Source organism: Corynebacterium lubricantis DSM 45231, from assembly GCF_000379425.1.
Lineage (GTDB): Bacteria > Actinomycetota > Actinomycetes > Mycobacteriales > Mycobacteriaceae > Corynebacterium > Corynebacterium lubricantis.
Window position 1 is genome coordinate 1 of the sequence record NZ_KB902182.1, and the last position, 57127, is coordinate 57127.

The following is a 57127-nucleotide window of genomic DNA, read 5'->3' on the forward strand; positions in this document are numbered from 1 at the left end:
ATCTTCCCTGACCGTGATTCGGTGGTCCGGTTGGTCGGGGCAGTGCTGGCTGAGCAGCATGAGGACTGGATGCAGCAGCGTCGGTACATGCCTCTGGCGATGCTGTCCTCGACGGCGGAGATGCTGGCGAAGGCCCGGGCAGCTGACGGCGTCGGCGTCGTTGTCGGTGACGGTCAGGAGGCTCTGGTGGCGTAAGGAATCCTGTTCCGTCAGCGGTCAGTTCATCGCTGAGTCAACCGCTGGCGGATACACCACTCAAAAGGACTTGACCCAAATCAGCAGGACTATTTCTCAAAACGATGCCTTGACCCGCGGCTCTGAGATAGATTGCAATTGACTTGCTTGCTTCCAAAATTGCCGAACCCGCTTATGCTCATGTTCAGGGCAGAATTCATCAATTAGCGTTATTTTTAATTCGAGAGGTACACGAAACATGTCTAGCTCCGCCGAAGGCCATCCCTCGGAAACTGAGTACGACGAAGAAATTCGCAAAGTCCGGATTCCCAAAGGAACAAAGCGACCCAAGTCGTCAAAAAACGCCAGTTATGAACGCGACATCGTATATGACGAGAACAATCGCCTAGCGGGACCTTCAGAATCTCAGCTTCCGACTGAAGAAGATTTCGCTGCACTTGGATATGTCCACCAAGAGTCATTGGTCACCCAATCCGAAGAGGAGCACACTTTTCAGCGCAAAGCGCGCAAGGATAGCTTCTTTCTCGATGTCGTATGGCCTATATTCGAAGAGATCGGTATCGCCGTTTACGAAGACAACAAGGAAGAAATCCACGGTGTAGTTCGAGCTCAAACCAAGAAAATATCAAAAGGCGTCAAAAGTCGGCTTAGAAACGTCAGCCAACAGTTCGCCTCCATAAATAAAAAAGATTCACGGAATTCCGAGCTCAATTCAATCGCCAAAACCAAAGTTAGCCGTGAAGAATACGCCTACATATTAACTTCGAAGGCACTTGCAGAAAGATTCGCAGAAAATCAGCAACACTTGCTTTCAAACTTGTCGATTGGCGAAGATCTTTCTCCAGAAGAAATAGAAGACGAAATCCGTAAAATTCTAGACACTCACGTCGATGACCACAATCTCGCCACGGCGCTTCATGCACTGCTTGGTCTAGATCAGATAAAGCCTACACCGACGGGCAGCGCCATTCCGATGCCTGCAGGTAAGCCGAGTGAAAAAATGCGAGCGACACCTGAAAATCCAAAACTAGCATCTAAAGATGACCGCGAAGATAAAACTGTGTAGCAGAACCGGTCCAGCGCGATCAGGCAACTGCACCAAATTTTGAAAAGTGCACAAAAGCAGCCAGCGGATAATTCCACTGACTGCTTTTTGCGTTGTACCCCGTACGGGATTTGAACCCGTGTTACCGCCGTGAGAGGGCGACGTCCTAGGCCGCTAGACGAACGGGGCGCGCTCGCTTGTTTGCGACTCGTTAACAATAAATGAACTAGGCCCGATGATACAAATCACGAGGTAATCCCCTATTTATTAGACTCTAGAATGCTGCGATACTTTTTAGTAGTGGTAGACTTACTTGTTGAAGGGGAGTAGTTCACACCCGCTTTTTAGTGGCGATGAATGGTCGACATCCTGGCGGCAGGTCCGCCCGGCCATCAGTCCGTGGCAACGGGCGAACGAGACCTTCTATCCAATCCCGCGCTTGGGTAGACGTTGCCCGAGCCCCGAATGTAAAAGGCCTCATCATGACTGTTGAATCAGTAGATACAGAATCTCATAAAAAAGAGCAGAAAATCGTCGAGAGATTTATGCTTCTGTCCATCGCCGCCGCAATTGTCACCATCTTGCTCAAGGCTGCGGCTGCCGTCCTCACCGGCTCGGTCGGCTTCCTCTCGGATGCACTGGAATCCGGAGTGAACTTGATCGCAGCGGTAGTTGCGTTCATTGCCATAAAGGTCGCTGCAAAACCTGCCGACGAAAACCACAACTTCGGTCACGGCAAGTCGGAATATGTTTCCGCGCTCGTTGAGGGCGCCATGATTTTCGTGGCCGCCGGCATGATCATTTACACCGCCGTCGAACGCCTGTTTAACCCACAACCACTGGAGCAGGTAGGAATCGGCTTGATTCTTTCGGTCGCTGCCGCACTGGTCAACCTACTCGTTGGACAAGCGCTCATCCGAGGTGGCAAGAAGTACCGTTCCGCTGCGCTTAATGCAGACGGCCACCACCTAATGACAGATGTGTGGACCACAGTTGGTGTCGTCGTCGGTATCGCCGCGGTTGCCCTGACCGGTTGGACCTGGCTCGACCCGATTATCGCTTTGCTCGTTGGCATCAACATCATGTGGACGGGTTACACGCTGCTCAAATCGTCGTTAAGCAACTTGATCAGCGAAGCGCTGCCGCAAGAAGACTTGGACGTGCTCAACGAAGTCCTGGACAAGTTCGCCGCTGAGAAGGGTGTCGGCTTCCAGCCAGTGCGCACTGTTGCGTCGGGTCGCCAGCGTCTCGTGTACGTGATCATGGAAGTGCCGGGTGACTGGAGTGTGGAGTTTTCGCACGAACTTGCCGACGAGCTGGAGGAAGCGATCTTCACAGCACTCCCCAACTCCGAGTCGCTCATTCACACGGAGCCGGCGAAAGTGACGACCAGGTAGCTAGGCTTCCTCGAGCTTGTGCAGATGCTCCTGCAGGTCTGCGGGAAGCTCGGCAAACCAGGCGTCTTCCTCGCCCGGTTCCATAAGCAGGCGGCCGTACTCGGTCATATTCGCTCCGGGAATGTCGTTGAGGTACACCATCATCTCGGTAGCGGGAATGCTTAAAATGTCCGCAATCTCGCTGGTCAAGCGCAGAAGGAGTTTCTCCTTCTGCGCTTTTGTGCGTCCGCTGCGAATATCGGCGCGCACCCACACCTGCCCCTGGGGTGCTGGCTTTCCGCCGATAAAGTGCGAGCCCGGCGCGATCTCGTTGAAGATCACTTGGACCAAAAATCGTGGCGCTAGGGCTTCCTCATGGTGTGCCGTAGTGATGCACTCCGCGATGCGCCCCTTCGCCTCAGCCGAGATCGTAGTGGGTTGAGACCAGACGGTGTAGGTGGGCATTTTCGCTCCTTGTATTCCTTTATTTGATGGTTTCCGAGCGTAGACCCCCATGAAAATTTCTGCCGAAATACATTGATTACCATCGATATGTTTTATAGAGTTTTATATAGACACTCATCAATATGAGAGGTCCGCAAGGCCCGCTTTCCACCGCCCGATCCTGACCACCCGACGAAAGGCTTGAGTCATGCCCGCCCCTGAAACTTCCCTAGATACGCTGGATACCCGCATCCTCCAACGCGCCGTGACAGATCTCGCGAAAAAATACGAAGGCATCTTTTCCGCAGAGACAGTCGAGCGCTATGTCTACGAGTCCTACGCCACGCTCTCGCGTACCGCGCGCATTAGAAAGTACTTGCCTGTTCTTGCCGAGCGTTTTGCGAAGGATCGACTCCGCGCGCTAGCTATCTCCGAAGGAAAGATCGACACCGTTATCCCGCAGGTCCTCTTCGTCTGTGTCCACAACTCTGGCCGCTCACAGATCGCCGCCGCTCTTCTGTCGGACCTGGCAGGGCCGGATGTTGAAGTTCGCTCCGCCGGATCACTTCCCGGCTCTGAGATTCATCCCCTAGTTATTGAAGAGCTCAAGTCACGCAACATCGATCTAGCCGGAGCATTTCCAAAGCCGCTTACCGACGACGTTGTCCGCGCCGCAGATTACGTGATCACCATGGGTTGTGGTGACGCTTGCCCTATCTATCCAGGCAAGACCTACCTTGATTGGGACCTCCCCGACCCAACGGACCAAACGCGAGAGGAAGTCAGTGACATTGTTGATCAGGTTGACGTCCTAGTGAACAACTTGTGGAAGGAGATCGAAGCCAAGAACTGACATTATTCAGCAACGTGTGAAACCACATTTGGCCCCCTCTCAAGTCAATCTCCCCATAGACTTGAGGGGTAAGTACCTTTGGATCACCTTTCCACGCCTCCTGGCTACTAACAGGCTTGGAGGAGAAAGCGTGATACCAAGGAACTCGTCCAATAGAGAATCGGTGTTCACCATGCTTGATTTCGTTAAACGCTCAGGAACTCTCCTAATCGCCTCCGGTGTCATTGCCATCATTTTTGGCTTCATCGCGCTAGTCTGGCCAACCTCTACAGTTGTCGCCCTCGTGGTCCTGTGGGGTGCCTACGCCCTCGTCGATGGAATCCTCTCCCTCATCTCTGCATTCCAACCCGCAGGTCGCCCGGCGCGCGGTTGGCTGATCGTGATGGGCATTATCGGTATCATCGCTGGCCTTCTCGTTCTGTTCCGACCCTTTGAAAGCGCGGTCGCGCTCGCCTGGATTCTGGGTATTTGGCTGATCCTGCGCGGCATCATCGGGCTCATCACAGCATTCGGCCCAGTTGCCATGGGCTCACGCTGGATGATCGGACTCAGCGGCGTGCTCTTCATCATCGCTGGCATCCTCTTTATCGCGAACCCTGGCAGCGCAGCCGTCGGTGTTGCGCTGTTCCTGGGTCTGCTCGCGCTTGGTTGGGGTATCTTCCAGCTCATTAGTGGTATCCAGATCCGCAATGATGCGAAGAAGGCACAGGGCTCGGGCTCGCGGGTGTAGCAGCCAGCTGTTGCGGGCGTGCATTACCTCCCTGACAATGAGGGCATGCACATTGAGCAGCAGCACCTCAATCCCCTGCTTCAAGTCCTCCGTATCGCCTTCGTTGCCGTCCCTGAGTCAGAAAAAGTGACAATCAAGTTGAGCTACGGCGAACGCAACTGGGGTTTCCAACTCGGGTGCCGTGATGCCCATGGAAATCGCCTCGAAGTTTCGAACCGGATGCATTCACTGGTGCGCGAGCCCGTCAAGACTCTTCACCATGCCCTTGCACCCACCAAGCAGCACACCATTGTTGTGACCTTGGATATCGACGGCAATTGGAAAGTCACCTCGGTTCCAGGAAATCCCACTTACGTCACGCTCCGCGACCTGCCCATCAAGGATGTGCCGCAGCCACTTCCAGAGCCTTCGCAAGAGCGTATCGACGAGCTCACGTCGCTCTGGGAGAGCCACTCTCAGTTTTATAGAACTTTTGGTGGGGCAACGGACGAGCAGCTAGAGGACCTTGCAAAGGTGTTGGGGCAGCCAGTGCCTCCTGAATTGGCCGCGTTCCTGCGCCTCTCGAATGGTCCTGAACTTGATTCCTTCGACAACGTCGAAGAGGAAAGCTTGAGCGACTATTGGTCGTTATCGCGCACGGAAATCATCGCTCGGGATTACACAAACAGCACCGATGTTGCCCTCGCCCCGTCATTCAATAACGTTGGCTACACGAACGGGCGCGAAGGAGCCACTCAGCTGCGCCAAAGGCACCCCGGGTGGATCCCCTTCGCAAATGACTCTGACGGAAACTACCTGGCCATCGATACAGTTCCGGGGCCAACTGGTACCCCAGGCCAAGTTATTAATTTCGGTGATGAGGAATTTGAGGGACCCACACTGATCGCGGACTCACTAATCGATTACCTGGCGGGGCGTTTGACTCCCAAGGTGAAGTTGCCCAAAAAGCAATTCACCGTGAAATCCGAAGCACCATTTGAGCCAGCGAGTGTGCCTTCCGGCACTCAGGAATTGGTGGTCGGGGAAGCTCCGAGCGTCCAGGTAGACGAGCTAAAAGGACACGAGTTGTTCAGCCTTTATCTTTTTGACATCCGCGACGTTGATCTCACCGGAATCACTGATCTCCCACTCCAGGAACTCGTGCTCTCAGGCATTCCAGATGTGGACCTGGCACCACTTGCTGGCCATCCCACCCTGCGTATTCTCAAGCTTCGCCAGCTCGATTCCATTCGCTCTCCCGAAGTCTTAGCCGAGCTCCCCGCTTTGGAAACCGTGACGCTTGAATTCACTGATGAAGCAACTGAGTGGCCGGTCATCGAGGCACTGTCGCGCAGCACAACTCTCGCAGGAGTCGATTTCAGATGGCAGACGAAGCTCAGCATAGAGGATCTCAACAAACGTGCGGTTGCTCTCGCCTCGGGCGATGCACCCAATATGATGACCGAGACTGGGCGGATTTAGCCAATACCTAGCTGGGCACCTACTTGTTACCGGCATATACTTTTGCCCCCATAGTCAAGTCATGCACATTGAGCAGCAGCACCTCAATCCCCTGCTTCAAACCTTTCAAACCGCGCTAGCTGGCGCTCCGGAAGTGGTATCAGCAACGATACATCTCGATCTCACCAAGAACTCCCTCGGATTTGATAGTAAGTTTTTTGAACATTTAGACGACGCCGTCGACGCGCTTTACGCTGCCATCGAACCAACCAGCAAGATCTCAATCGATCTCTCGCTGGACAGGAATGGTTCCTGGATGCTCAGTACTACGCAAGCCAATCCTTCTTACATTCACCTGCGCAATCTTCAAATTTCCGATGTACCAAGTACACTTCCACAACCAACGCAAGAGCGTATCGACGAGTTTTCAGCCCTCTGGGAAGAACAGGCGCATCTCTACACTCCCGCAGTGCCTGCAACCCGCGAGGAGCTAGCACAACTGGAAACTTCTGTGGGACAGCCTGTGCCACCGGAAATGGTCGCGTTTCTGCACCTCTCTAACGGGGCGCGGCACAGTTCATTCGACCAAGATCGTGGAACCACCACCTTAATTTGGGACATCCTGGATACTCAACAGGTCGCCGATCGCCACCAAGAACTGGTTGCAGTCGCGCTCAATCCGAGCTTCACTTCGGTCGGATATACACGTGGCATTGAAGGGGCGACACAACTTCGTCAGGACCATGCCGGGTGGATTCCTTTTGCCCACGATTTTGGTGGAAACTACCTCGGCATCGACACGGCTCCCGGCCCTCGTGGCACAGCAGGACAGGTGTTCCTCTTTGGTCGCGATGAATTCGAAGGGCCCCTCGTCATCGCCGATTCTCTGGTCGATTTCTTCACCGGGCGATCCTCTCAAGCAACAGAGCAGCGCGAAAAACTCTTTGCCCGCCACACAGCTGGTCGCTTCAATCCGGCTGACATTCCGGACGGGACCCAAGAGCTCATCCTTAGCAATCACACCGGCATCGACCTCAATGCTCTGTCCGGGCACCACATCAAAAGCCTCACCCTGAGAAATACCGCCGAGCTAGATCTCGAGGGAATCGCGCAACTCCCCCTCCAAGAGCTTGACCTTGCCAACGTTCCTACCCTGGACCTGGAACCCCTTGCGGGGCATCCCACCCTGCGCATTCATACGCTAAGCGAAATCGACTCTGTGGGCTCCCCCGAAGTCGTGGCTGGCCTGCCCACTCTGGAGACCGTGACCATCGAAGGAATCGGTGCGACTTCCGAATCGGCACTCCTTGAAGCTTTGTCGCGCAATCCATCTCTTGCCAGTGTGAGTTTCGGGCGCAGCACCGGGCTCAGCCTTGCAGAACTCCACGCACGCGCGCGCATTCTCGATCCCAACTACGCACCGAAAGTGTGGAGCAAACAAGGACAGCTCTAGTCCGCGCTCTATTCCGCGCGTGGCACCCTAATCACATCTCCCACGTGTATCACGTTCGGGTTGACGATCCCCGGGTTGGCCGTGACCAGCCGGTGATACAAGCTACCGTTGCCATAATGTCGCTGCGCAATAGACCACAGTGTTTCCCCGCCGGCCACGATGTGCTCCAAGTACGCGGTATAGCCGGGCACTATCAACGCACCCAAGATCACAGGGACTATTACTCTGTCGCGCTCTGATCCATCTCGAGGAGAGACGTGATAGACCTCGACGTAGGCGAACACTTGGGTAAAGGCCGCAGTGGTGACATCCGCAATCACTTGAAATTGTCCATGCCCGCCTACGCCATCTCCAGCCATGAAATGCCCAGCGACTTCATCGTGCCCCTCGGTGATCCGATAGCTATAGCTTGCCTCAAAGGCAGCTCCGGCGGTGCCTGCAATATGAATGTGATTTCCAACGAGGTCGTAAGGTTGCGGTTGCTGAATGTTGATGCTCATGGCTTGTTCCTTCGTCGAGAAGCAATATTTTATTTTGAGCACAAACTTACTTTCCCTTCAGCATCCCACCTGGCCATCGAAGGAACAAGGGGGTTCACCTAAACGTGATCCCGAAAGGGGTGGGTCAGCTCTTGCTGCCTTGGACCCAATCGCCAATCGCTTTGATTGCAACCGTGTCAGTGGTGACCCCGATATGGCTGGTGCCCTCGAGGATCTTGTAGGTTCCCGATTTTGTTTGAGCGGCGATGACTGGTTCATACTGTTCGGCTTTGAAGGATTCATCATTGGCACCGGCAATCAGCAGGAATGGTTGTTGCAGAGCGGCGAGGTCGCGCTTGTAGTTGGACCGAGGCGCAAAGCCGGTGTTGAGCCGAAAGGAATACTGGGTGGTCACCGTTGATCCGAGCGGTCCATCGAGGACTTCCTGTGGCATGGCAAAGCTGATCACCGGCAGGTGGTTCAGTGCAGTGATGCCAACGTTGTTGAGCATGGTCAGCCCGATAATCCGGCGCGTGGCTGGGTAGGCCCAGTTGCCGGAGTTCGGCTTCGTCGTGGGCGCGTTGTACTTGAGAAATGGCGCCATCAACACGAAGCGATCTGCCTGGTGGCCGTGTTTTCCGCCGGCGAAGCGCACCACTAAACCGCCGCCAGACGAGTGCCCACCGACGACAACCTCGCCATAATTCTGCTCGCTTTGCATCTCCGCGATCAGATCTGCCAGATCGTCCTCGAGTTGACCAATGTAGTCGATGTCTCCGCGCCGCTGCGGGTTGTCTCCGTGTCCTCGCAGGTCGGGCACCACCACGGTTCCAAGTCCGCGGGCAGCCAGTGCGCTGGCCATCGGGTGGAATTGCATCCCGTGCCATGCAGATCCATGTATCAGCACGATCAGTCGATCGTTGCCTTCTTCATACCGTCGGTACGGTAAACGGCTCCCGTTCCTTGCCTGGTAGGTACTCAGAGCGGGAAGTGAGCTGTAGTCGGCGTCGACCGCAGACGAGAAGCCTATCCCCTTTTTCTCAGCTGCCGAGCGCTGCTTCGGGGCCTGGCTGAAAGTAAAGCCCAACGCCAAACCGAAATAGATGATGAGAGTGATACCAATACTGATCAGGATTGAAGTGAGCACACGCTTCAACCTACCCAGCCCAGGGATTAACCGCGACTTCTGAAAATTGCCCGGTCAGTGCACAAAAATACGTGTTTCATCTCATTTAATAATCACGGTTCAACCAGTCCCCCAGGTCATAGACTGAAACTACGAAACGCACGTGGAAAACACTGCTCATCATCATCGCCTGGTTCCAAGTCATCTCCACCCTGATCGGCTAGGGCACCCTCTGGTTTATTCCGCACATCTATGCCCCTGCGCTAGATCCCACACCTTTTGCCGGTCAATACATATTGGCCGGTTTTTTGCTTGGTGTCGTCGTTGGTGGCTGGCAGTGGGCGGCCCTCATTGTTGGCTGGAAGTGGCCGCAGTGGTTCGCGCTGGCACACCTGGCTGCAGGTTTTGTCATGGTCTGTTGGATCTTCGGCGAATGCTTGGTACTCAACGGATTCGGTTGGGCTCACGCACTGTGGGGGGAGTCGGCTTGCTGCAGGTTACTTTCGTTGCGGGCTATTTGGGAGTGCTCAAGCCCGAGGAGGATCGCTCCAAGGTGCCAATTTCGGCGCCGGCTTCGTCGTAAAGGTGCAATGTTTCCTTCTTCAACTCGGCGGAGGATGCCCTGGAGAGCCAGGTGTCCACGCCTTCACAGAACATCATCGTTGTGGCGAGTGGGGAAAGAAAGACGCGTTCGTCGCGAAGCTCCCAACTACCGATGATCCGATTGCAACCGTCGGTGCCGCTGAGCGTTCCGTCGTCGGCAAGGGTCAGTTGGGGCTTGTGTGGTTCATTACTGCCCCAACTGCCTTGCGGGGAACTTGCTTGGCTGGGCGAACTGCACGCTGCAATCAGTACGCCGGGGAGAAGTGCTGCGGCAAGAAGGGCGGTTTTCAGTTTCATGGATTGAGCGTAGCGGGTTTGTGAGGTCCTTGCGGGTGGCTGAGAGGAGTCGGTTTAATTCCCAGCTTTCTCCAACACAGCGGGGCGTACCATCGTGGCACAAGGCCAAACTGGACGGCTCAGTCACTTCTGAATCGTTTGGCCACGGCGTTTTTAGCTTCAGAATTTGGAAAGGGTTCAAAACGATGTCAGCAATCAGAGTTAAAGACGCAGCCGAATTGGCCAGCGCCATCAAGGCCCACGCGGCCGAGATCGAAGTAGACGGCGTGATCACCGGCTCACCAATGATCACCCTGTCACCAGGCACGACTCTGCGGGGCGGTACCTTGCGATTCAACGCCCGTGGTATCCGTTTGACCTCCAATAACACTCTTGAAGACGTGGTGGTCGAGACACCGCTGCATGAGACAGCCATTCTTAACGACACGTCGGTCGACGATCTTGGAACACTGACGCTTCGCAACGTGACCACTCGTGGCTAGGTCGTGATCCTTGCAGAGGACCAAGTGCGCGCCGGGCATGTTCAGGCCGAAGGGGTGCGCGTTGCATCTGCAGACGTGCGTGGTCGCGACTATCGCCCCCACGGTTTTGGCGCCGATGCCTTGCAAGGCGGATTTACCTTGTGGAACAGGCAGGCCGACCCCGCAGTCCAGCTCACTGCTGAACTCCTGGACATCTCTGCTGGCAGCGCCGAGGAACCCGTGCGCGGTTCCGGGGTGTTCGTCGGCGGCCATGGCGACTGGAATGGTGCAGCCGACGGCGGCACCATCCACGTCACTCAATTGCGCACCGGAGAGATCCACACTGACGGCGGCATCCCTGAGGGAACACCGGACCTGATCTCAGGTGGCGTGTTCGTGATCTCCGGCGCCGCCGTGGATAACGTCACCTCTGCAGGACCTGTGACTACCTACGGGCAGAACGACATGGTGCTGGACAATTGGGGCAGCGTGGCCACCTGGACTGCAACCGCGCCGGTGACTTCTCACGGACCTAGTGGTATTGGATTCGTGAACTTTGGTGAGCTCACCACTTTGGATGTTCAGGCGCCAATCATTACCACTGGCAAAGGCGCCCGCGGATTCAATCTTTACGATGGCAGCCTTGACGAAGCCCGATTTGAAAGCATCTCCACCACCGGGGACGGATCAATCGGTATCCAGGTAAGCAAGCCACTTCGTCGTCTCAGTGTCGCAGGAGATGTCACCACAACCGGTGGAGAGGGCCTCAGTCTTGTCAAAGGTGTCCAACTTAAACTTCAAGCCTTCGCGCTGAGCGTGAAATCCGACGGCGACATTGAATCTCTCGACATTGGCGGGAAACTTGCTACAGAGGGCAGCAATATCGCAACGCTTGAGGTGGAAGGAAGGGTCGGATCCGTCACCATCGGCGGTGGGGTTCATGCCAGTGGCCAGGGTTCGGCCGCGGTACAGCTCAGCGATGGGCAGATCGACCTCGAGGGTTTGGAGCTCTCGGCGGCCTTTGGTGAAACTGTTCGTAACCAGTTGATGTGACCGTCCGCTTAAGGAATGGGAAGCCTCGCCCCGACTGACGGCGAGACGGTCATGCCGATCTCTGGTTAGACTATGTTGATATGACGACAAATAACTTATCCCATGACGAAAACCAGGGTTCTGACTCACGCTGGGTAGCTACCAGCTTTGACGGACTCGATGCGTTAGAGTTCGAGGCTTTTAACCTCCCAGCCCCCGCCGATGACGAGGTCACGATTAGGGTCGAGTCGGCGGGAGTGAACCCGATTGATCTGAAGATTCTCTCGATAGTAAATGATCCGAAGATGCTCCCCCATCCGATCGGCAATGAGATCTCCGGCATCGTCGAAGCAATCGGCAAAGACGCGCAGACAGGAACACCTGGGATCAAGGTCGGCGACGAGGTGATCGCCTACCACACCCCAGGTGGCTACGCGACGCGGATCAACGTTCCTGCGCAGGATGTATTCTCCAAGCCAGAAAGCCTGCCATTTGATGAGGCCGCGGGGCTTCTGCTTGTAGGCACCACCGCGCTAGAGATGGTGGACCGAGTGGGTGTGAAGGCCGGTGACACTGTCTTGCTGCACGGCGCGTCGGGTGCGATCGGTGCGATGGTTTTGCAATTTGCCAAGGGTGTTGGGGCAACCGTAATCGGCACTTCGTCTGCGAAAAATGCTGAGAATGTGCGCCGCTTCGGTGGCATTCCCGTCGAGTATGGGCCAGGTTTGGCTGACCGCGTCCGCGCGGCGGCGCCCGAAGGTATCACAGTCGCGCTCGACGCGGCCGGCACCGAGGAAGCAACGGAAACCTCGCTGGAATTCGTGAGCGACCGAAACCGCATTCTCACCGTTGCTGCTGCGCCTGGTGTCGCAGAAGAGCATGGCTTCCTCCGCCTCGGCGGCCCAAAGAGCATGGGATTTAGAAACGCCAAGCGCGCCGAACTGATCGAGCTCGCAGGCGCGGGTGAGATTCAGGTCCCTATTTCCCACCGTTTGCCGCTCGCCGAAGCAAAGGAAGGCCTCGACCTGGTTGTCAATGGCGGCTCGGCCGGCAAGGTCATCCTAAACCCATAGGGCAGCCTCAACGCTCCGCGATATCTGCGTAGCCGCCACCAGTGGCACGCAAAACATCGTCCGGAGCCAAAATCAACGACCACCCGCGCCGGCCAGCACTGACGTAAATCTCATCCTGCAGGATCGCAGATTCGTCCAGGAACACCCGGTGCGGGTTCTTCTGTCCAATGGGCGAAATCCCGCCCGCGATATACCCGGTGACCACCTGCGCGCGGCCGCGATCCATCATCGCAGCATGCTTCCCGCCACCCGCCTTGGCCAGCTGCTTTAGGTTCAACGTGCAATCGGCGGGTACCACTGCCACGACATGTTCCCCATCGATCTCCGCCATCAGCGTCTTAAACACCTGCTCCGGAGGCACACCCATCACCTCGGAAGCGTCGAGCGCAAACCCCTTCGCGGACTTCGGGTCCACGTCGTGAATATCCAACCGGTACGGGATCTGCTGTTCAGTCAACAAAGTAAGAGCCGGGGTTGCGGAGCTGTTGTTGACCTTCTTTGCCATAAGCCAAGATTCTAATCCCTCTTCGGTCAAGCTCACACATTTCCCCTCCCCTACCTGCTGTTTTAGGTGTAACGTGAGCGCTAACGGCTTTCGTATTCGTGAATCTAAAGATCATTGGCAACGATATTGCGCGCAGCAAACTGATCACCATTACCATGGTGCTCTTTGTGGCAGCCGCATCCACGCTGGTCTCGCTCACCGCAATCCTGTCCATGAATCTTTCCGGCGCGATTGACACGCTCATGATCAACGCGCAGACCCCACACTTCCTCCAAATGCACACCGGGCAGCTCGACCAGGAAAGATTAAAAGATTTCTCGCTTGACGACGACCGCGTGGACTCCTTCCAAGTCCAAGAATTTCTCAACCTGGAAGGCAGCCACATTGTCATCGGAGACAACTCACTGGCCGACAACGTCCAAGACAACGGAGTGGTCACCCAAAACCAAGACTTCGACTTCTTACTTGACCTTGACGACCAGCCGATCCAACCCCAAGACGGCGAGCTCTACGTTCCCCTTGCTTAAATGAAAGACGGGACCGCCTCTGTAGGAGATACTGCCACCGTCGCAGGTCAGGAATTTAGCGTGGCTGGCTTTCTTCGCGACTCGCAGATGAATTCCACGCTCTCGTCGTCGAAACGCTTCCTTATCAGCGACCGTAACTTTGAGGCCCTGCGCGAGGCCGGCACCGTGGAATACCTGATTGAATTTCTCCTGCACGATACGGCGGATCTCGGCGCCTTTGAGGCTGCCTATGCCACGAACGGCTTTGAGGCGAACGGCCCGACGATCACCTATCCCCTGTTTCGGATGATTAACGCGTTTTCGGACGGCATGATGATCCTGATTCTGATTTCGGTCAGCCTCATGGTGGTCATTGTGGCGTTCCTGTGTATTCGATTTACGCTGCTGACGAAGATTGATCAGGGCACGCGCGAGATCGGCGTGATGAAGGCGATTGGTCTGCGAATTCGCGATATTAAGCAGATCTACCTGGCGAAATACGTCGCCATCGCCGTGGCCGGAGCGCTGTTGGGTTACCTTCTCGCGCTGGTATTCCAGGCACCGCTGCGCGAAAATATTCGGCTGTATATGGGCACGAGCGCCAACGATGGGCTTGCCTCGCTGGTGGGTGTCGCGGGCATCCTCCTGGTGCTGCTGGCGATTGTTGGCTACGTCAATCACGTGCTCAACCGCCTGCGGAAGATCTCGCCGACCGAGGCCATTCGCTTCGGCGACGTGGCCGAGAAGGTCTCGCCGACGCGGGTGCTCAAGCTTTCCCAGAACCGAGTGCTCAGTGCCAATGCGTTCCTTGGGCTGAAGGATCTTCTGACCAGGAAGAAGCTCTACGTCACGATGTTTTTGATCCTGGTCATTTCCACGATCATCATGACGATTCCTCAGAACATTGCCACCACGATGTCGGATAAGAGCTTCGTGCAATACCTTGGCATCGGCCAAAGCGACATCATTGTCACCCTGCAGCAGTCCGACGACATTGCGGGCGCGACCGCCGAGATCGAAAAAGCCGTTTCTGCCGACAGCGAGGTCGATGAGTACGTCGCACTGTTGACCAAGGGCTACACCACCGAGGCCGCCGATGGCCAACCCTAAACGATCAAGATCGAACTCGGCAACCACGAAGTCTTTCCCGTTGCCTACCTCAACGGCGCGGCGCCTCACTTGGAGACCGACATCGCGCTGTCCACAATCAACGCCAACGAGCTAGGTAAATCCGTCGGCGATCCGCTGACCATTTCCACCGGCTCCCACACGAGGGACCTGACCGTCTCCGGTATCTACTCCGACGTGACCAACGGCGGCAAAACGGCCAAGGCAGCCTTTACCGACCAGGACACCGACGTACTCAGAAGCATGATCTGCCTAACCACCACCGACGACTCCCTCGTTGAGACGAAGGCCCAGTCTCTTGAGGACCAGTTCAGCTTTGCCAAGGTGGCCAGCGTGAATACGTATACCCAGCAGATGTTCGGCGACACAATCTCGGCCGTGAAAACAGTCGCTCAGGCAGCGCTTGCCGTCGCCATCGGCCTGACGCTTTTGATCACCCTGCTCTTCGTGCAGATGATCGTGGTCAAGGACCGCCGCGAGATCGCCATCTTAAAATCCACCGGCTTCACCACCGCAGACATCACCGCGCAGTACCTCACGCGCACCCTCGTGGTCACCGTCGTTGCGATCCTGCTCGGCATCATCCTCGCCAGCACTCTCGGCGCCTGGCTTGCCGGGCTTTTCCTCGCCCAAATCGGAGCCACATCGGTTCGCTTCATCGCCAACCCATGGCTGGTGTACCTGCTCTACCCGGCTCTCCTCGCCATTACCGTCACACTCGCCACTCCGCTGGGCATGCGCAGCGCCAAGCAGATCACCATTGCCAACAACATAAGGGAATGACATGAGCACTTTTATCATCGAGGCCCGCGACATCCGGAAATCGTTTAGCAGCGACGGCGAACCCAACGTGGTGCTCAACAACTTCTCGCTCACCATCGCGCTGGGCGAATTCGTAGCCATCATGGGCCCCTCGGGTTCCGGCAAGTCCACGCTACTCTTCGCCCTCAGTGGCATTGACACGATAGATAGCGGAGAGGTGCTTTTCGACGATAAGAACCTCGCCACCGCCTCGGAGAACGAACTCGCCGACCTACGCCGCGAGCAGATGGGCTTCGTGTTCCAGCAACCCACGATGCTGAAGAACCTAAACATCCTAGACAACATCATTTTGCCCTCAATGAATACGAGGCGCTCCGACCGGGATTTGATCGTTGAGGAGGCCCGCTCGATTATGGCGGATCTCAGCATCTCGCACCTAGAAGACCGCGAGATTACCCAGACCTCTGGTGGCGAACTCCAACGCGCAGCGATCGCCCGGGCACTGATGGGCAGCCCTAAGGTGATCTTCGGCGATGAGCCCACAGGCGCACTGAACACGAAAACCGCCGACGAGATCATGGAGGCGTTCGAGCAGATCAACCAGTCCGGCACTACCGTTGTGTTGGTGACTCACGACGCGCGCGTGGCTTCCCGCGCAGGCCGCGTTGTGTTTATGCGTGATGGGAAGATTGCTGAGGATGTGCTGCTTTCGGAAGGTTTGTCGCTGGATGAGCGCAGGGATGCAGTGGCGCGGCAGATGAATGGGTTGGGGATTTAAGTCATCTAGAACGTTTAAATTTCACGGCGCTGTGGTGGGCATCCACAACCTCGCGGCGATGTCGAGTGCGCCCGATAGCATCCCGGCTATGGAGAGCTACAACGCCACCGAACCCGTACCACTTAAGTGGAAAACCCCATCAGTGACCGCCATCTACGCCCTGTTCGTCACCGCATTTGTCATCATATTCATGGTCGCCCTCGCTCTAGATTCGGAGGAAACTCGACGCCTACTTCTCAAATCCGTTACGCGGGTCGCCGCTCCATTGGCTGCGGCACTGGTCGCTTGGCTCGGTATCAATCACACTGTCCTCAACGCAAGGCGCCTTGAATCCCTGAAAGAATGGCATGCAGACCTCCGTTGGGCGTGCAAGATGTGCTTGTCCGAGGAAAATAAGGAGGCTAACCTAGGAGTAGCTATCCTCGATTCCATCGACGATCACCCTGACTTGTCAAAACCGGAGCAAGAATTGATCGATGCCGCCCTCACATCGATTTTGGCCACTCTTCAAGAATCAGCAAAGGAGGGACAGCAACTATGACGAACCAAGAGACTCGCCGTACCGTCGACGAAACTATCGGGCTAGAAAAGCTAAATCCGACGTCGGCTCAGATCGCAGCTGCAAAGCTCATTATTAAGCGCGACAAGGAAGGCAAGGGAAACGTAGAAATCACTCCCCTAATTCGCAAACTCGCAGCAATGGGTAATTAGAAGTTCGGCCAACAGCTACCATCCCGACGCATAGAAAAAGAGCGAGACCGATAAGGTCTCGCTCTTTTTCATTGGTACCCCGTACGGGATTTGAACCCGTGTTACCGCCGTGAGAGGGCGACGTCCTAGGCCGCTAGACGAACGGGGCATTAGGACTTGCAGATTGCTCTGCAGCTGGCCTACCAGGACTCGAACCTAGAATGACGGTACCAGAAACCGTAGTGTTGCCAATTACACCATAGGCCAATCGTTTTCCTTCGCTTTGTTCTCACCTGGCTGGTGAGCACTTGCTCTGAACAACGTTGATAACTATAACCAGAACTACCGATTAAGACCAAATCGGCTGGTCACAGCACATAAATTACGCGTTTGTAATTCTGGTATAGCCATTCAACGAAGCGAAAGAAACTAAAAGAATTTAAGCTTCAGCCGTGTAAGGCGTCTGCTCGCGGGCAGCCTTCAGGCGCGCCAGGGTGGATTCGCGGCCCAAAAGCTCCATGGACTCAAACAGCGGTGGAGAAATAGCCTCACCCGAGATGCCCACACGCAGGGCGCCGTAGGCCACGCGAGGCTTGAGCTCGAGATCGTCGATAAGCGCCTTGGACAGTGCCGCCTCGATGTTCTCGGTGGTCCACTCCCCGACCCCCTCGAGCGCTGCCATGCCCACCTCGAGAGGCTGAATCGCAGCCTCCTTGAGGTTCTTCTTTGCGGCCTTGGGATCCAGCACGATGTCCTCGTCGTCGGTGACAAGGAACTTCAGCAGGCCGTAGGCCTCGGAAAGCGTCTTGATGCGGGTCTGCACGAGGTCCGCTGCGATGGTGAACTTCTCGTCCGGGTAATCGGCTGGGAAGTCGGTGTACTCGCTCAAGTAATCGCGTAGGCGCTGCTTGAAGTCGGCTGGCTCGAGCAGACGAATCTGGTCCGCGTTGATCGCTTCGAGCTTCTTCTGATCGAATCGTGCGGGGTTACCCAGAACGTCCTTGACGTCGAAGGCTGCGACGAACTCGTCGACGGAGAAGATGTCCTGATCGGCAGAGAGCGACCAGCCCAACAGTGCGAGGTAGTTGATCATGCCCTCGGGGATGATGCCGTTGTCGCGGTGGTTGAAGAGGTTGGATTCAGGGTCGCGCTTGGACAGCTTCTTGTTGCCCTGGCCCATCACGAATGGCAGGTGCGCAAACTGCGGGGTGAAATCGGTCACGCCGATGCGCTGCAGTGCCTCGTAGAGTGCGAGCTGGCGTGGCGTGGAGGACAGCAGGTCCTCGCCGCGCAGGACGTGGGTGATCTGCATCAGCGCGTCGTCGACAGGGTTGACCAACGTGTACAAAGGCGCACCGTTGGAGCGGGCAACCACGAAGTCAGGCTGGGTCTCCGGCTTGAACTCCATCTCGCCGCGCACCAGGTCGGTCCACGCCCAAGTCTTGTGTGGCATGCGCAGGCGCCACACCGGCTGGCGGCCCTCAGCCTCATAGGTCGCGATCTGCTCTGCGGTGAGGTCGCGGTCGAAGTTGTCGTAGCCCAGCTGTGGGTCACGGCCAGCAGCCTTGTGGCGCTCGATGACTTCCTCGTTGGTGGAGTACGCCGGGTAGACCTCGCCTGCATCTTTCAGCTTCTGCAGGATATCCGCGTAGATGTCCATGCGCTGCGACTGACGGTAAGGGGCGTGCGGGCCACCCTTTTCCACGCCTTCATCCCACTCGAGGTTCAGCCACTCAAGGGCATCCACGATGGCCTTGTAGGAGTCCTCGGAGTCACGTGCAGCATCGGTATCTTCGATGCGGAAGACCAGCTTGCCACCGGTGTGGCGGGCATAGGCCCAATTGAACAATGCGGTGCGCACCAGGCCAACGTGCGGGGTTCCAGTGGGTGATGGGCAGAATCGTACGCGTACTTCAGTCATGCGCCCTATGGTACAACCCCGGGCCTGCGCATTCTGCGCCAGCTCGCGTTTTCCATCAGCGATATTCCCAGAAGCAATAACAAACCTTTGATTGATTCTGCGCCCCTGTGGCATTGAGCCGATCAATGCGCGCTAGACTTCTGTTCCATGTGTGCCAACCGTCCCTCAACTGCGCCCGATTTCTTGTTATCTCGGGCGCATGGCTCTGTGCGCACCCAGGGAGCAAAAACCACGTTCACCGATCCCTGGGAAGCCATCGATGCGCTCAAAAACGGCCAAGTAGAAATGGTTGTCGGCGCGCTCCCCTTCGACCGGAGCGCACCTGCCGCGCTGACCGTCCCGGAGACCATCGTGCGCGAATCGGGCACGCTGGAACCGCATCCTTATTATCGCATCGGCCAGGGCTCCACGCTGCACGCAAGTGTTTACGGCTTCGACCCTGAGCCTTCCGAGCACCTGCGCCGCGTCGAAGCCGCGGTCGAGACCATCAGGCGTTCCGCCTTGAACAAGGTGGTGCTCGCGCGCGCGGTGGACATCGAGTTCAACCCACCCGTGGATGCCCGCCTCGTGGGTGCCCGGCTGATCGATATGTCCTATACCCGCGACGGTTTTATCGCCGATCTCACCCCTGCCGGCAAGCCCGGACACATGCTCGTGGGTTCCTCCACCGAAGTTTTGGTGCGCCGCGAGGGTAACCAGGTCACCTCGTACCCGTTGGCAGGCTCGGCCGCACGCAATATCTACGACCGCGACGTCGACGAGGCGAAGGGCCGCGCGCTCTATGAATCGGCCAAGGATCTCGACGAGCACGCCTACGTCGTCGACCACATCAGGGACATCCTCACCCCGCTGTGCACCGAGCTGGAGATCACCGATCGTCCGCAATTGCACAAGACCAACGAGATGTGGCACCTGGCCACCCCGATTCGTGGCGCGCTGAAAGAGCCAACCCCAAATGCCTTGGAATTGGCTCTGCGCCTCTACCCCACCCCGGCCGTGTGCGGAACTCCGCAAGACGCCGCCGAAGCCTTGATTACCACCGCGGAATCGGATCGCTCCTTCTACGCCGGCACCGTGGGTTGGTGCGACTGCTCAGGCGACGGTGAGTACATGGTGTCGATCCGTTGCGCCGAGGTTAACGGCGAGGGTACAATGGCCCGCGCCTGGGCAGGCGGCGGGCTGGTCGCGGAGTCCGACCCCGAGGCTGAGCTCGAGGAGACCTCCGCGAAGTTGCGCACGATTATGCGGGCTCTTGGCCTCTAACCAGGGCTTTAAGCCCTAGTAGCTACCAGCACCAAATCTGTGCGGTGATGCGCGCCAGCCCCGTGCGTTTCTCCCCGATCCACGGTAGAAAGCTGCGGCGCTGGGAACTCGTCGCCAAGCATCTCTGCGACCTGCTGCGGCGACAAAATCGCGTTCGGCTCATCGAACTGATGGTGCACGAACAGCAGCGTACCGCCGGGCGCAACAAGTGACGCGAGCGTATCGACGATCTCCTGCGTGGCCTCCAGCGGGATGTACATCGCGGAGACAAGGTCGAAGCTCGTGTCCGCGAATTTCTCGGCTGTGCCTGCAAGATCAAGCGCGAAGAGCGGCGCATCGGTGACCTCGCGGGCGCGGTCGAGCGCACCCTGAATCGGATCGGTGCCGATGACGTCCCAGCCAGCCTTGGCCAGCCAGGCGACGTCGGCGCCCTCCCCGCAGCCAATGTCAAGGGCGGTGCCTGGAGTTAGCTTCTCGGCCTCGCGGACGAGAGTGGTATTCGGATTTCCCGACCATTTCTGGCCCTCGGCGTAGAACGCGTGGAAATCCTCGGCGGCGTGGCCCGAGTGGGAGTGGTTATGCTCGCTCAACTGGGTTCGCCAGCTTTCCGATGCCAGGAATCTCAACTTCGATGCGATCGCCGGGGAACATTGCCGCGGTGCCTGCAGGCGAGCCGGTGCAGATGACATCGCCTGGCAGCAGGGTGATGGAAGCGGTGATGAATTCGAGGATCTCGCCCAGCTTCATGATCATCTGGTTCGAGTTGGAATCCTGCTTGGTCTCGGTGACGCCATTCTGAGTCAGGTGAGCCTTGATGGGCAGGTCATCGAAATCAAACTTATCCAGGTCAGTCTCGATCCATGGGCCGAGTGGGCAGAAAGTGTCAATGCCCTTCGCGCGAGCCCACTGGCCGTCAGCGAACTGCAGGTCACGGGAGGAAACATCGTTAACAATGGTGACGCCGGCAATGACCGAGCGCCAGTCCTCTGCCTTGACGTTCTTGCATGGCTTGCCCACAACGAGCGCCAGCTCGCCCTCGAACTCAACCTTGGTAGCAAAATCTGGGATCTTGATGGCAGCCTCAGGGCCGATGACAGCTGTCGGCGGCTTGATGAACAGGGTCGGTGGCAAGTGCTCTGCGGACTCCTTGAACACCTCCTCGACGTGATCGGCATAGTTGCGGCCGATGGCAATGATCTTGCTTGGCAGCATAGGGGCTAACAGGCGGACTTCGTCCATCTTCCACTCCTTGCCGGTGTACTCCGGCTCGGTAAATGGGGTGCCCGCAATCTGCTTGGCGGTAGTAGCTTCGTCGTTGATGACCGCAAAGGTCATTCCTTCTGGTGTTGCAATTCGTCCAAAACGCATGAAACGTACAATACCTCAACGGCCCGACACTGCTGCGACCGAGCTGCGACAAGCTCAGGCTGTAATAGCCAAATACACCTCAGCACACGCCAATGCATCTGTCAGCGCGTTGTGATTTTTATAGTTCGGCAATCCGTAGCGCCCGCGCACGCGGGCCAGGCGCAGATCCTCACCGCGCGGGTAGGTGGCCATGCGCTCCATGTGGCGACGCTCCAGCTCGAAGGTATCAGTAACCTGATCCTCTCCGAACTTCCACGGCTTTCTCCGGACTCGGCGGTGCAGCTCTGAGATAAAGCCCGTTTCCATCTGAGCGAAGTGCGCAAGCAACGCGCGCGATTCTAAGGCCGTCTCAAACTCCTCGAGAACCACCTCGGGGGCGACACCGTGGTTGGCGATGTCGTCGTCAGTTACGCCGTGCACCAACGCCGAGTCGCCGACCGAAGCTCCGGCGAGAACGAAGTAGCCTGCCCCGGAAAGATCGATGACGCGATCGGTCACCGGCACCCATCCGATGGACACGAGCTGGTCGCGTTTTGGATTGAGCCCCGTTGTTTCCACGTCGACTGCAAGAAAGCGTCCCGGCTCAATCTCGCCGCGGTCCTTCCTGCGAAACCTGTCCAACATCAGAAGTTCCTCACTGGGTACTTGTTGCCCAGAGCGTTTTGCATTCCCTTGATCACGCCGAAGGCTTCGCGGAGGTTCTCCCGGTCACCGACAGGCAGTTCTTTCGGATCGATCCGGTAGTTCGGTTTTTCACCCGCGCGAATCTGCTTCGCCTGATGACGCACCGTCAGAATTTGCAGGTAGTCAAAGGCATCAATGAGATCGTCGGCACCCTTTTGCGACACACTATTGCCCGCAGAGGCCTTCAAGCGCTCCTTCGTCTCCACCTCTTCGCTGCCCGCCGAGATGGCATACAGGCGTGCCATTTGGACCACGGCGGCAATCCCGCCCTTTTTAATATCCAGCGTGTCGGCGTACTCGCCGGAGCGCTCGACCACGAGCCCGCGAAAGAATCCAATCGGCGGTTCGCGGTGCGCGGCGAGTCCGGCAAGGTGCGCATGGAAGCGTGTCGACGATTTTGCGGCCAACACAGCATTACTGTGCACCCCGCGGGCCATCTGCTCATCACCGGCGAGCGCGCGGAAATCGAAGAAGATCTGTGCATTGAGCACGGACTCGGATTCTAGGGCTGTGACCCAGTGGTGAAATTTCTTATTCCACTGCGTCACCGTCATGCGCCATTCCGGGTTCGAGGCCATCATATTGCCAGGGCACAGCACCTGACCAGCGGCATCAAGACCCACGCAGACGAACTCCGACATCTTGGCGAAGTACTCTCCGTGGAGCTTCTCGTCGTAGGAATCGTCCAGGACAAGGGCGTTGTCTTGATCCGAGGCCGGCCCCATCTCGCGGCGGCCCTGTGAGCCCACTGCCACAAACGCATAAGGAATCGGCGCCGGGCCGATTTCTTCCTCGATCAGGGCAATCAATCGGCGTGCAACGGTATCGGCCACACTCGTCATCAGGCGCTGAGCCTCTTCGGCGGTGGCTCCCCGATCGATAAAACGAGCGGCGACGTCGGCTGCTCGTCGATAAGCGCCTTTGAGCTCTTCGTACGAACTGCGCGCGAGATCCGCCGTGAGATAAATCGGGTCGTCTTGGAGCTGCCGGAAGATATCACCGCTGGTGAGTACGCCGACGACCTCGCCATTATCCACGACCGGGAGGTGGTGAATGCCCATCTCACTCATGACCAGCATCGCCTGGAAGGTGAGGATATCCGTGTCCACGGTGCGAGGATTCGGAGTCATGACATCGGAGACAATCGACTCGGAGCTCAAGCCCTGGGAGACGACGCGGGTACGCATGTCCTTATCGGTGAGGATGCCCTCAAGGCCGTTGTCAACGATAACTATCGACGAGACGTTCGCCTCCGTCATGATCATCGCGGCCTGGCGCAGCGTCGCATCGGATGTAACCGTGACGGGCGGGCGACTTTGAATCAGCTTGGCTATTGGGGTGCGCATCAGCTCGGCCGCGGAGCTATCGCGCACCTCGTCTGCCGCCGCCTTGACCCGGCGCGACTGCGAGGTGAAATACACCTTCGTCTCCGGGTGGGACGCGATCAGCTCATTAAAGTCATCGCGGGGCAGCTGCAGCAACAGACAATCCTCGACCGCGACCATACGGTAATGGGACTCGGGATCTCCGACGAGCGTGGAATAGCCGAAGTTGCGGCCTTCCTCGCGACGGTCCAGGAGGAGGTCGTCGGTGCTGATGACGTCTACGGCCCCGGAGCGGATGATATACAGCGCATGGTTTTCCTCACCCGGGGAGATGATGGTGTCGCCACGCCGGACGTACGACATTGTCATCTTCCTGGGCAACGCATCCAGTGTTTCGTCCGGGAGGTGCGCAAATGGTTCCTGTTGCGCGAGGAAGCCGCGGACTTCTTCGAGTTCGACGCTCATGGGGTTAGGTTAGCGCACCCACGAGCGTGTTTATCGGGTTTTACTGGTACGAGACGAACCACGGACGCGGATCGACATTGTTGTAGGTTTCCTCCGGGGTAAACGTTGGGGAATCCTCATCCTCGAAGTTCTTCCAGGCCATGAAGTAGTCGGAACTTAAGCCCTGGCGCATGGCATTCCAGGTATCGAACTTGTCATTCGGACTACCGTGCCCATCGGCGTGCAAGATAAACGCAAGCTCAGGGTGATCCGTGTTGATCTGGTCGCGGTCGCGCAGCATCTGCAATTGGAACTGGTGCAGGATCAGCCCCTTTTGCGGCAGGTTGTTCTCGCGGGTCAGCTCGGCGAGCCAATCAGCGACCTCGTTGATCTCGGCCGCCTCGGCATGACCAACTTGCTGAAGTGGCTTTTCGCCCGGGCCGATCTTCCACTCGGGATCAAGTGCAAGTCCCACGTTCGGGCGCTTGAGCAATTCTTCGTAGCGCTTTGCCTGATCCAAGAAGCTGGCCTGGCCTGGTTGTAGGTCGAGGAAGGCGTAGCCGCCGGCTTCGGTAATCGCATCGATATAGCCGATGAATTCCTCGGGGTCACCTTCGTTGGAGTAATCGCCATCGTCGCCGGGGAACTCGGAGGCAACTGTCACGATGATCTCGAACGCGGGAAGCACCGGCTGTTCCTCTAATGCTTGATAGTCCTCGATCATCCCCTCGAGGCGATCGACGGCTTCTGCAGGGGGTTGCTCCCCCATCATGCCGAGGGAATCACCTGAAGGATGTCCGTAGAGTGCGACCATGCGGCGACCCGGGAACAACAGGCCTCCGCCACCGGGGAGCTCGCCATTGTTGGCGAGTTCAACGCGCTCACCGAATTCTTCGCTGGAGCCAAATTGGGCGCCCAATGCGAGGGTGTCTTGTTCGGTGACCGTGCGCATCGACTCGGAGGTCTCTCGCGGATCCGGAACCGATAGGACTTGAATCTCTGCACCTGCGGCTGCCGCCGTTGCAGCTGCTGCGAGCGAGGTGTGAGGGGTGGCCAACATCGGTGGCATTTGCAAGTCGGAGGGTTCTCCGCCTTCCTGGGCCGCGATTGCTTCCACAGCACTGTCGCGAGCCGCAGCGACTACTGGTTCCGTGTCTTCGAGGGCTCGATCCTCGCCGGGGACCTCGATGACCTGGGTCGCCCCGAGCCTTTCAATTTCCGCATCGACCGCGGCCTCATTGCCCGTCAAACGCGTCAGCATCGGCGCCCCCTGCTGCTTTGCTACCGCCGCGGCCTGAAGCTGATCGGACAGTTCATAGGTAGACACCACCACAACATCGGAGGATTCGAAGAGACGAGCTGACACTTCCGCACCCGATCCGTCGGGATCCGTCAGCACTTCGGGGCCGCTGGTGGCCAGCTGGGGCTTTTCCTCTTGCGTCGATTCCTGCGCCCCCGAGCTGTCCCCGCTTGCACAGGAGGACATCACCAACGCACTGGAAACGATCAACGCGGTTAAACCAAGCGTATTCGAACGCATGAGGCCCCTCTTCCTACTGTTACTCTGCACTACATAAACAAATGCACTGACGCCAAACTAGTGGCATCAGTGCATAAGTTTTGACCTATGTAGCTTACTTCAGAGCGTCAGCAATCCGGTCACCGACCTGCGTCGTGACGATCTTTGTTTCACCACGGTTAGAAACATCCTGCGCAACGGCTTCTTCGATACGCACCGCGTTGTCCTCGTCGCCCAACCAGCGCAGCATCATCGCGACGGACAGAATCATTGCCGTTGGATCAGCAATACCCTGGCCTGCGATATCAGGTGCGGAGCCGTGGACCGGCTCGAACATGGATGGGTTGGTACGCGATGCGTCGATGTTGCCCGAAGATGCCAGACCAACACCACCGGAGACCGCACCGGCGAGGTCGGTGAGGATATCGCCGAAGAGGTTATCGGTCACGATGACGTCGTAGCGCGCAGGATCGGTGACCATGTAGATGGTCGCCGCATCGATGTGGTTGTAATCAACCTGCACCTCTGGGTACTCCTTAGCCACGTCATCGACAGCGTTTTGCCACAACACACCTGCGTTGACCAAGACGTTCTTCTTGTGCACCAAGGTGAGCTTCTTGTCGCGCTGCATTGCCAGATCGAAGGCGTAGCGCACGGTGCGCTCCACACCGTAGCGGGTGTTCTGAGACACCTCAGAAGCCACCTCGTGCGGGGTGCCCTGACGCAGGGTTCCGCCGTTGCCGGCGTAGAGGCCTTCGGTGCCCTCGCGGACAACGACGAAGTCGATGTCGCCTGGGTTAGCCAGCGGGCTGACCGAGGTTGGGTACAACTTCGAAGGACGCAAGTTGATGAAGTGATCCAGGGTAAAGCGCATCTTCAGCAGCAGTCCACGCTCGAGGACACCTGGGGTGACCTTTTCAGGATCGCCGATTGCACCCAGCAGAATAGCGTCGTGCTCGCGCAGGCTGGCTAGATCGTCCTCGGTGATAAGTTCACCATTGCGCTGGTAGCGACGCGAACCAAGATCGTACTCCGTGGTTTCAATATCGTCTCGCACAGCGTGGAGGACCTTGAGGCCCTCTGCCATAACCTCGGGACCGATACCGTCGCCGCCAATAACCGCAATCTTCATATTGTGGGATTCCTTTCTCACCTGATGGACACTAGTTGTCAGTCTAGCAGCATCTGCTCTGCGGGTTGGCTTCTTGACGAGCCCAACGTTCCTTCCAGTACTCCCGCTCCGTGGGCACCTCCTGGTCGGGGTGGTGCCGAGACAGATGAGCGCAGTACTTCGAGTAATCGTTATCCCCCATCAGCTCCTTGAAATACCAGGAAACTGACGAGGCACCCTTCTTGAGTGCGTCAATCATGATTGCCTCTCTTCCTAGTTTTCCCCGCTACTACCCTGGGTAATACCGAGCTCCTGCATCATCGCCTTTTCTTCCTGCGTGGCCGCCAATCCGCGTGGCACGAAGGTCTTCGATGGGGTGTCGGGTTCTTCCGTGGTGCCCACGTGTTCGCCACGACTACGTGCTTGGATTGCCCGCACACAGACAACAAATGCCGATGCGACCACGATCAGGACGAGAACCGCGAAGAGCACCGACAGAATGCCCTGGACCATGGTGTTGCGGACGACCGCATCGATCGCTTCCGGAGTTGCAGCACCTTGGAAGGAATCCAAGCCCTGCGCTTGTGCTTCCTTGTAACGAGCATGCTGCGCAAAGTAGCCAATGGACGGATTCGAGTGGAAGATCTTCTGCCAGCTCGCCGTCATCGTGACAACCAGATCCCAGACCAGTGGGATCAACGGGATCCAGGCCCACTTATATAATCCCTTTTTCACCAGGACGACCAGCACAAGGGATAGGGCCATAGCCGCCAATAGCTGGTTCGCAATACCAAAGAGTGGGAACAAGACGTTGATGCCGCCCAGTGGGTCGGTCACGCCCATCAGCAAGATTGCGCCCCACAACAGGCAGACGACGATGGTGGAAATCCAGTTGCCGAAAGTCCATGTTGGGTCCTTGAACTTCGCCAGACCCGGCAGGTTGGACAAGGTGTCGGTCATCATGAAGCGGGCCACGCGAGTGCCGGCGTCCACGGTGGTGAGGATGAATAACGCCTCAAACATGATGGCGAAGTGGTACCAGAATGCTTGCAGAGCCGGGTTGCCCAAGATGTCCGTCAGAATCTCTGACATGCCGTAAGCCAATGTCGGGGCGCCACCGGTGCGAGAGACGATAGTCGCTTCACCGATTGCTTGTGCTGCGGCATCCAATTCGCCAGCGGTGATGGGAGTGCCAGGCAGATCGAGCGTTGCGACGAAGCTTGCAGCTCCTTCAGAAGTGCCGCCGGTCAGCGATGCTGGCGCATTCATGGCGAAGTACTTGTGGCGATCAATCACCACAGCGGCGACGAGTGCCATCACTGCGACGAAGGATTCCATCAGCATGCCGCCATAGCCGATCGGACGCATCTGAGATTCCTTCTCGATCAGCTTCGGAGTAGTACCCGAGGAGATCAATGCGTGGAATCCCGAGAGCGCGCCACAGGCGATGGTAATAAACAGGAACGGGAACAAACTACCCGAGAACACCGGACCATTGCCCTCGATGGCGAAGCTTGTGATCGCCGGCATCTGGACCTCGGGGCGATTGATCAAAATCGCGATTGCCAGCAGGACAATCACGCCGATCTTCATGAACGTCGAGAGGTAGTCACGTGGTGCAAGCAGCAGCCACACGGGCAGAATCGCTGCGACAATGCCGTAGCCGATCAGCGCGAAGGCAAGTGTTTCCTTCGACCAGGTAAACATGGCAACGCCCCACTCGGTGTCAGCGACGTAGCCACCGCCAATGATGGCCGCGAGCAACAAAACAACACCGATGATGGACACTTCCGTCACCGCACCAGGGCGAATGTAGCGCTGGTAGACACCCATGAACATCGCAATGGGAATGGTCATCGTGATGGAGAAGACGCCCCATGGGGAATCCGCCAATGCGTTCACAATGATCAGCGCGAGCACCGCGATGATGATAATCATGATGACAATCGTGGCGAGGATGCCGGCGGCGCCACCGACGCGGCCCATCTCGTCGCGAATCATTTGTCCCAGGGAACGCCCACGACGACGAGTGGAGACCCATAACACGAGGTAGTCCTGCACCGCACCGGCGAAAATCACGCCGAAAACGATCCACAATGTACCAGGCAGGTAACCCATCTGGGCTGCCATTACAGGACCGACAAGTGGGCCAGCACCGGCGATTGCCGCAAAGTGGTGGCCGAAGAGTACTCGGCGATCCGTGGGGACAAAGTCTTTTCCGTCGTCTACATACTCCGCCGGGGTGGCACGCGCATTTTTCGGCTTGACCACCTTGTATTCAATGAGACGGGAGTAGAGCGAGTAGCCAATGATGTACGACCCGATGGCTGCAAAGACCAGCCATACCGAGTTAATGGTTTCGTCTCGGTTGAGCGCGATTGCTCCCCAACCTAAGGCTGCTAGGACCGCACACACGGCGATAATGATGCGCTCTGTCGTGCCGATCATCTTCTTGGGACGAATACCGACGACATGTTCTTTGCCGTCAGCGGTGACCGATTTTTCGATTCTGTCTTCGAGATCTTTGTGCTCGCCGACTGGTTCGTTGGTCTTCGTACTCATTTACGACACTCCTTTCCGATACTTTCCACGGTTGCAATAACTCAATAAGTGACAAAACTCGGCCGGTGAGCCGAGTCACAGTAATATTGCCATACATAACCGTAAAAAACAGCGTTTTCCCAGAAACATTATGTTTCTGGGAAAACGCTGAAAAAGCGAGTGTGATTAATTCAAGAATTAATCCAGGTTGATCTGCAGCGACTCAGCGCCGAGGGACTCAGCGATCTTGGCTTCCAGATCAGCTGGTACCTCTGCCTCGACACGCAGGACCAAGACGGCACCGTCGCCCTTGGTGGTCTGGGTCAGAGCAGCAGCCTCGATGTTGATGCCGGCGTCGCCGAGCTGGGAACCAACCTTGCCCAGGGCACCTGGCTGATCGGTGTAGCGCAGGAAGAGGTTGCGTCCAGCTGCACGCATATCCACGCCACGACCGTTGATGCGAACGATCTTTTCCACGCGCTCAAGGCCGGTCAGGGCGCCGATGACGGTGGAGACTTCACCGTTTCCGGACACTGCCTGAACCTCGAGGATGGAGCGGTGCGACACGGACTCGGTCTCGGTAGCAACCGAGTACTCCAGGCCGCGCTGCTCCGCGATCTGAGGCGCGTTCACGAACGTGACAGGCTCTTCGGTCACGCCGGAGAACAGGCCACGGACAGCGGACAGACCCAGTGCGTCAACCTTTTCGGTGGACAGCTCACCGCGTGCGGTGACCTTGAGGGAGACAGCTGCGTCGTCGAGAAGCTTGCCTGCGAGCAGACCGAGCTTGCGGGACAGGTCGAGCCATGCTGCGACCTCTTCGCCCACAGCACCGCCGGAGACGTTGACTGCGTCTGGGACGAACTCGCCAGCGAGTGCCTTCAGAACGGAAGCAGCAACGTCGGTACCAGCACGGTCCTGTGCCTCTTCGGTGGATGCGCCGAGGTGAGGGGTAACAACGACCTCTGGCAGCTCGAAGAGTGGAGAGTCGGTGGAAGGCTCGGTGGAGTACACGTCGAAGCCAGCGCCGCGGATGTGGCCGGACTTGATGGCATCTGCGAGAGCCTGCTCGTCAACGAGGCCACCACGGGCAGCGTTGATGATGATCTGACCCTTCTTGGACTTAGCAAGCAGCTCAGCATCGAACATGCCGGCCGTTTCCTTTGTCTTTGGCAGGTGGATGGTGACAAAGTCAGAGGTGCCCACCAAAGTGTCCAGGTCAACGAGCTCAACGCCGAGCTGAGCTGCGCGGGCTGGGTTCGCGTATGGGTCGTACGCAATGACAGTGGTGTCGAATGCCTGCAGGCGCTGAGCGAACAGCTGGCCGATGTGGCCGAAGCCGACGATGCCGACGGTCTTGCCGAAGATTTCTACGCCCTTGAACTGGGAGCGCTTCCACTCGTGCTCACGCAGGGTCTGATCCGCAGCTGGGATCTGACGCGCGGTGGACAGAAGCAGTGCAATTGCGTGCTCGCAAGCGGAGTGAATGTTCGAGGTGGGTGCGTTGACAACCATCACGCCACGCTCGGTAGCAGCGTCGATGTCGACGTTGTCCAGGCCAACACCCGCACGACCGACGATCTGCAGCTTAGAGGCTGCCTCGAGTACCTCTGCGTCAACGGTGGTTGCAGAGCGAACCAGGAGTGCATCAGCTTCAGGAACTGCGGCGAGGAGCTCCTCGCGGTTCGGACCGTCTACCCAGCGCACCTCCACAGCATCTCCGAGTGCATTGACGGTGGATTGGGCAAGCTTGTCTGCGATAAGCACGACGGGTTTGGTCACGTAACTGCTCCTGAAATCGATCTCACTAAAAGATTTGGTAGATGACGAAAATAGTTTAGCCCCCAAGGCCGATATTTGCCTATTAATTCGGCATGTAAATGGCCTCAGCACCGCGAATGCGTGAACGCAATTCTTCATCGGTGCCGAATTCCTGCCCTAGCGCAAGCAGTGGTTGGTCCTCGAGTCCCACCATCGTCATGAAGGTTTCATCCGAGGTCACCGGATTGGGATCATCAACTACGTCCACGTCGGCGCCGTAGCTGCGAGCGTTGACCACCGCCGCGAGGTCGGATTGGTGCGTGGCAACCACTTTCGGGGCCATATCTGCATCGCGCGGACTCGATGCCGGGACCGCGGCCGCCCGCGCTTGGGGTGCAACTTCCGGGTCCGCCCAGGAGGCGCGCAGCCACTTTTGCTCCTGCTCTCCCACAGACGCCACTGCTTGTACTGCATCGTCGGGGCTTTCTACAACAACTTCATCGAAGGCGTAGGCAGTCATGGTGCCCAGAGCTTCCAACCCACCTGGGTCGCGGATCACGGACACGGATCCTGATGCCGGAGCAAGAGACACCTTCCCGACGGTCAAGACAGTGTGGGCTCCCAGGCGACGGATCTCTTCGACCACCTCGCGGTGCATTTCGGGCTTGTACACCAGCATCGGCGCATGCGTTACCAAAGCGACTGACGCACCACGCAGGGCGGCCGCAGTAGTTTCATCAACAACGACCAGAATTTCCGAGGATGGAAAGAACAACTGCGACGTTTCAAATCCGAAGGGATCCTCCACGACGACGGGGTGCTGAGCAAAGTCCGCCGACACCGACCTGTTCTGGTTGTGCACACGCGCCTGCTCGTATGGGCCGAGCGGTTCAGCTGGCGCGCACCCCGCAATCAGCGTTGCTGTGGCGAGGAGACCTGCAAGAAAGCCACGTGGGTGGCTAACTTTCCCCCTGGCCCTGTGCTGCTTCACCTGTTTTCTCGGATCCTTCTGCTACTGCTTCATCATTGGGCGCGTTCTCGGGCGCGCCATTCGGTTCTACATCACGGATAACCGGCTTGTCCATGGCATATTCCACGATGCCGAGGAAACGCTCCCACCGATCTTGGAAGAATGCCTTCCAATTGGAGCTAAACAGGTAGCTCGGTTCCATTTCGTGGGTGCTCAGAACGTCATCGAACTCGTCGTCTTCCATGATCGACTTTGCTTGGATGCGGCGCAGGTAACGCTTCGGTTCCCCACCGTCGACGACAATCTCGGTCCGCTTGCCCATTGGCGTGAGGTTCAAAACGGAATGCGCAAGTTGATCGTCCACGCCGATCTGCTCGCAATACTGCAGTGGGAACACGTGGAAGTAACCCGGCTCGAGCTCGTCGTAGGTTTCCGCAGTGAACTCGTCGCCGGTGCGCAGATCTTTGGCACCGCGCGCCATGAGCAGTGCAAAGAAACCGCGGTATACGCCCGATTCAGGGCCAGCTGTAAGCAACCGGGATTCATGGAATTCTGCGTCATTGAGTGACTTCGGTACCTCATCGGTACCGCTGCGGATCCACTCGGTAACCTGATCCACATCACGACCGGAACGAATGGTTGGGGACGCCGCTGCGTAGAGCTCGCTGAACACGACAGACCAGAACCACTGACTGACACGGTCGTTGGCCTGCTTGGACTCGAGGAGCCCTGGGGTTTCTGCAAGGCGGGCCAAGATCACAGCCAAAGGCACGAGCTGGGTTGTGTAGGGAACTTGGTCGGTGGTGAAAATACGGCGCTCTGCCAAAAACTCCGCCGTATTGGCGAAAGCCTGCTTCAGATCTTCCGCGGCCCCCAAGTATTCGTCGAGGGTGAGGTTGAGAATATCTCCTCTATGCCCCATCGCCTGGCCTTGCCTGCTAGTTACCAGCAGCGCAACCGCGCGGAGGAACTGCATCCGTCCAATCCCGTCGAGGGCGCGGAACTGGCGCAGGTAGTCAGAGATTTCTGCCCAGTGATCGGCAAGGCGGAAATTATCATTGGACTTGGCAAACACCGCGGTGAGCAGTTCGAAAACGTCCATCGGTTGGCCAATAGAGTTGGCCTGCGCGAAGATCTGGCCGACGCCACGCTGAGGTGTGTCGCGGTCAAGGCGCACCATGGGAATGTCATAGGCAGTCAATCGGCGCAGAACACTGTTATGGAATTTTTTGACAGCGGTGCGGATCTCGGGATCGTCGGTACTCGCGGCCATCTCGAAGAGGAGATCATTTCCCTCCTCGCCGAGCAGCGAAGACACGGGAACGATGTAGTTTTCAATCATCTGCTCCGTGGTCTGGACACCAGAGGGAATCGACGGACCGAAGTGCGACCGGATCCTCCCCTCACGGTCGACGGTAAAAATCGCTTCATCGGTTAACGGGTCCGTTGAGGTAGCAAGACGCACATCGACGAAGAACTTGCGATCAATCGGATTGCCAAGGTGATTGAGAGTCTGGACAAAACCTTCTCCCTGCAGCGAGTGGTACAACGCTGTGACGCGCTGCTGCCCATCAAGCAGCAACAGGCCGGGTGCGACACCACGGTCTGGGGCACCTGCCACCGGGCGCGGCTTAAAGGGAGTGTCGGTGTTGCGCGTATCAAGAGCGAGCAGTGAACCAACCGGGTATCCACGCAGCACGGTAGCAACTAGTGAGCGGATCCGGTCGATGTCCCAGCTCACCTCGCGCTGGAAATCAGGGATTTGAAGTTCGGATCGATCAATTCGTTCGAACAGGTCAGTCAGCGAATAGCTTGGCGTAGTAAAACCCATGGTGCCTAGCTTAACGGTCAACGCAGGAATCCGCGGGACTACGATGAAATAGTACGATTATTTCAGCACACTTGCTCGTGATCCTGGTGTCCAGGTTGCTCAATCTGAATCGTCGAGTGGTTGATCCCCAGTTCGCGGAGGCGCTGCTGCGCCTCATCCAGCAACGGACCGCTGGGTACCTCGCCGTCGACGACGAGGTGGCAGGTGGCCAAGGCCTCAGATCCGCTGACCGACCAGACATGAAGATCATGCACTGCATCGACGTGAGGGATGTCGCTTAACGACGATTCAATCTCGCCCACCTCGAATCCGGCCGGGACCTTATCCAGCAGCACATCCACGGAGGTCCGCAGAAGCTGCAGCGCACGCGGCAACACGAGTGCTGCGATGATCAAGGATGCGATGGTGTCCGCCGCTGTAAAACCGGTGAAGTGAATGACCACGGCCGCGATAATGACGGCGATCGATCCGAGCATGTCCGTGAGCACATGTAGAAATGCACCCTCAACGTTAAGTGAGTTCTTGCGCTGACGCGACAATACCCACGCCGAGGCCAGATTGGCTAGCAAACCGATCACGGCGATCCAGCCCATCATGGCTGTGTCGATGGGGGTGTGCGAGTTCAAGCGCATGATGGCGGCAACGACGATCCAGACGGCCACCACGGCCACCGTCAACGCATTGACTGCGGCAGCAAGCGCCTCCACTCCCCGGTACCCATAGGTCGCCTTCGAGGTGGCGGTCTTGCGTCCGATGAGAACTGCGATCACGGCGATGATCAGCCCCGTCGCGTCCGAGAGCATGTGCATGGCATCTGCCATCAGCGCCAGCGAACCAGAAATCCAGCCACCGATGAGTTCGGCGAAGAAAATCGTGCCAGTAATAGTCAACGCAGTAATCAGCGCGCGCAGAGACGCGGTCTGCGGGTCGATGCCATGATCATGGCCATGATCATGCGTGTGGCTGTGCGTGTGCATGCCCTCACCATACCGCAAAACTCGGCTTATTGAAAACAAATTGAAAACATGGTGGCAAAACAAAAGCCCAGGTAAAAACCTGGGCAGATGTAATCGTCGTAAAGCGAATTATTGAGCGGTGTCCGAAAGCTCGACCTTGACCCAGCTCATCATGTCGCGCAGCTTAGCACCGGTCTCCTCGATTGGGTGCTCAGCGTTCTCCTTGCGCAGACCCTCGAGCTCCTTGTTGCCACCCTCGATGTTGGCGATCAGGTGCTTGGTGAAGGTGCCGTCTTGGATATCGGTGAGGATGTCCTTCATGCGCTCCTTGGTGCCAGCGTCGATGACGCGTGGGCCGGAAAGGTAGCCACCGAACTCAGCGGTATCGGAAACCGAGTAGTTCATGTTGGCAATGCCACCCTCGAACATCAGGTCAACGATGAGCTTGAGCTCGTGCAGAACCTCGAAGTACGCCATCTCTGGCTCGTAGCCAGCCTCGGTGAGAACCTCGAAACCGGTCTTGACCAGTTCCTCGGTGCCGCCGCAAAGAACAGCCTGCTCACCGAAGAGGTCGGTGACGGTCTCTGCCTCAAAGGTGGTTGGGATGACGCCTGCGCGGCCGCCGCCGATTGCGGAAGCGTATGCAAGAGCGAGATCCTGGCCGTTGCCCTTTGGATCCTGATCGATTGCGATCAAGCAAGGAACACCCTTGCCGTCGACGTACTGACGACGAACGAGGTGGCCTGGGCCCTTAGGCGCAACCATGCCGACAACGATGTTGTCCGCTGGCTTGATCAGGTCGAAGTGGATGTTCAGGCCGTGGCCGAAGAAGAGTGCGTCACCATCGTTGAGGTTTGGCTCGATGTCATTGGTGAAGATCTCAGCCTGGGAGGTATCAGGAGCAAGCAGCATAACAACGTCAGCCCATGCAGACGCGTCAGCGTTGTTCTTCACCTCGAAGCCAGCTTCTTTTGCCTTCTCTGCCGACTTGGAGCCGTCACGCAGACCGATAACAACCTCAACGCCAGACTCGCGCAGGTTCATTGCGTGTGCGTGGCCCTGGGAGCCGTAGCCGATAACCGCTACCTTGCGGCCCTGGATGAGGGAGAGATCTGCGTCGTCGTCGTAGAAGACTTCAATTGCCATGAGTGTTGCACTCACCTTTCGTGTGTCAAAAGTGTTCCGTGGCTGATTATGCCATGCGGAATTTTTAGGGGTTCATTTTGGTAGCAAATATGCACTTGCTACCAGATGTACTTACTGTGCTTACTTACTTCGACGGTGCCATGGTCTTTGGTCCACGGTTCAAAGCAATCTCACCGGAGCGGATGAGCTCACGGATACCGAATGGCTCCAAAACATCCAAGAAAGCCTTCAGCTTACTAGGAGTACCGGTTGCTTCGATGACGACCGACTCTTGGGCGACGTCAACGATGCGGGCGCGGAAAATATTCGCCGCGTCCACCACCTGCGGGCGGTTGGAATTGTTCGCGTTGACCTTGACCATCATCAGTGAGCGAGCAATGGTGGTCTCTTCTTCGAGGCGGACAACCTTGATCACGGGAATGATCTTGTTCAGCTGCTTGGTCATCTGCTCGATCTGGTACTCGGTGGCATCGACCACGATGGTCAGGCGGTTCAGCCCTTCCGTCTCCGTCTTTGCAGACACCAGCGACACGAGGTTGAAGCCGCGGCGGGTGAACATTGCTGTTACGCGCGAGATGATGCCGTCGACGTCCTGGACCTGAACTGAGAGGATATTACGTGTGACTTCAGACATGTCTTAGTTCTCCTTCTGCTTTGCAGCGTCGTCGAGGGCATCGTGGATATCGGCAGGCGTCTCGGCCGCTGACTCTTCACCGTCAAACAGTGGACGCAAACCGCGCGCGTACTCAATGTCCGAGTTATTGGTGCCGGCGGCGATCATTGGCCAGACCTGAGCATCCTCGCCAACAACGAAGTCGATGACAACTGGGCGGTCGTTGATCTCACGCGCACGCTTGATCGCTGGCAGGACTTCTTCCTCTGAGGTGACGCGGATTGCCTCAGCACCAAGCGCCTCGGAGAGCTGCAAGAAATCAGGAACGTAGTGGTCGTCCTGGTGCAGCTTCGTGTTCGAGTACTGCTTGTTGTAGAACAGGGTCTGCCACTGGCGAACCATGCCCAAGTTGCCGTTGTTAATCAGAGCAACCTTGATGGGGAAACCCTCCACCGCTGCGGTGGTGATTTCCTGGTTGGTCATCTGGAAGCAGCCATCACCGTCGATTGCCCAGACTTCCTTGTCTGGCATGCCGGCCTTGGCGCCCAGTGCTGCTGGGATGGCGTAGCCCATGGTGCCCAGACCACCGGAATTGATCCAGGTGCGAGGGTTTTCGAAATCGAGGAACTGTGCTGCCCACATCTGGTGCTGGCCAACGCCTGCGACGTAGATTGCCTCGGGGCCGACTTCCTTGCTCAGCGTCTCGATGACGAACTGAGGCGCAAGCGTGCCGTTGGGCTGGCGGTCGTAGCCGCGTGGGAAACGTTCCTTCAATCCGTTCAGGTACTCGATCCATGGGTGGATATGTGGAACCGAGAGCTTCTTCGAGGACTGGAAGTTCTCCAGCAGTGCCTCAAGGACTTCCTTGGCGTCGCCGACGATGGGGACATCAGCGGCACGGATCTTGCCGATTTCGGCTGGATCGATATCCGCGTGGATAACTTTTGCCTCAGGGGCGAAACTTGCGAGGTCACCCGTGACGCGATCGTCGAAACGTGCGCCGATGGTGATCAGCAAATCTGCACCCTGCAGCGCACCGACAGCAGGGACGGTGCCATGCATGCCAGGCATGCCCATGTACAACTCGTGGGACTCTGGGAAAGAACCCAAGCCCATGAGCGTGGTGACAACAGGAATTCCGGTGTGCTCAGCGAAAGCCAGCAGTTCCTTGTTAGCGTTCGACTTGATGACGCCGCCGCCAACGTAGAGGATGGGGCGCTCTGCCTCGGCAATGAGCTCAGTCGCCTGAGAGATCTGGCGGGAGTGAGGCGTAGTGACGGGCTTGTAGCCAGGCATGTCAATGACTGGTGGCCAGACGAAATCCATCTCCTGGTTCTGAACATCCTTCGGGATATCCACCAGGACTGGGCCGGGACGGCCAGTCTCGGCCAAGTGGAAGGCCGCAGCAATAGCTTCTGGGATCTCGTTCGCGTCGGTGACCATGAAGTTGTGCTTGGTAATAGGCATGGTCACGCCGCGGATATCCGCTTCCTGGAAGGCGTCGGTACCCAGCAAGGACGAACCGACCTGACCAGTGATGGCAACGATGGGGACCGAGTCGAGGTTGGCATCAGCCAAGGCGGTGACCAGGTTCGTTGCACCCGGGCCCGAGGTAGCAATGCAGACTCCAACGCGACCGGAGGCCTGAGCGTAACCCTCAGCTGCGTGACCGGCGCCCTGCTCGTGGCGAACGAGCACGTGACGAAGATGTTCCGCGGCGTAGAGCGCATCGTAGAGAGGTAGGACCGCACCTCCCGGAATACCAAACACTAAGTCGGTTCCTAGAGATTCGAGGCTTTTGACAATCGCTTCAGCACCGGTCATGCGTTGCGGTGCTGCGCTGCCTGCCTTGCTGGCTGCCTTCGCGGGCGAAGGCGTGGGGGAAGCTGCCACTTTGAAAGCTCCTTATAAAAAGTAGGTTGTAAACGAGTATTCGCACTCTAGGTGTGAGAACGAGTGTGTTTAGCCGTATTGATGCGCGACCACATAACAAAACCCTCGCACAGGCACTATGGGTGGGTGCTGTCGAGGGCGCTTGTCACAACGACGAGAAGTAAGTTCTCACCGTCACGGCAGGCGCCGCGTCGGTACTACCACTAGTCGTAAAATGATCATGCGGTAAATCATACACACTTCACAGCACATTCCTCCTTTTGGGGGTTAGCATCGAAAACATCATGCCTTTTCAATATCTTCTCAATGCTGCGTGGCAGTGGATGGCGGACTCAGGACTCAATATTGCGATCCTGATCGTCTTAATTTTCTTGGTCCCGCGTGCGGGACGTTTAGCCAACCGAATTCTTGAACGTCGGATTGAGCAAAAAGGTGACGCCGAAGAAGGCAAGAGCCAGCTCGCGCTGTCTGGAGTGGGCGTATATATCCTCCAGATCATTGCCTACTTCATCTTGATTGTGCTGATCCTGCAGCAGTTCGGCTTCTCGCTGGCCGGTGCCGCGATCCCGGCGACGATCGTTTCGGCTGCAGTCGGCTTTGGTGCGCAATCGATTATTGCTGACTTCTTGTCTGGTTTTTTCATCCTCACCGAGAAGCAATACGGCGTGGGCGACTGGGTGGCCTTCGAAGGCACCGGATCGACCGGGACGCTTGAAGGTACTGTCATCCAGTTCACCATGCGATCGACCCAGATTCGCACCATTGATCAGTCAACGGTGACAATCCCGAACTCCACGGCCCGCGTCGCAATCAACCGCTCGAAGTACTGGTCGCGTGCAGTCGTCGTCATGCCCGTGCCGCTGCTGGGTTCGCATAGTTCCGACGAAGCGCTCGAGCGCGCCGAGCGCGCAACCCGCACGGCTCTTGCTCGCCCTGAGGTGAAATCGGAGCTGCTCGGCGATCTTGATGTCCACCCAGCCGTAGCGGTGAGCCCACCAACCACGGTGGGCATGCCGTGGACTGTGGACATGCGGTTCATGATTCAGGTCAAGGCGGGTTCCCAGTGGTTGGTGGAACGCGCGATCCGCATGTCTATCCTGAACGAGTTCTGGGATGAGTACGGCTCCGCCACCACCGTCAGCGGTGCGCTGATCGAAGATGTGCACACCCCGAAGCTGCCCACCGAAGCTTTTAATGACAATGGCACCCGGGACGACAGTGGCACTCAGTCAGATGTGAAGGACGACAAGATCGTCGCGGACACAACGCCGAGTGCCACCGCCACGACTGCGGCGTTTGCCGCGACCACCGGCGAGACCGGCAAGATCGACTTGTCGGAACCCACTGATGAGGCTAACGACGAGGCCACGACCCAAATCTTCAGTCCGGGCGATGCCAAGACCGAACTCTTCCCTGCTACCACTGCGGAAAACTCAGACGAAAACTCAGAAGAAAAGAAGTCTTCACAGGCCGATTCTGATCAACCCGACGTGCCTGAGAAGTTCGATGAAGGCGACGGCGAAGACCCGGCGGTGACGGAAAAGGCCAAGGACACCGAGAAGAAGGAAGACCCGAAGACCAAATTCGAGCGCTTCATTACCCTCGGCGGGCGCATGCGCGTGTCGAGCGCTGGTCTCTTGATCCTCCTGGTGGCATTGCTCATTCTGCGCGGGTTGACCTTCTCCTCGACAGCTAATGACGAGCGCGTCGCAGGCGTGCTGGCACCTCCGGCCACATCGACCGCCCCAGAGACCGCGGGCGAGCAGCCCACCGGCACCACATCCGGCAGCCAAACTACGGGCACGAACGAGACTGGTCAGCAACAGACTGATTCCAATTGGACTGAACAGGTCAGCCCCACCGATCAACAGGCCCCGACAACGCAACAGGATGCCCCACAGCAAAATACGCAAAATCAGCAAGATAGCGTAAACCAGTTCCAGCAGGAACCGACGACGGCGCAGCAGCAGCCCCAGCAACAGACGCAGCAGCAACAGCAGCCTCAACAACAACAGCAGACGCAGCCACCGACTGTTTCTCCGCAGTCAGCGGAGACCACTGTGCAATCGGAAACTACGGTTCGCTAGCATGGCAAGCATGAGTTCCGAAGAACAACAGCCGGACACCACCTATTTCCGGCCAGATCGCTCGCACGTTATTGCCACCGTATTGATGACGGGCATTGCGCTCATCGGAATCAGCTGGGCGCCACTGGCGCTCGGCTGGTTGCTCATCTTCCCCATCGCCTTCATCGTGTGGGTCTATAAGGCGCACACGCGTGTCGACGAGAACGGGATCGCCATCAACTACCTGTACCGCAAGAACGTCACCATTGGCTGGGACTCGCTCCAAGGAATTGGTTTTAAGGGATCCAAGGCTGTCGCCGCGACAACCGACGGCAAGGAGTACTTCCTGCCAGGAGTCACCTTCAATTCCTTGCCGAAACTCGAAGAGGCTTCCCGGGGTCGCATCCCGGATGTTCTCACCGAGGGACTTGCCTCACTCGATGGAAAGATGTCTGTCATCGACAAAGACGGACACCAGGTGCTGATGACACAGGAAGAGTACGCGGAACACCAACGCCAAAAAGCGGGAGATTCGCAGGACGCTTCCCAAAATTCAGAAACCACAGCAATTAACGAAGACGACGCTCAATCAGACAACAGCGCCGCTTCCACCGATTCACCGAAGGAGTGAAATGGTATTCCCACTTCGTTCTAAAGTCACCACTGTCGGCCGTCAGGCTGCAGGTGCCCGTGCACTGTGGCGTGCAACTGGCACCAAAGAAAACGAGTTCGGTAAGCCCATCGTGGCGATCGTCAACTCGTACACTCAGTTCGTCCCTGGCCACGTGCACCTCAAAGACGTGGGCGATATTGTGGCGGATGCAGTGCGTGAAGCAGGGGGCGTACCAAAGGAGTTCAATACGATTGCTGTCGACGACGGCATCGCAATGGGCCACCAGGGCATGCTGTACTCGCTGCCTTCCCGCGAGATCATCACTGACTCTGTCGAGTACATGGTCAATGCACACACCGCTGACGCCATGGTCTGCATTTCTAACTGCGACAAGATCACCCCGGGCATGCTCAACGCTGCGATGCGTTTGAACATCCCTGTTGTGTTTGTCTCCGGCGGCCCGATGGAGGCCGGTAAGGCAGTCGTCGTCGATGGCGTTGCTCGCACCGCGACGAACCTCATCGACGCGATCACCTTCTCTGCCGACGACAAGGTTTCGGACGCGGAGCTCAACGAGGTTGAGGCAGCTGCCTGCCCTACCTGTGGCTCCTGCTCCGGTATGTTCACCGCAAACTCGATGAACTGCCTGACCGAGGCACTTGGCCTCTCACTTCCAGGTAACGGCTCCACCCTGGCAACGCACTCCGCGCGCCGTGAGCTTTTCGAAGAAGCCGGCCGCACCATCATGGAGCTGTGCCGCCGCTACTACGGCGAAGAGGACGAGTCCGTCTTGCCGCGCAACATTGCCACCCGCGATGCGTTCCGCAACGCAATGGCACTGGACATGGCTATGGGTGGATCTTCCAACACCATCTTGCACATCCTGGCAGCAGCTCAGGAAGGCGAAGTTGACTTCGATCTCTCGGACATCGACGAGCTTTCGCACTCCATCCCTTGTGTCTCCAAGGTTGCGCCTAACGGCACTGCACACGTCGAAGATGTCCACCGCGCCGGTGGCATCCCTGCCATCCTCGGTGAACTCAACCGCGGCGGGATGTTGAACAAGGATGTTCACTCCATCAAGTACAACTCTCTCGACGAGTGGATGGACGACTGGGATATCCGCGGTGGCAAGGCCTCCGAGCAGGCCATCGAGCTTTTCCACGCCGCTCCTGGTGGCGTGCGCTCAACCAAGGCTTTCTCCCAGTCCAACCGCTGGGACGAGCTGGACACCGATTCGGTCAACGGTGTAATCCACGACGTGGAGCACCCGTTCACCTCCGACGGTGGCCTCGTCATCCTGCGCGGCAACTTGGCTCCGAATGGTGCCGTACTCAAGACCGCTGGTGTGGAAGAAGAGCTCTGGGAGTTCTCCGGTCCAGCTCGCGTCGTTGACTCGCAAGAGCAGGGCGTATCGACGATTCTCAACCGCGAAGTTCAGCCGGGCGAGGTCGTTGTCATCCGCTACGAGGGCCCATCCGGTGGACCTGGCATGCAGGAAATGCTCCACCCAACCTCCTTCCTCAAGGGCGCTGGTCTGGGCAAGAAGTGTGCACTGATCACTGACGGCCGCTTCTCTGGTGGTACCTCTGGCCTGTCCATCGGTCATATCTCCCCTGAGGCTGCGCACAAGGGCATGATCGGTCTGATCGAAAACGGTGACACCATCACCATCTCGGTCCACGACCGTGAGCTCAGGCTCGATGTCCCTGAGGAGGAGCTGGAGCGTCGTCGTGAAGCGATGGAAGCTTCCGAAAACCCCTGGACGCCGAAGCGCGAACGAACCGTATCCAAGGCACTGCGCGCATACGCCAAAATGGCCACCAGCGCCGATAAGGGTGCCGTACGTCAGGTGGACTAGACTCACCCAAATGAACGATCATGATTTTCGCCAGCTTCTGCCCCGCTTCCTGACGTGGTTGGGGCTGGCTGCCGGATTAGGTGTCACATGGCGGCATATTAGCCAGACGAATTTTCCGGTAGACATGATCATCTACCGCGAGGGATCCCGTGCGTTTTTCTCGGGCGGAGAAGTGTACTCCGTGCCGATGTTCGCGGGAGACCTCGCGCTTCCCTTTATCTACCCGCCTTTCGGCGCGCTGATCCTTGGACCGCTGACACCGAGCTGGATTTCCGACGACTTGGCCGGCGACATCATGATCGTCGTGTCCAATATTTTGTTGCTGGCCTGTTTGCACTTTGCGTTCAAGGAGCTCATGCCGAAAGCGCAGGCGTGGGATCGTAGAGCGGTCACGGTCGTAGCGTGGGTAGCAGGCATGCTCATTGAGCCGGTGTGGCTGAACCAGGGCTTTGCCCAAGTCAACATGCTGCTGATGGGATTGGTTTTTCTTGACCTTGTGCCACGTAAGCGCCATCTCCCCCGCGGTTTCTGGATCGGTATCGCTGCCGCAATTAAGATCTCACCGCTGGCCATGTGCTTGTATTTCTTACTGCGTAAGGACTTCCGCGCAATTATTACGACGGCGGTAACCGCACTCGTCGCAACGCTCATTGCTGCTGCCGTGCGCTGGGATGCCACCGTGGAGTACTTCTCCGTGACCCTTCTGGGGATGAACTCGGGCAACGAGTTCGGTGTGGATTCTTCGTATCAGTCAAATAGCTCGATCAAGGGTGTGCTCATGCGCTTTGCGGAGTCGCAGGCGCAGCTCGATGCCAATAGCACCCTGGTCAATATCCTCACGATTGTGCTGTCTCTTGCCGTCATCGTGGCCGGCAGCCTACTGATGCTCGCTCTGATGCGCCGCAATATGACTATCGACGCAATTCTGGTCAACTCGTTGGTTATGCTGCTGATTTCACCAGTGTCGTGGTCGCACCACTGGGTCTGGCTGGCGCTCATCCTGCCGGTGACTGCGTGGCGCCTGGCTACAGTGCTCAAGCAAAATACCGCCCTGACAGTGGTGACTGCACTGTGGGCGGTACTTGTTCTCACCAATCCACCTAAATGGTGGTTCGGTGATGCTATTCAGGTCTTCGAGCTAGCTATCTGGCAGAAGATCCTGGTCAGCGATTTTGTCTGGCTGGCCATCGCGTACATGATCGCGCTGGCCGTGGCGCTACGCGCCGTGCCTTTAAGCGAACGGGTTGATTCCGGTTCCGAAAATCCAGACGGCGACAAGGGCGGCGATGCCCAGGACGATAAAGATCCAGGAGCTAGCAAGCGGGCGACGAGCCCATCCGCGGCCGGTGTCGAAGGAGTAGATGCCAGGTCCGGTGAACTGCAGGACGACCGAAATTCCGAACAGGATCAGGGCTAGCCAAATCGCCTCGGTCCAGTTGAAGAGGTTGAGGCCTGCTCCAGACATGTAGAGCGCGTGGAGTGCCACAAAGCCGGTAGCAACGGTGGCGACCATCGCAGCAACTGGGGTGAGCAGGCCGAGGACCAGGAATACACCTGCGGCGAGCTGCGCCGTTGGCAGGCCGATGGCCAGGATATTTCCGTAAGCATAGTTGGTGAACTCGGTTTCCAGGCCCGCAAGTCCTCCCGCGGCACCCAGCTGGAAGAAGGTCTGAACGGATTCCAGGATGAGGAAACCGCCGAGGAGCAAACGGAGCAGCAGCAGACCGAAGTCAATGGTGCCGCGACGCGCCTCCTTGAGGGCTGCCTGCCCTGCAGTGGGCTGCTCTACATCCACTTGCTGGGAATCAAGGTAGGACGTTGCCGTAGCCGCTTGGACGCTTGCTGCATCTGCGGGGCGAGCGGCAGCGGTGTTTGCGTACGCTTCGTTGCCTGCGTTCGCTGATTCCTTGGAGCTGTAATCGAAATCCGTGGTGTAAAACTCGGTTTTATCGGTAGACGATTGAGCTACTGGCTCCGAACGATTCATAGAAATCGTCTCGGTGAGAGGAGTCTGTGGCGTTTGCTCACGACCACCCTTGCCCGATGCAGCAGGAGTTGTCGGCTCAATACGTTCTGGAGCTGCGCGTCCAGTGCGCTGGTAAATGTCAGGGCCAGGCTTATTAGCTTTGCCTTTGTAGGTTGGAACGTCGAGATCGTTCAGGTCATCAAAGTCCGCCGAATTATCGCGGTTTGGCTGTGGGGTTTTGTCACTCATATGCCCAAATGTAGGCGAGTCCCCCGCCTCAGCGGGGCAGGTGAAACGGCGCGCCATGTGTTTTTCATCAAAGCGTAACCTCCACACAAATTTTGTTGACATGCACACAACTTGGGCTTAAGCTGGAAGTCATACAATTAAATCCACAATAAATCACTGGGATTACAGGAGTTGGAATGAAGAAGGAAAACTGGGTCGAAGCCCCGAAGAACGCATCCCCCGACGGGGAATTCGTCCGCGACACCACTTATATCGAGGACCACATTGTTTCCGACCTCGCGCCAGGCTCCGAGCCCCAGGCACAGGACGACGGAACTTTCCAATGGCCAGTAGAGGCAGGCCGCTACCGCCTCATGGCAGCCCGTGCGTGTCCTTGGGCACACCGCACTATTATTACGCGCCGTCTCCTAGGTCTCGAAGACGTCATTTCCCTCGGCCTTGCCGGACCGACACATGACCGTCGCTCCTGGACTTTCGATCTTGATCCCGATGAGAAGGATCCCGCCACCGGCCTCCACTTCCTCCAAGAGGCGTACTTCAACCGCTTCCCCGATTACCCACGTGGCATTACCGTCCCCGCGATCGTTGAGGTCTCCTCGAAGAAGGTCGTGACCAACGACTTCCCTTCCATCCCCGTAGATTTCATCGATCAGTGGAAGCAGTTCCACCGCGAAGGCGCGCCCGACCTCTACCCAGTAGAAATGCGTGAAGAGATCGACAAGGTCACCACCGAGATCTATCACGAGGTCAACAACGGCGTGTACCGCGCCGGCTTCGCCGGTTCTCAGGAGGCCTACGAAAAGGCCTACGACCGCCTGTGGAAGGCGATGGATTGGATCGAGGAACGCCTTTCGAAGAACCGCTTCCTCATGGGCGAGCACATCACCCTGGCTGATATTTACCTCTACCCGACCTTGGTGCGCTTCGACCCTGTTTACTACTCGCACTTCAAGGCATCACGCAACAAGATCACGGAGATGCCTAATATCTGGGGCTACCTGAGGGAACTGTTCCAGACCCCTGGCTTCGGCGACACCACCGATTTCCAGGAGATCAAGGAGCACTACTTCATTACGCACCAGGAGGTTAACCCAACGGGCATCGTGCCTGTGGGCCCTGACATGAGTGGCATCATGGAGCCTCACGGTCGCGACCACCTGCCTGGCTCGCCTTTCGCCGAAGGTGTCACCCTTCCCGGGCCTATCGCCGAGTCCGAGAAGGTCAAGAATCCAGAGCCGTTCCAGCTCTAAGCACAACATCGGTGAGCTCTTGGAGCAGGTCGGATTCTAGCCGCCACCGCTGCCAGTAGAGCGAGACATCCACAGGCTCTTCGTCAATGACGAGGAGCCTGTTTTCGTCGATAAGCGGGCGCGCCTGCACGAGTGGCAACAGACCCCATCCCAATCCCACCACCAATGCCTCGATGAAGGCTTGGGAGGTAGGGATCAGGCTTTCACCGCGTTCGACCCGCTGTCCACGAGCCAAGTGACGACGAGCGACTTGATCCTGGTAGCCATCTGCCGGACTACCGCGCAGCACCGGCATCCGGGCGAAGTCGATCCCGTTTTCTACGAGCTGCGGGGCGGCAACTGACACGTAGCGCATCGAGCCGAGCCGACTTACCGTACACCCCGACACTGGTGTGGATTCTCGGGTAACGGCGCCCATGACGTCGCCGCGGCGCAGCAGGGCGAGCGTGAGAGATTCATCTTCCACTCTTAGGCGCAAGCTGGCGTTCCCCATTTTGGCAACGTCGCCGAGAACCGGTTGAAACCAGGTAGCCAGGGAATCGGCGTTGACCGCCACGTCGAGTGGGACCCTGGACAGACGTGATCGGAGTTTGGCGTCGGTCTCGGCTTGTAAGAGTGACATGCGTTTGGCTGCCTGGACAACTACCTCACCGGCTTGGGTTGCGGTCACGGGAATGGTGCGGTGCAGAAGCACTCGGCCAGCCTCATGCTCGAGAGCCTTAACACGCTGAGAGACCGCGCTCGGCGAGATTCCCAATACGTCGGCAGCGGCTTCGAAGCTGCCTTCATCCACGATTGCTGCGAGCGTTGCCATCTTGACCTGGTCCATGAAGCAATTCTAAACCAGGATGAAAAAATGTAAATGGACTAAACTTCTGTGTCGTGTTGAGATAGTCGCGTGTCCATCATGTCGATCATTCTCGCCGGTATTGCGCTAGGTTTCTCGCTGATCATCTCGATCGGCCCGCAGAATATTTTCCTGATCAAACAGGGCATTAAACGCGAGTCGATTACCGCGGTGATCCTTGTCTGCATTCTGTCTGACGTTGTGCTCTACATCATTGCGGTCAGCGGTGTTGGTGTTCTCGTTGAACAAGCCCCAGTGGTGCTCGAGATTCTGCGCTGGGTCGGTGTGACCTACTTGGGATGGTTCGCCATCCAAGCGTTTAAGGATGCATTCAAGCGGGCCGAACACTCGGTATCCGTAGTCGATGATCAGAAACCCACGACAAATGGGTCCGCCACTGTCGGCGCGGGAAGCTCCGTCGCATTAAAGACCGCGCAGAGCACTCGGTCGAAGATACGCCACCGCCTGCACACCCCTGTTGCCACCGCTTTGATACTGACCTGGGTAAACCCCAATACCTGGGTTGATGCCGTGGTGATCGGTGGCATCGCCGCGCAATACGGGGATCCAGGGCGTTGGTTGTTCATCGTGGGCACGATGATTACCAGCCTGATCTGGTTCCCGCTCGTCGGCTACGGCGCAGGTGCCTTGTCAAAGCCCCTCTCTAACCCGCGAGTCTGGCGCGTGCTCAATGTTGGCATTGGCCTCATCTTGACAGGGCTGACGTTTAAGCTTGCTCTGATGTAAAAGGAGCTGCCCCGAGGCGTTCTAGCGCCTGTCCCGTGAGCCTGAAGGTGTCCCATTCCTCCATCGCGGAGGCACCAAGGGAGCGGTAGAACTCAATCGACGGAGTATTCCACTTCAGCACGGCCCACTCGACGCGGCGGTAGTCATTCTTCACCGCGATGCGTGCAAGTTCTGTCAGCAGCGCTTTTCCGTAGCCATGCCCACGAAATGCTGGCTTGACATAGAGGTCCTCCAGCCAGATCCCGTGGCGCCCCTCCCAGGTGGAATAGTTCAGGAAGTACAAGCTGAAACCAACAACTGCCCCGTCCGCTTCGGCAACGTTGGCATACACTGCGGGCCGCCCTGCAAACAGGTGGCGCTCGAGGTCTGCCGGCGTAGCGATCACTGCGTCGGGTTCCTTTTCATAGACCGCCAACTCGACGATCATCTCGTGAATGGCGGGAACATCGCGGATTTCAGCGGGTCGAATGCTAAGCATGCGCCTGATTCTAGAACACGCGCGTGTAGGAACTCGTGCGGCAGCCTCGTCGTTAAGCAAGCAAAATTTTAAATGAATTACTTTCTATTTGAAGTTTTAATCTCGGGCCATATATCATGTGTAACTATGAATGACGCTCGCTGGCTCAACGACGATGAGACCGACACTTGGCTAGCGCTGTGGGCCGTCATCTCATGGCTTCCCACACGCTTAGATGAACAACTGAAGGCAGATAGTGGAATGGGTCACCACGACTATTTCACTTTGGCGCAGATTTCTATGTCCGACAACGCCAGTGTCACCATGACCGATTTAGCGGCGTTGACGCAAATGTCCCCTTCTCGGCTGTCTCACGTAGTGGGTCGGTTGGAGAAGCGTGGTTTTGTCACGCGTACGCCTGACAATGAGGACCGGCGCATCAATATCGCTGCTATGACCGACGAGGGTTGGGACTTCATTCGCGAAGCAGCTCCCGGACACGTTGAACACGTCCGCGAGCTGATCTTCGATGCGTTGTCCAAGGAAGAATCGCACCAACTTGGTGAATTGCTGCGAAAGGTAATTACCAAATTGGAGCCGACAACGCTGCCCCGGGCTTAACCGCGGGTGCGGGATTCGACCGCCCGAGCCCACATGTTGACCCCAGCATCGTGAGCGACGTCGTCGATCGCCTTGAGCTCTTCTGCACTAAACGCCAGGTTGTTCACCGCGTCGAGGTTTTGATCCAGCTGCTCCACGCTCGACGCACCAATGAGCGCACTGGCCACGGTATCGACCCCGTTTTCGCCCTGCTCGCGCAGCACCCAAGCAATTGCCATCTGCGCCAAGGATTGCCCACGCTCCGCGGCAATATCGTTGAGAGCCTTCGCCATGGTGATGTTCTCTTCGCTGAGCATGTCCCCAGACAGCGTCTTATTGGAGGCGCCACGAGACCCTTCGGGCACGCCGTTGAGATAGCGGTCAGTTAGCAGCCCCTGAGCCAGCGGGGAAAAGGCGATCACACCCAAGCCAGCGTTGGCGGCGGATTCCAACAGCGACTCCCCGTCTTCGCCGGGCTGTTCCACCCAGCGATTCACAATGGAATAGCTCGGCTGGTGGATCAGCAAAGGACAGCCTTCTTCTGCCATAAACTGTGCGGCCTCGGCCGTCAGCTCAGGGCCGTAGGAGGAAATACCCACGTACAGCGCCTTGCCTGAAGCGACGATGTCGCGCAGCGCATAGAGCGTTTCCTCTAGCGGAGTGTTGGGGTCTGGGCGGTGGTGGTAGAAGATATCCACGTAATCCACGCCGAGGCGTCGCAGGGATTGATCAAGCGAACTCATCAGATACTTCCGGGATCCTCCCCACCCGTACGGGCCGGGCCACATGCCCCAGCCAGCCTTGGAGGAAATCACCATCTCATCGCGGTAGTTACTGAGATCCTCGCGCAAGATGCGACCAAAGTTTGTCTCCGCGCTACCAGCAGGTGGGCCGTAGTTGTTCGCCAAGTCGAAGTGGGTCACGCCCCGGTCGAATGCGCGATGAATGATGGCGCGCTGCGTTTCAAGGGGTTTGTCGTCGCCGAAGTTGTGCCACAACCCGAGCGAGACCGCAGGGAGTTGCAGACCCGAATGCCCCACCGTGCGGTAGGGCATGTCGGAGTAGCGATTAGCATCCGGAAGATAGGTAGTCATGACACCATTGTATCCTTTTCCCGCTACTTCTGCACGGATTTCTCGTTACTGGAGGCGCTTTGCTCCCCTGCCTCAGGAACATCCAGATCGAGATCTTCGGCGACGTCGTGCTTGACCGATTCCCACAGTTCCTTGCCGTCGACGCGGGACTTCTTCGCCAACTCCTTGACCTCTTTAACTTCCTCCCGCGAGAGGTCGTCTTGGTCAGGGTCCAAGTTTTGCTCTGCCAGTTCAGCCATGCGCTCGCGCAGACGTTCCTCACGGCCGAGCCTGCGTCGGCCTCGGAACCAGGCAACCGTGGTGATCACGATCATCACCATGCCGATATAGCCAATGACCGGATAGACCCACCCCAGTAGGTTGGAGAATCCCAGGAAGGACACCACGAAGCCAGCAAGTGTGACAGCAATGAACACCGGAACGAATTTCTCCGGATGATTCGACGTCAACCGCTTGGCCAGCGCGTAGAACATTCCGATGGCGGTGTTGTAGATCATGGCGTAAATAATCCAGGACACAACGAATCCGACAGCTGGATGCATCGCATCGAAGACCCCCAGTAGCGGCAGGTCAAGGCCGGCGACCTGATCGATGTTGAAGAAGATCACGAATGCCAACACCAGCAGCATCGCGGTGAATATGATGCCGCCGAGCACACCGCCGCGGAAGGCCGCCTTAGTCGATGACTGGTTTCCGCCGATCACCAGAATCATGGATACACCGAGCATCAGGGCCATCGCGGTGTAATTGACTGCCGAGAGCAACCAGTGTGGCAACGCGGAGTCCTGCTGCATCGCGATCTCATTGAGGTGCGAAGTGTCTTCCGGGAAGTTGAGCAGCGTGATCACGAAGGCAACCAGGATAGCGATGATAATAAATGGCGTAATCGCGGAGATGACGTTGGTGACTTTGTCCACGTCAAGGAACCCAGTGACCAAAACCAGCACCGTCATCAGGCATGCGCCGACCCACGTCGGCCAGCCGAATTGTTGCTCCAAATTGGAGCCAGCGCCGGCCAGCATGACAAATCCGATGGCGAACAGAGTGATAATCGTCGTTACGTCCAAAAACTTGGACACCCACGGGTGCGCCACATTCTTAAACACGGCGTTGTGGTCGGACGCCTGAAAATATGAGCCGAGTTGGAAGATGATGGCACCGGAGAAAATCATGATGGCTCCGGCGATCACCGCCCCGACGAGGCCCATGTACCCAAATGAAATGAAATATTGAACTACTTCTTGGCCGGTAGCAAAACCTGCGCCAACCAGAAGGCCCACAAATGCTAGTGCGATTGTGATACTTCTACGCACAGTAAAAACCCTTTACATATCTAGAAAACAAAACAAGCGCGTACGAGACGCGCTTGAAATGAAAAAGGTTTCCCCGAATTGATCGGGAAATTGCGACCACCTTCTTCGCGTCATCCCGTACAACGGTGGCCCACCATACCAGAAGCTGGGATGACTCGAAGAAATTTCACAGGCTACTTCAACTTGGCAGCAATCAATTCGTTGACCTGCTTCGGGTCAGCCTTGCCCTTCGTTGCCTTCATCACGGCACCGACGATTGCGCCGGTGACCTTGGTGTTTCCGGCCTTGTACTTCTCCACGATGTCCGGGTTAGCGGCCAGTGCTTCGTCGACAGCTGCTTCGATGGCACCGTCGTCGCGCACGACCTCAAGGCCTCGCTTTGCGACGACCTCGTCCACGTCGCCCTCTCCCGCAATGACACCGTCGAGTGCCTGGCGGGCGAGCTTCGTGGTCAGCTTGCCTTCCTTGACCAAAGCGACGACGCGGGCAACGTGCTCTGGCTCAACGCCTAGGGCATCGAGGTCAGTGCCCAGCTCGTTGGCCTTGCCTGCGAGGTAGGAAACCCACCATGCGCGTGCCTCGTCGGGAGTGGTACCGGCCTCAACCGTGTCCACGACGAGATCAAGAGCGCCCGCGTTAACCAGATCGCGGAATTCCTTCTCCGGTAGCTGCCATTCCTTCTCAATGCGCGCGCGGCGTACCCAAGGAAGCTCAGGCAAGGTGGAACGGATTTCCTCGACCCACTCGGCTGGAGCCAGAACTGGAGGCAGGTCTGGGTCGTTGAAGTATCGGTAATCGTCGGAGTTTTCCTTACGACGCCCCTTCGAGGTGGTGCCGTCGGTTTCCTGGTAGTGGCGAGTTTCCTGGATGATCTCTTCGCCGTTTTCGATCGCGCGAGCCTGACGCTGCATTTCGAAGCGGACAGCCTGCTCTACCGACTTCAGGGAGTTAATGTTCTTGGTCTCGGTACGGGTACCAAATTCTTCCTGGCCCCATGGGCGCAGGGAGACGTTCGCATCGCAGCGCATCGTGCCCTGGTCCATGCGTCCGTCCGAAACACCCAGCGCGCGGACGAGCTCGCGGATGGCACCAACGTACGCACGCGCGATCTCCGGCATGCGTTCGCCAGCACCCTCGATGGGCTTGGTCACGATCTCGATCAGCGGGATGCCTGCACGGTTGCAGTCCACCAACGAAGCGGTTGCGCCGTGGATACGGCCACTCGTGCCGCCGAGGTGGGTCAGCTTACCGGTGTCTTCTTCCATGTGGGCGCGCTCAATTTCGACGCGCCACTCGGTGCCATCGTCGAGAAGAACATCGAGGTAGCCGTTGTATGCGATGGGCTCGTCGTACTGCGAAATCTGATAGTTCTTTGGCTGATCTGGGTAAAAGTAGTTCTTCCGCGCGAAGCGGGAGGATTCTGCGATCTCGCAGTTCAGCGCCAGGCCGATCTTGATTGCCCACTCAACACCTTTGGCATTGACCACTGGCAACGCACCCGGCAGACCAAGGGAAACTGGGTCCACGTTGGTGTTCGGGGCCGCACCGAAGTGAGCCGAAGAGGTGGAGAACATCTTTGTTTCGGTAGCAAGCTCGACGTGAACCTCGAGGCCCATTACAGGGTCAAACTTCTCGAGAACCTCGTCGTAATCCATCAGGTCGTACGCAGTCATGGTTGGTAGTCTAGTGCCCGCTTAGTCCGCTTGTCGCTTCAGGGTCTGCGCTTCCGCAGCCCGCTTATCTTTCATGCGGAAGAACATTGCCAGCAAGGCACCGGAGAGGTTGTGCCACACGGAGAACACTGCAGCCGGCAGTGCAGAGAGCGGAGTCATGTACTGGGTAGCCAGCGATGCGGCCAGACCCGAATTCTGCATACCCACCTCGATGGCCATGGTGCGCGAGGTGGATTCCGGCTGACGCGTGGCCTTACCGGTGAGGTAGCCCAAGAGGTAGCCGAGCGTATTGTGCAAGATCACGGCGACCAAGACAGTCAAGCCCGCCGTTGCTAATTGATCACGCGAACCGGACACAACAATGGCCACGATCATCGAAATCGCCACAACCGAGATCCACGGCATCAGAGGCAGGATGGGCTGCACCAGCTTCGGCAGCAGCAGGCGCACGATAAGACCACCGACAACTGGGATGAGCACCATTTGCACGATCGACATGGCCATGGCACCAGCCGAGACGTTCATGTGCTCGCCAGCCAGCCACAAAGTCAGGAGCGGAGTCATGATCGGCGCGAGCAGCGTGGAAACCGAAGTCATCGTTACCGACAAGGCGACATCACCGCGGGCGAGGTAGCTCACCACGTTGGATGAGGTACCGCCCGGCGCGCAGCCCACCAGGATCACACCAACGGCGATCTCAGGTGGCAGTTGCATGATCCACACCACCAACACCGCCAGCAGCGGCATAATAACGTATTGCGCAACCACACCGATGAGCACGGGCAATGGACGCTGGAACACCAGCTTGAAGTCCACGGGCTTGAGCGTCAGGCCCATACCGAACATGATGATTCCCAACAAAGCGCTCGTCCAACCCGAAATCGGTTCGACTACTCCCGGCGCGAAGTAGCCAATTAACCCACCAAGAATGACGAGTAGCGGAAACCCGAGCGTGGCCACGTAGGCTGATCTATCTTGTGTCGTATTCATTTTTATTACTGTATTCCTATATCTTCCACAGCGTATTATCACCCTCATGACTGCCTCATACCCGTGCCACATCATGCGTGGCGGCACCAGCCGCGGCCTCTTATTACGCCTCCAGGATTTGCCGGAAGAGCAATCGCTTCGCGACGAGTTATGCCTGCGCTTAATAGGTAGCCCCGACCCGGTCGCTTTTGATGGGCTTGGGGGCGGCGTGTCCTCGAATTCAAAGGTGATGTTTGTTGGCCCCGCCGAGGAATCGGACGAAGCGGACGTGGTGAGCCTTTTCGCCCAAGTCTCCCCCACTGAGGCACTCGTGGATTGGAATGGAAATTGCGGCAACCTCTCGTCCGCGATTCTGCCCTATGCCATCGACACGGGATTGATTCCTGCGCAGGAGTCGTGCTTAGTGCGCAATCTCAATACCGGCACTCTCATGGAAATTACTGCGACGCACACGCGGTTTGTGCGCCCGGGCGGCGAGAAAACGGGTGCAATCTTCCCTGCCGGCCGGATCACGCAGATCCAGGGAGTAGACACCACGCTCATCGACGTGGCGAACCCCATTGCAATCGTCCGCGCACGCGATCTCGGTGTCGAACTGACTACGCGCGAGGACATGAACGCGGATCAAGCGCTCTTGGATCGGCTCGAATCCTTCCGTATCGAAGCTGGAGCGCGGATGGGGCTGAATTCTAAAGTCATCCCCCGCCTCGCGCTCTCTGACGGGAATCGGGTGTTTATGACTTCGGTGGGCGTGATTCACCACGCGCTACCGGCCACGGGCATCCTGGCCCTTGGGGCTGCGGCTGCGCTCGGTGGCACAGTGTTCGAGGGTGGAATGACTTTCAGCCACCCGAAAGGCGACGTCACCGTCGAGGCATCGGTCAACGGTGACGAATTGAAATGGGTCGCACTCGAACGCACCGCGCGCATCATCATGCGCGGTGAGGTGTTTGTTTAAGAAAACATCGTCTTCGCAGTGTGGTAGCGGTGGTCTGGCACTGTTTTTAGGCTGCCCGTTGCGTCCTCGAGCGAGACCATCTCGATGTCTTCGCCGTGCAAGGCTACGGACATGCCGAAGTGTCCCTCGTGTGCTGCCTTTGCCGCTGCCGCGCCGTAACGGGTAGCGAGCACTCGGTCATAGGCCGTTGGTGTGCCACCGCGCTGGATGTGGCCAAGGACGGTGGTGCGCACGTCGTAGCCAGTGCGGCGATGGATCTCATCCGCGATGACCTGTCCCATGCCTGTGAAGGTCTTATGGCCGAACTCGTCCTCGTCGCCCAGGCCTGCGTCCATGGTGCCTTCCTTGGGAACAGCGCCCTCGGCAACGACAACGATGCCGTACTTCTCACCCATCTGGAAGCGGCGTTCCATGGCCTTGGTAATCTCCGCGATATCGAAAGGCTCTTCCGGAATCACCGTGTAGTGAGCACCACCCGCCATGCCAGCATGCAGTGCGATCCAGCCGACGTGGCGCCCCATGACTTCAACGATGAGGATGCGGTTATGCGACTCAGCGGTCGTGTGCAGGCGGTCAATGGCATCTGTAGCAACGGACACCGCAGTGTCAAATCCGAAGGTGTAATCGGTCGAGCTGACATCATTGTCGATGGTCTTCGGTACACCCACAACAGGAATGCCATTATCGGAGAGCCATTTCGCGCCCTTGAGGGTGCCCTCGCCGCCGATGGCGATCAGCGCATCAATTCCGGCATCGTCCAGATTCTCTTTAATCTGGTCCAATCCCGCCTTAAATTTGTCTGGGTGCAGGCGACCGGTGCCCAAGATCGTGCCACCACGCAGCAAAATCGAGTCGATAAAGTGATCGTCGTAAAGCTGAATGCGGTCATCGTTGAGGAGACCCACCCAACCGTCGAGATAACCAACAACCGTCGAACCGTATTCGGTGTTGGCGGTGCGGACGATACTACGAATAACTGCGTTAAGGCCGGGGCAGTCGCCGCCGGAAGTCAAAGTGGCTAGGCGCATGCACCCAACTTTAGCGGTTCCGGCGAGGAATGTCTGAGCGTAGGAAAACAGATGCGATGACACCGATGAGCATCGCCGCGGTAAGGATCAACATGGCATCCGCCGACGCAAGGTCGATTCCACGAGTTGGGGTCGCTACTGACAACGTCGCGCCAATGAGCGCGACACCGACAACGCTTCCGACCTGGCGAACTGTGTTGTACGCCCCGGAGGCGGCACCGGCCAAGTGCCGAGGGATCGTGCGCATCGCAGTTGTCGCATTCGGTGCCCAGATAAAGGCACTACCCACGCCTTTCAGTGCGGTAATCACGATCATCCAGTAGACGGAGCCTGAGCTCACCATCAGCCACCACGTCCACAACATCGACAGCGCTAGTACGCCAAACCCGATCGTCGACAGAATTTTCGGGTTGACCCGATCCGCCAGCACTCCAACGACTGGTGTCAAAAGCAGCGCCACAATCGACATGGGCACAGTCAGCCACCCCGCGGTGGTGGCGTCGATGCCACGCGCGTCCTGGAGCCAAAACATAATCGGGATGAATTGGGCGGCTGCGGCAAATCCCATGGTCGCGATGCCGAGGGAGGCCAGCGTGAAGTTCCGGTTCCGGAACACGCTAAGCGGAAGCAGCGCCTGATCACCATGCTTGGCTTGTAGCCGGAAGAACAACGCCAGGGCAATAATTCCGACGACGAGGGCGACGATATTGCCATATTGGATCCCATAGACCAGCGCCCCGAGACCGAGGAAGGAAACGATGACAGAGGGTGCGTCGATACGCGCGCTCGATGTGGTCATCTTGGGGATCCACGCCCACGCCAAGCCACAGGCGATAAGACCTAGGCCTGCTTGGATACCAAACGCACCACGCCAGCCAATGGTGTCGACGGCGATGCCCGCGAATACCGGTCCAATGAGAGAGCCCACCGAACCCACTACACCCCACATGGCGAAGGCTGGACCGCGGGAATTGTCGGGGAAAATTTTTCCGATGACGCTAAATGCCTGGGGCAAAAACGCTGCCGCTCCAAGACCTTGGAGGCCACGGGCGATAATCAGCAAAGCAAATGACGGAGCTGCGGCCGCAAGCGC

The 57127-nt window shown here is 57.7% G+C and carries 55 protein-coding genes, 3 tRNA genes and 1 pseudogene (1 of these 59 cut by a window edge); 25 read left to right on the forward strand and 34 right to left on the reverse strand.

What is annotated here, in order from left to right; genetic code table 11:
- A partial coding sequence (locus A37O_RS14370) for a transposase (protein ID WP_211208344.1) occupies window positions 1-195 on the forward strand: 195 nt, incomplete at its 5' end.
- 238 nt (window positions 196-433) lie between these two features.
- Window positions 434-1261: a hypothetical protein gene (locus A37O_RS0101375; RefSeq protein WP_018295695.1), complete on the forward strand. Its 828-nt coding sequence runs from the start codon at window positions 434-436 to the stop codon at window positions 1259-1261.
- A 95-nt stretch (window positions 1262-1356) separates the two neighbouring features.
- Here the strand turns inward: A37O_RS0101375 and A37O_RS0101380 are convergent.
- Window positions 1357-1429, reverse strand: a tRNA-Glu gene (locus tag A37O_RS0101380).
- A gap of 293 nt (window positions 1430-1722) precedes the next feature.
- On the opposite strand from A37O_RS0101380, the gene A37O_RS0101385 reads away from it, so the two are divergent.
- On the forward strand, window positions 1723-2637 hold the full coding sequence (locus A37O_RS0101385; protein WP_018295696.1) for a cation diffusion facilitator family transporter: 915 nt from the start codon (window positions 1723-1725) through the stop codon (window positions 2635-2637).
- On the opposite strand, the gene A37O_RS0101390 is transcribed toward A37O_RS0101385, so the two are convergent.
- Window positions 2638-3081, reverse strand: coding sequence for a tautomerase family protein (locus A37O_RS0101390; protein WP_018295697.1), 444 nt, complete (start codon window positions 3079-3081; stop codon window positions 2638-2640).
- A 187-nt stretch (window positions 3082-3268) separates the two neighbouring features.
- On the opposite strand from A37O_RS0101390, the gene A37O_RS0101395 reads away from it, so the two are divergent.
- The 4 genes from A37O_RS0101395 to A37O_RS0101410 all read left to right on the forward strand — a co-directional run bounded on the left by A37O_RS0101395 (window position 3269) and on the right by A37O_RS0101410 (window position 7536).
- Window positions 3269-3913 (forward strand): arsenate reductase/protein-tyrosine-phosphatase family protein, encoded by a 645-nt coding sequence (locus A37O_RS0101395; protein WP_018295698.1) that lies wholly within the window; start codon window positions 3269-3271, stop codon window positions 3911-3913.
- Window positions 3914-4085: 172 nt separating this feature from the next.
- Entirely contained in the window at window positions 4086-4643 is a 558-nt protein-coding gene (locus A37O_RS0101400) for an HdeD family acid-resistance protein (protein ID WP_033377657.1), read from the forward strand.
- A 45-nt stretch (window positions 4644-4688) separates the two neighbouring features.
- The gene (locus A37O_RS0101405; RefSeq protein WP_018295700.1) at window positions 4689-6104 is read left to right on the forward strand and encodes an SMI1/KNR4 family protein; all 1416 of its coding nucleotides are present in this window, start codon (window positions 4689-4691) and stop codon (window positions 6102-6104) included.
- A gap of 61 nt (window positions 6105-6165) precedes the next feature.
- A complete protein-coding gene (locus tag A37O_RS0101410; RefSeq protein ID WP_018295701.1) occupies window positions 6166-7536 on the forward strand; it encodes an SMI1/KNR4 family protein in 1371 nt (456 codons plus the stop codon).
- A gap of 8 nt (window positions 7537-7544) precedes the next feature.
- Here A37O_RS0101410 and A37O_RS0101415 read toward each other — a convergent pair whose 3' ends face one another.
- From A37O_RS0101415 to A37O_RS0101430, 4 genes are all read right to left on the reverse strand, one after another.
- A complete protein-coding gene (locus tag A37O_RS0101415) occupies window positions 7545-8036 on the reverse strand; it encodes a Gmad2 immunoglobulin-like domain-containing protein (RefSeq protein WP_018295702.1) in 492 nt (163 codons plus the stop codon).
- A 124-nt stretch (window positions 8037-8160) separates the two neighbouring features.
- Window positions 8161-9162, reverse strand: coding sequence for an alpha/beta hydrolase (locus tag A37O_RS0101420; RefSeq protein WP_018295703.1), 1002 nt, complete (start codon window positions 9160-9162; stop codon window positions 8161-8163).
- Between the two features lie 242 nt (window positions 9163-9404).
- The gene (locus A37O_RS16360; protein WP_018295704.1) at window positions 9405-9608 is read right to left on the reverse strand and encodes a hypothetical protein; all 204 of its coding nucleotides are present in this window, start codon (window positions 9606-9608) and stop codon (window positions 9405-9407) included.
- Window positions 9609-9654: 46 nt separating this feature from the next.
- The gene (locus A37O_RS0101430) at window positions 9655-10041 is read right to left on the reverse strand and encodes an META domain-containing protein (RefSeq protein ID WP_018295705.1); all 387 of its coding nucleotides are present in this window, start codon (window positions 10039-10041) and stop codon (window positions 9655-9657) included.
- Between the two features lie 185 nt (window positions 10042-10226).
- On the opposite strand from A37O_RS0101430, the gene A37O_RS16750 reads away from it, so the two are divergent.
- The 3 genes from A37O_RS16750 to A37O_RS0101440 all read left to right on the forward strand — a co-directional run bounded on the left by A37O_RS16750 (window position 10227) and on the right by A37O_RS0101440 (window position 12607).
- Window positions 10227-10523, forward strand: coding sequence for a hypothetical protein (locus A37O_RS16750; protein ID WP_018295706.1), 297 nt, complete (start codon window positions 10227-10229; stop codon window positions 10521-10523).
- A gap of 3 nt (window positions 10524-10526) precedes the next feature.
- Window positions 10527-11555 (forward strand): hypothetical protein, encoded by a 1029-nt coding sequence (locus tag A37O_RS15615; RefSeq protein WP_018295707.1) that lies wholly within the window; start codon window positions 10527-10529, stop codon window positions 11553-11555.
- 80 nt (window positions 11556-11635) lie between these two features.
- Window positions 11636-12607 carry a quinone oxidoreductase family protein gene (locus A37O_RS0101440; protein WP_018295708.1) on the forward strand — a complete coding sequence of 324 codons (972 nt, stop codon included), beginning with the start codon at window positions 11636-11638 and terminating at the stop codon, window positions 12605-12607.
- 7 nt (window positions 12608-12614) lie between these two features.
- Here A37O_RS0101440 and ybaK read toward each other — a convergent pair whose 3' ends face one another.
- Complete coding sequence (gene ybaK / locus A37O_RS0101445; RefSeq protein ID WP_018295709.1) at window positions 12615-13112, reverse strand: Cys-tRNA(Pro) deacylase; 498 nt, start codon at window positions 13110-13112, stop codon at window positions 12615-12617.
- A gap of 98 nt (window positions 13113-13210) precedes the next feature.
- Between ybaK and A37O_RS16700 the strand changes: the two genes are divergently transcribed.
- From A37O_RS16700 to A37O_RS16625, 6 genes are all read left to right on the forward strand, one after another.
- Window positions 13211-13639: a hypothetical protein gene (locus A37O_RS16700; protein ID WP_018295710.1), complete on the forward strand. Its 429-nt coding sequence runs from the start codon at window positions 13211-13213 to the stop codon at window positions 13637-13639.
- On the forward strand, window positions 13640-14728 hold the full coding sequence (locus A37O_RS16705) for an FtsX-like permease family protein (protein WP_018295711.1): 1089 nt from the start codon (window positions 13640-13642) through the stop codon (window positions 14726-14728). It abuts the gene before it with no gap.
- 69 nt (window positions 14729-14797) lie between these two features.
- Entirely contained in the window at window positions 14798-15529 is a 732-nt protein-coding gene (locus A37O_RS16710) for an ABC transporter permease (RefSeq protein WP_018295712.1), read from the forward strand.
- Between the two features lies 1 nt (window position 15530).
- Complete coding sequence (locus A37O_RS0101455) at window positions 15531-16286, forward strand: ABC transporter ATP-binding protein (RefSeq protein ID WP_018295713.1); 756 nt, start codon at window positions 15531-15533, stop codon at window positions 16284-16286.
- An 88-nt stretch (window positions 16287-16374) separates the two neighbouring features.
- On the forward strand, window positions 16375-16827 hold the full coding sequence (locus A37O_RS0101460) for a hypothetical protein (protein ID WP_156802456.1): 453 nt from the start codon (window positions 16375-16377) through the stop codon (window positions 16825-16827).
- Window positions 16824-16997 carry a hypothetical protein gene (locus tag A37O_RS16625; RefSeq protein WP_018295715.1) on the forward strand — a complete coding sequence of 58 codons (174 nt, stop codon included), beginning with the start codon at window positions 16824-16826 and terminating at the stop codon, window positions 16995-16997. Before A37O_RS0101460 ends, A37O_RS16625 begins: the two co-directional genes overlap by 4 nt.
- Before the next feature lie 72 nt (window positions 16998-17069).
- Here A37O_RS16625 and A37O_RS0101470 read toward each other — a convergent pair.
- From A37O_RS0101470 to gltX, 3 genes are all read right to left on the reverse strand, one after another.
- Window positions 17070-17145, reverse strand: a tRNA-Glu gene (locus A37O_RS0101470).
- A 26-nt stretch (window positions 17146-17171) separates the two neighbouring features.
- Window positions 17172-17243: transfer RNA gene (locus tag A37O_RS0101475), tRNA-Gln, on the reverse strand.
- A 172-nt stretch (window positions 17244-17415) separates the two neighbouring features.
- Window positions 17416-18897, reverse strand: a complete 1482-nt coding sequence (gene gltX, locus A37O_RS0101480) for a glutamate--tRNA ligase (RefSeq protein WP_026196030.1) — start codon at window positions 18895-18897, stop codon at window positions 17416-17418.
- 147 nt (window positions 18898-19044) lie between these two features.
- On the opposite strand from gltX, the gene A37O_RS0101485 reads away from it, so the two are divergent.
- Window positions 19045-20160 (forward strand): isochorismate synthase, encoded by a 1116-nt coding sequence (locus A37O_RS0101485; protein ID WP_026196031.1) that lies wholly within the window; start codon window positions 19045-19047, stop codon window positions 20158-20160.
- 8 nt (window positions 20161-20168) lie between these two features.
- Here the strand turns inward: A37O_RS0101485 and A37O_RS0101490 are convergent, their stop codons facing one another.
- From A37O_RS0101490 to A37O_RS0101560, 15 genes are all read right to left on the reverse strand, one after another.
- Complete coding sequence (locus A37O_RS0101490; RefSeq protein ID WP_018295718.1) at window positions 20169-20750, reverse strand: class I SAM-dependent methyltransferase; 582 nt, start codon at window positions 20748-20750, stop codon at window positions 20169-20171.
- Complete coding sequence (locus A37O_RS0101495; RefSeq protein WP_026196032.1) at window positions 20737-21528, reverse strand: fumarylacetoacetate hydrolase family protein; 792 nt, start codon at window positions 21526-21528, stop codon at window positions 20737-20739. The genes A37O_RS0101490 and A37O_RS0101495 overlap by 14 nt, the downstream gene beginning before the upstream one ends.
- Before the next feature lie 54 nt (window positions 21529-21582).
- A complete protein-coding gene (locus A37O_RS0101500) occupies window positions 21583-22152 on the reverse strand; it encodes a 3'-5' exonuclease (protein WP_018295720.1) in 570 nt (189 codons plus the stop codon).
- Window positions 22152-24002, reverse strand: coding sequence for a DUF294 nucleotidyltransferase-like domain-containing protein (locus tag A37O_RS0101505; protein WP_018295721.1), 1851 nt, complete (start codon window positions 24000-24002; stop codon window positions 22152-22154). The genes A37O_RS0101500 and A37O_RS0101505 overlap by 1 nt, the downstream gene beginning before the upstream one ends.
- A gap of 40 nt (window positions 24003-24042) precedes the next feature.
- Window positions 24043-25521, reverse strand: coding sequence for a cell wall-binding repeat-containing protein (locus tag A37O_RS0101510; RefSeq protein ID WP_018295722.1), 1479 nt, complete (start codon window positions 25519-25521; stop codon window positions 24043-24045).
- Window positions 25522-25615: 94 nt separating this feature from the next.
- A complete protein-coding gene (locus A37O_RS0101515) occupies window positions 25616-26632 on the reverse strand; it encodes a 3-isopropylmalate dehydrogenase (protein WP_018295723.1) in 1017 nt (338 codons plus the stop codon).
- Between the two features lie 43 nt (window positions 26633-26675).
- Window positions 26676-26870 carry a YbdD/YjiX family protein gene (locus A37O_RS0101520; RefSeq protein ID WP_018295724.1) on the reverse strand — a complete coding sequence of 65 codons (195 nt, stop codon included), beginning with the start codon at window positions 26868-26870 and terminating at the stop codon, window positions 26676-26678.
- A 14-nt stretch (window positions 26871-26884) separates the two neighbouring features.
- Window positions 26885-29173 carry a carbon starvation CstA family protein gene (locus A37O_RS0101525; protein WP_018295725.1) on the reverse strand — a complete coding sequence of 763 codons (2289 nt, stop codon included), beginning with the start codon at window positions 29171-29173 and terminating at the stop codon, window positions 26885-26887.
- Window positions 29174-29350: 177 nt separating this feature from the next.
- Complete coding sequence (gene serA / locus A37O_RS0101530; RefSeq protein WP_018295726.1) at window positions 29351-30934, reverse strand: phosphoglycerate dehydrogenase; 1584 nt, start codon at window positions 30932-30934, stop codon at window positions 29351-29353.
- A gap of 82 nt (window positions 30935-31016) precedes the next feature.
- Window positions 31017-31904, reverse strand: a complete 888-nt coding sequence (locus tag A37O_RS0101535; protein ID WP_018295727.1) for a hypothetical protein — start codon at window positions 31902-31904, stop codon at window positions 31017-31019.
- Complete coding sequence (locus tag A37O_RS0101540; protein WP_018295728.1) at window positions 31873-33714, reverse strand: GmrSD restriction endonuclease domain-containing protein; 1842 nt, start codon at window positions 33712-33714, stop codon at window positions 31873-31875. Before A37O_RS0101540 ends, A37O_RS0101535 begins: the two co-directional genes overlap by 32 nt.
- Window positions 33715-33776: 62 nt before the next feature.
- Entirely contained in the window at window positions 33777-34691 is a 915-nt protein-coding gene (locus tag A37O_RS0101545; RefSeq protein WP_018295729.1) for a cation diffusion facilitator family transporter, read from the reverse strand.
- Window positions 34692-34799: 108 nt separating this feature from the next.
- On the reverse strand, window positions 34800-35816 hold the full coding sequence (gene ilvC / locus A37O_RS0101550; protein ID WP_018295730.1) for a ketol-acid reductoisomerase: 1017 nt from the start codon (window positions 35814-35816) through the stop codon (window positions 34800-34802).
- Window positions 35817-35940: 124 nt separating this feature from the next.
- Window positions 35941-36450: an acetolactate synthase small subunit gene (gene ilvN / locus A37O_RS0101555; RefSeq protein WP_018295731.1), complete on the reverse strand. Its 510-nt coding sequence runs from the start codon at window positions 36448-36450 to the stop codon at window positions 35941-35943.
- 3 nt (window positions 36451-36453) lie between these two features.
- The gene (locus tag A37O_RS0101560) at window positions 36454-38322 is read right to left on the reverse strand and encodes an acetolactate synthase large subunit (RefSeq protein WP_018295732.1); all 1869 of its coding nucleotides are present in this window, start codon (window positions 38320-38322) and stop codon (window positions 36454-36456) included.
- A 284-nt stretch (window positions 38323-38606) separates the two neighbouring features.
- Here A37O_RS0101560 and A37O_RS15760 point away from each other — a divergent pair, with 284 nt between their 5' ends.
- The 4 genes from A37O_RS15760 to A37O_RS16950 are packed head-to-tail and all read left to right on the forward strand — an operon-like array spanning window position 38607 to window position 44279.
- Complete coding sequence (locus A37O_RS15760) at window positions 38607-40409, forward strand: mechanosensitive ion channel family protein (protein ID WP_018295733.1); 1803 nt, start codon at window positions 38607-38609, stop codon at window positions 40407-40409.
- A gap of 10 nt (window positions 40410-40419) precedes the next feature.
- Complete coding sequence (locus tag A37O_RS0101570) at window positions 40420-41019, forward strand: PH domain-containing protein (RefSeq protein WP_156802457.1); 600 nt, start codon at window positions 40420-40422, stop codon at window positions 41017-41019.
- A 1-nt stretch (window position 41020) separates the two neighbouring features.
- Complete coding sequence (gene ilvD / locus A37O_RS0101575; RefSeq protein WP_018295735.1) at window positions 41021-42862, forward strand: dihydroxy-acid dehydratase; 1842 nt, start codon at window positions 41021-41023, stop codon at window positions 42860-42862.
- Between the two features lie 10 nt (window positions 42863-42872).
- Window positions 42873-44279, forward strand: coding sequence for a glycosyltransferase family 87 protein (locus A37O_RS16950; protein ID WP_018295736.1), 1407 nt, complete (start codon window positions 42873-42875; stop codon window positions 44277-44279).
- A gap of 75 nt (window positions 44280-44354) precedes the next feature.
- On the opposite strand, the pseudogene A37O_RS15980 reads toward A37O_RS16950, so the two are convergent.
- Window positions 44355-45179, reverse strand: a pseudogene (locus A37O_RS15980) (DoxX family protein); the annotation flags it as partial.
- A gap of 74 nt (window positions 45180-45253) precedes the next feature.
- Here A37O_RS15980 and A37O_RS0101590 point away from each other — a divergent pair.
- Window positions 45254-46327: a glutathione S-transferase family protein gene (locus tag A37O_RS0101590; protein WP_018295738.1), complete on the forward strand. Its 1074-nt coding sequence runs from the start codon at window positions 45254-45256 to the stop codon at window positions 46325-46327.
- On the opposite strand, the gene A37O_RS0101595 is transcribed toward A37O_RS0101590, so the two are convergent.
- Window positions 46299-47156: an ArgP/LysG family DNA-binding transcriptional regulator gene (locus tag A37O_RS0101595; RefSeq protein ID WP_018295739.1), complete on the reverse strand. Its 858-nt coding sequence runs from the start codon at window positions 47154-47156 to the stop codon at window positions 46299-46301. The genes A37O_RS0101590 and A37O_RS0101595 overlap by 29 nt on opposite strands.
- 78 nt (window positions 47157-47234) lie before the next feature.
- On the opposite strand from A37O_RS0101595, the gene A37O_RS0101600 reads away from it, so the two are divergent.
- On the forward strand, window positions 47235-47921 hold the full coding sequence (locus tag A37O_RS0101600) for a LysE/ArgO family amino acid transporter (protein WP_051077934.1): 687 nt from the start codon (window positions 47235-47237) through the stop codon (window positions 47919-47921).
- Here the strand turns inward: A37O_RS0101600 and A37O_RS0101605 are convergent.
- The gene (locus tag A37O_RS0101605; RefSeq protein WP_018295741.1) at window positions 47902-48399 is read right to left on the reverse strand and encodes a GNAT family N-acetyltransferase; all 498 of its coding nucleotides are present in this window, start codon (window positions 48397-48399) and stop codon (window positions 47902-47904) included. The two genes, A37O_RS0101600 and A37O_RS0101605, sit on opposite strands and share 20 nt — an antisense overlap.
- Window positions 48400-48525: 126 nt before the next feature.
- On the opposite strand from A37O_RS0101605, the gene A37O_RS0101610 reads away from it, so the two are divergent.
- Window positions 48526-48999, forward strand: a complete 474-nt coding sequence (locus tag A37O_RS0101610; RefSeq protein ID WP_018295742.1) for a MarR family winged helix-turn-helix transcriptional regulator — start codon at window positions 48526-48528, stop codon at window positions 48997-48999.
- Here A37O_RS0101610 and mgrA read toward each other — a convergent pair.
- From mgrA to A37O_RS0101630, 4 genes are all read right to left on the reverse strand, one after another.
- Window positions 48996-50072 (reverse strand): L-glyceraldehyde 3-phosphate reductase, encoded by a 1077-nt coding sequence (gene mgrA, locus A37O_RS0101615; RefSeq protein ID WP_018295743.1) that lies wholly within the window; start codon window positions 50070-50072, stop codon window positions 48996-48998. The genes A37O_RS0101610 and mgrA overlap by 4 nt on opposite strands.
- A gap of 23 nt (window positions 50073-50095) precedes the next feature.
- Entirely contained in the window at window positions 50096-51385 is a 1290-nt protein-coding gene (locus tag A37O_RS0101620; protein WP_245533767.1) for a YkvI family membrane protein, read from the reverse strand.
- A gap of 173 nt (window positions 51386-51558) precedes the next feature.
- Window positions 51559-53058, reverse strand: coding sequence for an Asp-tRNA(Asn)/Glu-tRNA(Gln) amidotransferase subunit GatB (gene gatB / locus A37O_RS0101625; protein WP_018295745.1), 1500 nt, complete (start codon window positions 53056-53058; stop codon window positions 51559-51561).
- 21 nt (window positions 53059-53079) lie between these two features.
- Complete coding sequence (locus A37O_RS0101630; RefSeq protein WP_026196034.1) at window positions 53080-54048, reverse strand: bile acid:sodium symporter family protein; 969 nt, start codon at window positions 54046-54048, stop codon at window positions 53080-53082.
- Window positions 54049-54094: 46 nt separating this feature from the next.
- On the opposite strand from A37O_RS0101630, the gene A37O_RS14390 reads away from it, so the two are divergent.
- On the forward strand, window positions 54095-55006 hold the full coding sequence (locus A37O_RS14390; RefSeq protein WP_033377647.1) for a PrpF domain-containing protein: 912 nt from the start codon (window positions 54095-54097) through the stop codon (window positions 55004-55006).
- Here A37O_RS14390 and A37O_RS0101640 read toward each other — a convergent pair.
- Together A37O_RS0101640 and A37O_RS0101645 are read right to left on the reverse strand one after the other, a co-directional pair.
- A complete protein-coding gene (locus tag A37O_RS0101640; RefSeq protein WP_018295748.1) occupies window positions 55003-56034 on the reverse strand; it encodes a 6-phosphofructokinase in 1032 nt (343 codons plus the stop codon). The genes A37O_RS14390 and A37O_RS0101640 overlap by 4 nt on opposite strands.
- Window positions 56035-56044: 10 nt before the next feature.
- Window positions 56045-57127 carry the 3' portion of an MFS transporter gene (locus A37O_RS0101645; RefSeq protein ID WP_281167706.1) on the reverse strand. It continues 288 nt past the right edge of the window, so 1083 of the gene's 1371 nt are visible here — the last part of the coding sequence; its start codon lies off the right edge, out of view; it ends in the stop codon at window positions 56045-56047.

Coding starts and splice junctions, on each gene's coding strand:
- A37O_RS0101375 (WP_018295695.1), top strand. CDS start 434: ATGTCTAGCTCCGCCGAAGGCCATCCCTCGGAAACTGAGTACGACGAA.
- A37O_RS0101385 (WP_018295696.1), top strand. CDS start 1,723: ATGACTGTTGAATCAGTAGATACAGAATCTCATAAAAAAGAGCAGAAA.
- A37O_RS0101390 (WP_018295697.1), bottom strand. CDS start 3,081: ATGCCCACCTACACCGTCTGGTCTCAACCCACTACGATCTCGGCTGAG.
- A37O_RS0101395 (WP_018295698.1), top strand. CDS start 3,269: ATGCCCGCCCCTGAAACTTCCCTAGATACGCTGGATACCCGCATCCTC.
- A37O_RS0101400 (WP_033377657.1), top strand. CDS start 4,086: ATGCTTGATTTCGTTAAACGCTCAGGAACTCTCCTAATCGCCTCCGGT.
- A37O_RS0101405 (WP_018295700.1), top strand. CDS start 4,689: ATGCACATTGAGCAGCAGCACCTCAATCCCCTGCTTCAAGTCCTCCGT.
- A37O_RS0101410 (WP_018295701.1), top strand. CDS start 6,166: ATGCACATTGAGCAGCAGCACCTCAATCCCCTGCTTCAAACCTTTCAA.
- A37O_RS0101415 (WP_018295702.1), bottom strand. CDS start 8,036: ATGAGCATCAACATTCAGCAACCGCAACCTTACGACCTCGTTGGAAAT.
- A37O_RS0101430 (WP_018295705.1), bottom strand. CDS start 10,041: ATGAAACTGAAAACCGCCCTTCTTGCCGCAGCACTTCTCCCCGGCGTA.
- A37O_RS16750 (WP_018295706.1), top strand. CDS start 10,227: ATGTCAGCAATCAGAGTTAAAGACGCAGCCGAATTGGCCAGCGCCATC.
- A37O_RS0101440 (WP_018295708.1), top strand. CDS start 11,636: ATGACGACAAATAACTTATCCCATGACGAAAACCAGGGTTCTGACTCA.
- ybaK (WP_018295709.1), bottom strand. CDS start 13,112: ATGGCAAAGAAGGTCAACAACAGCTCCGCAACCCCGGCTCTTACTTTG.
- A37O_RS16705 (WP_018295711.1), top strand. CDS start 13,640: ATGAAAGACGGGACCGCCTCTGTAGGAGATACTGCCACCGTCGCAGGT.
- A37O_RS0101455 (WP_018295713.1), top strand. CDS start 15,531: ATGAGCACTTTTATCATCGAGGCCCGCGACATCCGGAAATCGTTTAGC.
- A37O_RS0101460 (WP_156802456.1), top strand. CDS start 16,375: ATGGAGAGCTACAACGCCACCGAACCCGTACCACTTAAGTGGAAAACC.
- A37O_RS16625 (WP_018295715.1), top strand. CDS start 16,824: ATGACGAACCAAGAGACTCGCCGTACCGTCGACGAAACTATCGGGCTA.
- gltX (WP_026196030.1), bottom strand. CDS start 18,897: ATGACTGAAGTACGCGTACGATTCTGCCCATCACCCACTGGAACCCCG.
- A37O_RS0101485 (WP_026196031.1), top strand. CDS start 19,045: ATGTGTGCCAACCGTCCCTCAACTGCGCCCGATTTCTTGTTATCTCGG.
- A37O_RS0101495 (WP_026196032.1), bottom strand. CDS start 21,528: ATGCGTTTTGGACGAATTGCAACACCAGAAGGAATGACCTTTGCGGTC.
- A37O_RS0101500 (WP_018295720.1), bottom strand. CDS start 22,152: ATGTTGGACAGGTTTCGCAGGAAGGACCGCGGCGAGATTGAGCCGGGA.
- A37O_RS0101505 (WP_018295721.1), bottom strand. CDS start 24,002: ATGAGCGTCGAACTCGAAGAAGTCCGCGGCTTCCTCGCGCAACAGGAA.
- A37O_RS0101510 (WP_018295722.1), bottom strand. CDS start 25,521: ATGCGTTCGAATACGCTTGGTTTAACCGCGTTGATCGTTTCCAGTGCG.
- A37O_RS0101515 (WP_018295723.1), bottom strand. CDS start 26,632: ATGAAGATTGCGGTTATTGGCGGCGACGGTATCGGTCCCGAGGTTATG.
- A37O_RS0101520 (WP_018295724.1), bottom strand. CDS start 26,870: ATGATTGACGCACTCAAGAAGGGTGCCTCGTCAGTTTCCTGGTATTTC.
- A37O_RS0101525 (WP_018295725.1), bottom strand. CDS start 29,173: ATGAGTACGAAGACCAACGAACCAGTCGGCGAGCACAAAGATCTCGAA.
- A37O_RS0101540 (WP_018295728.1), bottom strand. CDS start 33,714: ATGGGTTTTACTACGCCAAGCTATTCGCTGACTGACCTGTTCGAACGA.
- A37O_RS0101545 (WP_018295729.1), bottom strand. CDS start 34,691: ATGCACACGCACAGCCACACGCATGATCATGGCCATGATCATGGCATC.
- ilvC (WP_018295730.1), bottom strand. CDS start 35,816: ATGGCAATTGAAGTCTTCTACGACGACGACGCAGATCTCTCCCTCATC.
- ilvN (WP_018295731.1), bottom strand. CDS start 36,450: ATGTCTGAAGTCACACGTAATATCCTCTCAGTTCAGGTCCAGGACGTC.
- A37O_RS15760 (WP_018295733.1), top strand. CDS start 38,607: ATGCCTTTTCAATATCTTCTCAATGCTGCGTGGCAGTGGATGGCGGAC.
- A37O_RS0101570 (WP_156802457.1), top strand. CDS start 40,420: ATGAGTTCCGAAGAACAACAGCCGGACACCACCTATTTCCGGCCAGAT.
- ilvD (WP_018295735.1), top strand. CDS start 41,021: ATGGTATTCCCACTTCGTTCTAAAGTCACCACTGTCGGCCGTCAGGCT.
- A37O_RS16950 (WP_018295736.1), top strand. CDS start 42,873: ATGAACGATCATGATTTTCGCCAGCTTCTGCCCCGCTTCCTGACGTGG.
- A37O_RS0101590 (WP_018295738.1), top strand. CDS start 45,254: ATGAAGAAGGAAAACTGGGTCGAAGCCCCGAAGAACGCATCCCCCGAC.
- A37O_RS0101595 (WP_018295739.1), bottom strand. CDS start 47,156: ATGGACCAGGTCAAGATGGCAACGCTCGCAGCAATCGTGGATGAAGGC.
- A37O_RS0101600 (WP_051077934.1), top strand. CDS start 47,235: ATGTCGATCATTCTCGCCGGTATTGCGCTAGGTTTCTCGCTGATCATC.
- A37O_RS0101605 (WP_018295741.1), bottom strand. CDS start 48,399: ATGCTTAGCATTCGACCCGCTGAAATCCGCGATGTTCCCGCCATTCAC.
- A37O_RS0101610 (WP_018295742.1), top strand. CDS start 48,526: ATGAATGACGCTCGCTGGCTCAACGACGATGAGACCGACACTTGGCTA.
- mgrA (WP_018295743.1), bottom strand. CDS start 50,072: ATGACTACCTATCTTCCGGATGCTAATCGCTACTCCGACATGCCCTAC.
- gatB (WP_018295745.1), bottom strand. CDS start 53,058: ATGACTGCGTACGACCTGATGGATTACGACGAGGTTCTCGAGAAGTTT.
- A37O_RS0101630 (WP_026196034.1), bottom strand. CDS start 54,048: ATGAATACGACACAAGATAGATCAGCCTACGTGGCCACGCTCGGGTTT.
- A37O_RS14390 (WP_033377647.1), top strand. CDS start 54,095: ATGACTGCCTCATACCCGTGCCACATCATGCGTGGCGGCACCAGCCGC.
- A37O_RS0101640 (WP_018295748.1), bottom strand. CDS start 56,034: ATGCGCCTAGCCACTTTGACTTCCGGCGGCGACTGCCCCGGCCTTAAC.